Below are 57,671 nucleotides of genomic sequence, written 5' to 3'. Positions count from 1 at the left end.
TGCCGCAGGGGCATCAGCCCCTGTGGCAGGTCCTTGTTATGACATGCAGTAATAAGTAACGTATTTCCTTTTATTCTAAAATAGACCTTCCTCACAGTTTTAATCTCCCATTAAAATTAATCTGTACCGCGTTGTGAATGATAGAACTCTCCCCGTCTGGTCATATTTTTTAATAAATTCATCGGTGATTACGGATTGACAGGATATCGGTTTACCCGTGGGCGCGGTTCAGGCTTTTATTTCCTGATGCCCATAGTTCGGGTTATTTTCTGAAGAACCGTATTGTCCCGGGAATATAGGATTTTATCCTTCCGGATAATTACCGGGATACTTTTCGCCTGACGGGTAAAGGTGGTTTTTTTCAGTAAACGCGGCTCGCGTATAGCCGTAAATACGGTATCCCGTATTTTGAAGATTTCACCCTGAATATTAAAAAAGTGCTCAGTAAGGATTATCCGGGCACGATGATTTGCGGAAAATTGATCATCCTGCAAAGGACTGGTGCTGTAAATTAAGGAGATTAGGATGACCCGATATTTGCAATTAGCAGAACAGATTATTGAGGACGCAGGGGGAAAGAAAAATATCCGGACACTCGTCCACTGTGCGACACGGCTGCGTTTTAAACTGCATCATACCCCGGCAGGGGCAGCGGACCGGATAAAATCTCTGGACGGGGTGATCGCCGTCGTCGAAAGCGGGGGGCAGTTCCAGGTGGTCATCGGCAATCATGTGGGCGAGGTGTTTCGTGCCATTGAAAGCTGCCTGGCCGGAACCGCCGTGACTTCTCAGCAGCCCGTCCACGGCTCTGAGCGCGAAGATGAAAAGAACCCCGCAGCGTCTCTGCTGGCACGCTTTATCGATCTGGTTTCCGGGATTTTTACTCCGGTCCTGAGTGTGATGGCAGCCTCCGGGATCCTGAAAGGATTTCTTGCGTTGTTTGTGGCGCTGGACCTGCTGGATCCGCAAAGCGCGACTTATCAGGTCTGGTTTGCAGCCAGTGATGCTCTGTTCTATTTCTTCCCGATGGTTCTCGGTTATACGGCCGGTAAGAAGTTCGGTGGCTCGCCGTTTCTGACGATGGCCATCGGTGGCGCACTGGTTCACCCGACTATCCTGTCACTTGCGGAACCGGCGAGCTTCTTCGGTATTCCGCTGACGTTGATCAATTACAGTTCCTCGGTGATCCCGATTATTTTCTCTGCGTGGCTGAGTTGCTGGCTGGAGAAAACGCTTTATCCGCGCCTGCCTGAATCCATCCGCAATTTTACCGCCCCGCTGATTTGTCTGATAGTGATTGTCCCGCTGACCTTCCTGGTGATCGGGCCGCTGTTTACGTTCCTCAGCCATCTGCTGGCCAGCGGTTATCAATGGATTTACGATATCGCGCCCTGGATTGCCGGGATTTTCCTTGGCGCAGTGTGGCAGGTCTGTGTCATTTTCGGCCTGCACTGGGGCCTGGTGCCTGTCGCAATCAACAATCTCAGTGTGCTGGGATACGACACCATCATTCCGTTGTTACTGCCGGCGGTAATGGGTCAGGCCGGTGCCGCCCTGGGGGTGTTTCTGGCAACCCGGGATGCCCGGCTTAAAATGCTGGCCGGGACATCGGTGACGGCGGGCATTTTCGGTATTACAGAGCCGGCAATCTACGGCGTGACATTGCCCCTGAAACTGCCTTTCCTGTTCGGGTGTATTGCCGGGGGACTCGGGGGCGGCATCGTGGGTCTGTGCCAGGTGAAAGTCTGGTCATTCGGACTGGTGAGTATTTTTTCTGTGACACAGATGATCCCGGCCAGCGGGATAGATCTTACCGTCTGGGCTGCGATCGGTGCGGCAATCCTGGCACTGTTCCTGTCTTGTCTGCTGACGTTCCTGTTCGGGGTGCCCCGTACCGGGCCAACTCACAGCACAGTGAACAATGGATAACATGGCCGGCCTGTCGCAGTTATGACAGGCCATGCGTGATTGGAGTGATTCATCATCATCAGGGAGAGAGTTATGAAGTTATTTCCGGAACATTTTCTGTGGGGAGGTGCGATTGCGGCCAACCAGGTGGAAGGCGCATGGCGTGAAGGAGGGAAGGGGCTATCGACATCCGATGTTCTGCCGGAAGGTCTGTTCGGGCGCCTTGATGAGCGCGGGTCTGATAATGAATATCTGAAGGACGTGGCGATCGATTTCTATCATCGCTACCCGCAGGATATCGCGTTATTTGCTGAAATGGGATTCACCTGCCTGCGCCTGTCGATCGCGTGGAGCCGTATTTTCCCCCACGGGGATGAGGCGGCACCGAATGAAGCCGGGCTTGCGTACTATGACGCGATTTTTGCTGAACTGGCAAAACACAGGATCCAGCCAGTAGTGACACTTTCTCATTACGAGATGCCCTGGGCATTAGTCAAAGAATACGGTGGCTGGGGAAATCGTCAGGTCATTACTTTCTTCCTGCATTATGCCAGAACGGTGTTTCAGCGTTACCGCCACCAGGTGCGTTTATGGCTGACGTTCAATGAAATTAATATGTCACTGCATGCGCCCCTGACCGGTGTTGGTATCCCGATGGAGAGTTCGCCGGGAGAAATTTATCAGGCCATCCATCATCAGCTGGTGGCCAGTAGCCTGACGGTCAAAACCTGCCATGAAATGATCCCGGGAGCCAGAATAGGCAATATGCTGCTGGGCGGTTTACAGTATCCGTTAAGCAGCAAACCGGCCGATGTGATGGCGGCCATGGAGGCAAACCGGCACTGGTTATTTTTCGGGGATGTGCAGGTCAGGGGAGAGTACCCGGGCTATATGCAACGTTATTTCCGCGATAATGCGATTGAGCTGCATATCACCGATGAAGATCGTGACGCTCTCAGACACGGCGTGGATTTTGTCTCATTCAGTTATTACATGTCCGGATGTGCCAGTGCCGAGCCGGAAAAATATCTGCAACAGCGCGGAAATATCCTGAACATGATCCCGAACCCGCACCTGAGTGCATCGGAATGGGGGTGGCAGATAGACCCGCAGGGATTACGGATACTGCTGAACCTGCTCTGGGATCGTTATCAAAAACCGCTGTTTATTGTAGAGAATGGCCTGGGGGCACGGGATCAACTCACGGCGGAGGGCCAGGTTAACGATGATTACCGCATCAGCTATCTGAATGATCATCTGCAACAAGTCCGGGAAGCTCTGGACGATGGTGTGGATATTATGGGGTACACCAGCTGGGGGCCTATCGATTTAGTCAGTGCTTCCAAAGGTGAACTTTCCAAGCGCTATGGCTTTATTTATGTCGATCGCCATGACGACGGTACCGGGACGCTGCAACGTTACCGTAAGAAAAGTTTTGGCTGGTATCAGTCGGTGATTGCCAGCCGGGGGGCCGTACTGAAATAAGAGAAAATTCCGGGGCGGTCACGGAGCGACGGCCCCGGAAGGTTAACTCTTTTTCTTCTGCAGAGAAGGCTGGTGGAAATACTGCTGGTCTTCCCAGCGCAGCAGGGTCAGCGTTCCGCCCCAGCAGCATCCGGTATCCAGCCCCAGAATCCCCGCCGGCATGCCTTTACCTTCCAGCGATGCCCAATGACCGAAGGCAATGGTATAGCCTTCACGCACCGGGCCTTCCAGCATAAACCAGGGTTTGAGCGGCGGCGTCGCTTTTTCCGGAACATCTTTGCAGATCATGTCCAGCTGTCCGTTCGGAAAGCAATAGCGCATCCGCGTCAGTGCATTCGCACTGAAACGCAGCTTAGCCAGTCCGCTGAGTTCGGGGGTCCAGTTATTTGGCATATCGCCGTACATGGCATCCAGGAATAACGGATAGCTGTCACTGGAGAGTATGACTTCCAGTTCCCTGGCACAGGCTTTTGCGGTTTCGATATCCCACTGTGGTGTGATCCCGGCATGGGCCATCACCAGTTTTTTCTCTTCATCCACCTGCAATAATGGCTGACGACGCAGCCAGTTGATCAGGTCATCGCAGTCATCGGCGGCCAGCAGCGCGGCCAGATTATCTTTAGGTTTGTTGCGACTGATCCCGGCATACACCGCCAGAATATGCAGATCATGGTTGCCCAGCACCAGCCGGACAGAGTCACCCAGTGACTTCACTTTTCTCAGCACAGCCAGTGAGTCCGGGCCACGGGCGACTAAATCACCGGTCAGCCAGAGTTCATCCCTGGCCGGGTCAAAACTGACCTGATCCAGCAATGCACAAAATTCAGTGTAACAACCGTGAATATCGCCTATCAGATACGTACTCATGTAAATCCTGTCAGCATAAACCCCGGGCCTGCAGAGACAGACCAGAGGGCGGCTTAATGAAGCTGAGTAGAGACAGCAAGGCGAAACACAGGGATCGGGGTAGTAAAACGCTCGCCGTTTTCGTCTTCCATGACATAGTGCCCCTGCATGGTACCTATCGGCGTTTCGAGGACGGCACCACTGGTATACTGGTATTCGTCACCGGGCTTTATCCGCGGCTGTTCACCGACCACCCCTTCACCCTGAACCTCTGTCTCTTTCCCGTTACCATTAGTGATTAACCAGTAGCGCTCACGTAACTGCACTTCAGAGTGCCCTAAATTACGGATGGTGATGGTATAAGCAAACACATAACGTTCTTCCTCAGGCAGTGACTGCGAGGCGGCATAAAATGTTTGTACATGTACGTAAACGCGTCTGGATCCACTCATGATTAACTCTCCCGGGGGTGTTCCGGATGCTCTGTCAGCCAGTGTGCCAGCTGGCAGTATTGGGCAATCGAGATATTCTCTGCCCGCAGGGTATCATCAATACCAAGATCAGAAAGTACCCCGGCAGAGAACAGGTGACCGAGGCTGTTGCGTAATGTCTTACGACGTTTCCCGAAGGCTTCTGTCGTGATCCGGCTGAGGATTTTGACATCCACTTCAGGATACGGAGAACGGGTATGTGGCACCAGGCGCACGACGGCAGAATCTACTTTCGGTGGCGGAGTAAAGGATTGTGGCGGTACTTCCAGCACCGGGATGACCTGACAGTAGTACTGAGCCATAACCGTCAGACGGCCGTAAGCCTTACTGCCGGGGCCTGCTACCAGGCGATTGACGACCTCTTTCTGTAGCATAAAGTGCATATCTTTAATGGCACCCGGATAGCTAAACAGATGGAACATCAATGGCGTTGAGATATTGTAAGGCAGGTTACCGAAAACACGTAACGGTTGCCCGCGCTCAGCGGCCAGTTCAGCAAAATTGAATGTCATCGCATCCTGCTGAAAAATAGTCAGTTTCGGACCCAGGAATGGGTGAGTCTGCAGGCGGGCAGCCAGATCACGGTCGAGCTCGACCACCGTCAGCGCATCGACTTTTTCACCGACCGGTTCGGTCAATGCCCCCAGGCCGGGACCAATCTCCACCAACGCATCACTGGTAAGCGGATGGATGGCTGAGACAATGCTGTCAATAATATATTGATCGTTCAGGAAGTTCTGCCCGAAACGTTTACGGGCGTAGTGCCCCTGATGGACGCGATTATTCATTACTGCTCTTAATCATATTGATGGCGAGTTTAATCGCCGTAATAAAGCTGCCCGAATCGGCCTGACCACGACCTGCCAGTTCAAGGGCAGTTCCATGGTCGACTGAAGTCCGGATAAATGGGAGACCCAGGGTAATATTTACCGCCCGGCCAAATCCCTGATATTTTAACACCGGCAGTCCCTGATCATGGTACATCGCCAATACAGCATCGGCATGTTCAAGATATTTTGGCTGAAACAGGGTATCGGCTGGCAGCGGCCCGATGAGCGTAATGCCCTGCTGGCGCAACTCTTCCAGTGCCGGTTCGATAATATCAATTTCTTCACGTCCCATATGCCCGCTTTCGCCGGCATGAGGATTTAATCCGCACACCAGAATTTTCGGTTCAGGAAGATGAAATTTCTGCTGTAAATCCCGATGAAGGATGGTGATCACTTCGTGCAGGTTTTCCCGCGTAATCGCGGCAGAGACGTCTTTTAACGGAAGGTGTGTGGTGGCGAGAGCGACCCGTAATTCGGTCGTCGCCAGCATCATGACGACTTTATGGCAGCCGGCACGATCCGCAAAAAATTCGGTATGCCCGGTAAAAGGTATTCCGGCGTCATTAATCACGCCCTTATGGACGGGGCCTGTGACCAGAGCGGAAAATTCTCCGGCAAGACACCCATCACAGGCGGTCGCGAGAGATTCGACCACATAGGCACTGTGACTGGCGGACAGTTTGCCGGCGGTCACTGCCGCAGGTAAATCCACCGGCAGCAAGGTCAGTGTGCCGGCTTTCTGTGCGGCGGCAGGGCGTTCCGGCTGGTAATCGGTCAGCGTGACGGAGATCCCAAGCTGTGCGGCTCTGTCCAGTAACAGTTGCCTGTCGGCACAGACCACTAACTGAACTGGCCAGTCAAAGCTGGCCAGTTGTAACGTCAGGTCAGGTCCAATCCCGGCGGGTTCGCCGGGAGTGATGACGATACGTGGTATATCAGTCATTGTTATCCAGAACTTTCACATAAGCAGATGCGCGTTCTTCCTGCATCCAGGTCTGCGCTTCTTCAGCGAATTTACGGTTAAACAGGATACGATAGGCACGATCTTTCGCCGCCTCATCCGTTCTGTCAACCTGACGGGTATCCAGCAACTGGATCAGATGCCATCCGAAGGAAGAACGGACAGGCTGGCTCAGCTGGCCTTTTTTCAGGTGCATGACCGCATCACGGAACGCCGGGTCATAAATGTTCGGCGATGCCCAGCCTAAATCCCCGCCCAGATTGGCAGAGCCCGGGTCATCAGAATATTTATTGGCGGCGTCGGCAAAGGTCAGTTTGCCATCACGGATATCCGCGGCGATCTGTTCAATTTTGGCATGAGCCTGCTGATCATTCATTATCGGGGTCACTTTGATCAGGATATGGCGCGCATGAACTTCCGTAACCGAAACGTTCTGAGATTCACCACGCATATCGTTCACTTTCAGAATATGGAAACCGACACCCGAACGAATAGGACCGACGATATCACCTTTATGGGCGGTGCTTAATGCCTGACTGAACAGGCTTGGCAGCTCTTCAATTTTGCCCCAGCCCATATTGCCGCCTTTCAGCGCCTGAGGGTCGGCAGAATAGGTGACGGCCATTTTTCCGAAATCGGCACCGTTTTTCAGCTCACCGACCAGTTTTTTTGCCAGAGCTTCTTCATCATCAACCTGTTGCTGGGACGGATTTTCCGGTAACGGCAGCAGGATCATGCTGAGGTTAATTTCTGTGCCCGGCACGTTTTGCGCTGAAATCTGTTTGGCCAGATTATTCACCTCTTCAGGGAGAATAGTAATACGGCTTCTGACTTCGTTATTACGAACTTCTGCGATCAGCATCTCTTTACGGATCTGATTACGGTAATCGTTGTAATTCACCCCGTCGTAGGTCAGGCGGCTGCGTAACTGATCCATACTCAGGTGGTTCTGCGCGGCGATATTCTGAATCGCCTGATCCAGTTCCTGGTCACTGATCTGCATGCCGGCACGCTGGCCCATCTGAGTGATGATGCTGTCCATAATCTCGCGTTCGAGGATCTGATGACGTAAGGTCTGATCATCTGGCAACTGCTGGCCGGCCTCCTTTGCCTGAGTTTTCACAGTGCGCATCAGGTCATCAACATCGCTTTCAAGAACCACACCGTTGTTGACGATCGCTGCGACTTTATCAATCATCTGTGGTGCAGCCAGAGCAGTCGTTGCCTTAAGCGCGACACACAGAATCAGCATTCTCCAGTTCTTCATACTATTTCCATCGTTGTTACCGCTATGCGGAATTTACCGGCCATACATTACAACATCAAAACGCTGACTGATAAGGGATAATCCCCTGGCTCAGCATTTGACTGGTTCCCAGACTATAGTTTGAACTCAGGCCCCGGAACTCAATGTTGAATGAAATCTGGTTGTCATATTTACTTGTATCGTTTTCCCAGCCATTGATCTTACGCTCATAGCCTAAACGGATGGCATAACAACAAGAACTGTATTGAACACCTAACAGTTGCTCAGCAGGTTTACGGTTACGGGTATCGTAGTAGTAAGCGCCGACCACTGACCATGCATCTGCGATAGGCCAGCTGGCAGTTGCGCCCGCCTGCGATATCCCGTTTTTGTAAATCGGGCTGTTCAGCAAGGATTCATCGTTCAGTGCTGCAGCAACATACTGAGGGCTGCTATAACGGTAACTCAACTGCACCATGCGGTCGGCGTCACGACGATATTCCAGTATCGCATTCCCCTGGGAGACATTATCCAGTTTGGTATCATATTGCAGACCCCCACGGACACCCCAGCGATCGCTGATCTTCCAGTACGTATCTCCGGCCCAGGTCAGGCTACCGGTGCTGTCTTCATCGTCGATTGATGCAATTCCCGTGCGTGCAGGGGTAAACGAATATATCTGACCCACAGAAATGTTAAATCGTTCAACCAGATTACTATCATAAATGCGGGAAGTAACCCCGGAGGCGACCTGATTCGCAGATGCGATGCGATCCAGACCGCTATAAGTCCGGTCACGGAACAGCCCGGTATAGTCAGTTTGTAATAAGGTCGAGTCGTAAGGATAGATATCGCTCTGATTACGGTAAGGCACATACAGGTACTGAACACGAGGTTCCAGGGTCTGGGTATACCCCGGAGACCAGTCCATGTCCCGGTCAAAGACCATCCGGCCATCGACTTTAAACTGCGGCATCGTCCGGTTGACGGAATCTTTCAGATTATAACGGGAGCCGTTTTCTGTCAGGTCACCGCTGTTGTAATCATCCAGGTTATCCTGCTGATAATGTGTCGCCAGCAGTTTTGCTTCGGTATTCAGGCTGGCCCAGCTGTTGGACAGAGGTAAGTCCAGGGTCGGTTCGACATGCAGACGGGTAGCCTGCGGATAACGCGGGTTGGTATTGGTAAAACGCGCCACCTGACCAAAGACATGGCCATCAAACGGGCCGATATCATTCTGATAAAGGTTAACATCAAGCTGCGGCAGGGTGCGGTAAATATTACTGTTGGTGCGTGAGAATGTCTGGAAGTCACGCGTGGATAAGGTAGCATCCCAGTGAGTATCGGCATAACCAATACTGAATTTCTGCGAGGCATAACCATCCGTTGAACTGTAATATTTCGAATCCAGGTCGTTAAAGTAGTAAGTATCACTGACTTTGGTGTAGTCGGCATTGAACCGCCAGTGTTGATCATAAACACCGGAATGGCGCCAGTAGAACAACCAGCGGTCAGAGCTGGCACTGTCGGCGATACCCCTCGCGGATTTTTCGTTGTTATATTGCTGATCCGAAGGCAGGTAATCCAGCTCCATCAGCCCGCCGCCTAATCCGGAAAGATAGCGGAATTCGTTTTGCAACTGCATCCCACGCTTGCTCATGTAATGAGGCGTGATCGTGGCATCCATTTGTGGCGCAATATTCCAGTAATACGGCAACATAAACTCGAAGCCGTTATTATTGCCATATTTCGCATTCGGGATCAGGAACCCTGAACGGCGGCGGTCACCGATCGGTAGTTGCAGGTAAGGGCTATAAAAAACAGGAACCGAACCGATTTTGAAACGGGCATTCCAGATTTCGGCGACTTCTTCCTGACGGTCCTGAATGATTTCAGAGCCGACCACACTCCAGCTATTACTGCCGGGCAGGCAGGAGGTAAAGCTGCCGTTTTCCAGGATGGTGTAGCGGTTATTATCACGCAGTTTCATCTGGGTCGCGGTGCCACGGCCCTGGCGTCCGACCATCTGATAATCGCCATTCCAGACGTTAGTATCTTTATTATTCAGGTTGGACCAGGCTTTTGAGCCCTTCAGAATTACCTGATTGTCGTCATAATGAACGTTGCCCAGTGCATCGACAGTACGGGTCGGTGTACTCTGGCCGGATTGCTCATTCTGATGAAGTTGTATTTCATCGGCCTGTAGCTGTCCGTTGCCCTGATTAACGATGACTTTACCGGAAAAAACGGAATTGTTCGGATACGTTCCCTTCGCCGAGTCAGAGTTGATGGTGACGGGTTGCTCATTAGGCGTTCCGCTGGTGAGCGGGCGATTATATGAGGGAACGCCCAGCATACATTGCGACATCAGGTCATCTGCAAGGGTATGCTGACTGTAGAGCGCTGCACCAATCATCGTGGCAAGCAGGGTAGGTATACGTTTATTCATACGCAGTATCTGGGATTCCGTTAAAACTGGCATCATGCCGACAATTGGCGAAGACTAACTTACCGCATTATGAAGCCGGTGTTAATCCTGATCTATCCGGTTTGCCGATAGGCGGTTGAGTAAATGACGGGTATGATAATGCAAATTTCGACCTGAAGCATGGCGAATTGAGGAGTTTATGCGCTATTGGGGTAAAGTAATTGGATTTATGGTGGGTCTTTTCTCTGGCGCCGGCTTTTGGGGCGTGGTTCTGGGGATGATGATTGGCCATGCCATCGATAAAGTCATGAGCAGTAAGGGGCAGGGATATTTTTCTGACAACCAGTCACGTCAGAACCTGTTTTTCCGCACCACATTTCAGGTGATGGGGCATCTGACCAAATCGAAAGGACGGGTCACCGAAGCGGATATTCAGGTCGCTTCCGCGTTTATGGATCGTCTGCAACTGCACGGAGAGTCCCGCCGATCGGCTCAGCAGGCATTCCGCGAAGGTAAAGACAGCCAGTATCCGTTACGTGAGAAGTTGCGGGAGTTTCGCAGTGCCTGTTTCGGACGTTTTGATCTGATCCGCATGTTTCTGGAAATCCAGGTTCAGGCGGCTTTCGCCGACGGAATTCTGCATCCCAGTGAACGGCAGGTCTTATATGTGATTGCCGAAGAACTCGGTATCTCCCGCGGACAGTTCGATCAGTTTCTGCGGATGATGGCGGGGGGCGAGCAGTTCTCCGGGGGGAGTTATTCCCGCCAGGAACAGTATCAGCACGCGCAGCGTGGTCCGACGCTGGAAGATGCCTGCAGTGTACTGGGTGTTAAGCCTGGTGACGATCCGACGACCATTAAGCGGGCGTACCGCAAACTGATGACTGAACATCATCCGGATAAACTGGTGGCGAAGGGATTACCGCCGGAGATGATGGAAATGGCGAAACAGAAGACACAAAAGATCCAGTCTGCTTACGACATGATCCGTAAAGAGAAAGGATTTAAATAGTCCGGGAACAGAGCCGTTACCGGTGCGGGAAACGGCTCTTTGAGTGACTGCCGGTCAGAAACCGGCAGGCTGGCGAAACGTCATCGGCGTGCCGTACGCCGGATGCGTGATCGTCAGTGATTCTGCATGCAGTAACAGACGATCGGCCATTGCTAAGGCTTCAGGATGTGCATAGAACCGGTCTCCCAGAATGGGGTGGCCCAGCGCCAGCATATGTACCCTGAGCTGATGTGAGCGCCCGGTAATGGGTTTCAGTTCGACCCGGCAACTGGCATCATCACAATACTCCATTACCCGCCATTCCGTCTGCGCCGCTTTCCCGGTGTCGAAGCACACTTTCTGCATCGGCCGGTTCGGCCAGTCACAGATCAGTGGCAGGTCGACCAGTCCCTTTTCTGCAGCCGGATGGCCCCAGATGCGGGCGATGTAGGTCTTCTGAGGTTCGCGCTCACGGAACTGACGTTTCAGTTCCCGTTCAGCGGCTTTGGTCAGAGCGACCACAATCACACCGCTGGTGGCCATATCCAGACGGTGAACCGACTGTGCCGCCGGATAATCACGCTGAACCCTGAGCATGATACTGTCATGGTGTTCCGGCAAACGCCCCGGCACGGACAACAGCCCGCTCGGTTTATTCACCACCATGATATGGCTGTCCTGGTAAAGGATATGCAGCCAGGGTTCGGTGGGAGGATTATAGGGTTCCATACACGTTTCCATCGGGGGCCGAAGCCCCCGTAACCGGTTACTGGTGGGTGACAACAATCAGCCGTAAAGCATCCAGCCGCCAGTTTGCCTGAGCCAGGCTTTCCATCACTTCCTGGCGGTTGGTTTCCAGTGCTTCGACTTCATCGTCACGGATATTCGGGTTCACTGCCTGCAGGGCACGTAACCTGTCCAGTTCAGCCGTCAGTGTCTCATCCGCCTGATGGCGGGCGTCTTCAATCACGGCCTGCGCATCGGCCACCACCAGTTCTTCCCCCCGGGTCAGGATCTGATAAACATCCTGCTGGACCGCATTCACCAGTTTGCTACCGGTATGACGGTTGACGGCACTCAACTGACGGTTGAAGCTTTCAAATTCAACCTTCGCCGCCAGGTTATTTCCGGCTTTATCCAGCATCAGGCGCAATGGCGTCGGTGGCAGGAATCGGGTCAGTTGCAGGTGTTTCGGTGCCTGTGCTTCCACCACATAGACCAGTTCAACCAGCAAGGTCCCGACCGGTAGTGCTTTATTTTTCAGTAAGGAAATGGCGCTGCTGCCGGTATCACCGGACAGGATCAGGTCCAGACCATTACGAATCAATGGATGTTCCCAGGTAATAAACTGGGTATCCTCGCGGGAAAGCGCCTGTTCACGGTCAAAGGTGACAGTACAGCCTTCTTCCGGTAACCCCGGGAAGTCCGGCACCAGCATATGATCCGACGGCGTCAGGACAATCAGGTTATCACTGCGGTCTTCCTGATTAATACCGACGATATCGAACAGATTCAGGGCAAAATTCACCAGTTCGGTATCGTTATCCTGCGCGGCGATGGCCTCTGCCAACCCGACAGCGGCTTCACCCCCGTTGGAGTTTAGCTCCAGCAGACGGTCACGCCCCTGTTCCAGCTGTGCTTTCATAGCATCATGTTGCTGACGGCAGTCGGCAATAAATTCATCCAGCCCTTCGGTTTTTTCCGGTGCGGCCAGATACGTCAGCAACTGCGGATGTACCTGGTCATAGACCGTACGTCCGGTCGGGCAGGTATGCTCAAAGGCATCCAGCCCTTCGTGGAACCAGCGCAGCAATACGGCCTGAGCGGTGTTTTCCAGCCAGGGAACCAGGATCTGAATGTCGTTCTGTTGCCCGATGCGATCCAGACGTCCGATACGTTGTTCCAGCAGATCCGGGTTGAAAGGCAGGTCAAACATGACCAGCCGGCTGGCGAACTGGAAGTTACGTCCTTCAGAACCGATTTCCGAACACAGCAGCACCTGTGCACCTTCTTCCTGTGAAGCAAAGAACGCCGACGCTCTGTCACGTTCAATAATCGACAGGCCTTCGTGGAAAACGGCGGCACGGATACCTTCCCGCTCACGCAGGAATTGTTCCAGTTGCAGTGCCGTCGCGGCTTTGGCGCAGATCACCAGCACTTTCTCTTTACGGTTTTCCAGCAGATAGTCGGTCAGCCATTCGACACGGGGGTCAAAGGCCCACCAGGTACCGGAGTCGCCTTCAAACTCCTGATAAATCTGCTCAGGGTAGAGCATATCGCGGGCGCGTTCTTCGGCGCTTTTACGGCTGCCCATGATCCCGGAGACCTTGATGGCCGTCTGGTATTGCGAAGGCAGCGGCAGACGGAATTGCTGCAACTGACGTGAAGGGAAGCCTTTCACACCCTGACGGGTATTACGGAACAGAACGCGGCTGGTACCGTGGCGATCCATCAGCAGAGAGACCAGTTTTTTACGAGCCTCAAGGCGCAGTTCATCGCCGCTGTTTGCCCGGGCGATCAGTGCGGAAATATCCTGGTCACTGATCAGGTCATTGATCATCGCTTCTTCACTGGTCGCGATAGGGGTATCCGCCAGTAAGGAGGTGACGGCATTGGCGACCGGCTGGTATTGCTCCTGTTCTTCAACAAAAGACTGATAGTCGTGGAAACGGTCCGGATCCAGCAGGCGCAGACGGGCAAAATGGCTTTCCATACCCAGCTGCTCCGGAGTGGCGGTCAGCAGCAACACACCAGGAATGTTTTCAGCCAGTTTCTCGACCACCAGATATTCACGGCCAGGTTTACCTTCAGACCAGGACAGGTGGTGGGCTTCATCGACCACCAGCAGATCCCATTCCGCCTCAGACATCGCTTCCAGGCGCTGCCGGTTCTTACAGGCAAAATCGAGCGAACAGATGACCAGCTGTTCGGTAAAGAACGGGTTGCTGGTGTCAAACTGTGCTTCGTTGTAGCGGTCATCATCGAACAGCGCAAAGCGCAGGTTGAAACGACGCAGCATTTCAACCAGCCACTGGTGCTGTAGCGTTTCAGGGACCACGATCAGTACACGTTCAGCACGGCCCGCCAGTAGCTGCTGCTGAATGATCATCCCGGCTTCAATGGTTTTTCCAAGGCCGACTTCATCGGCCAGTAACACGCGCGGTGCATGGCGACGGCCCACATCGTGGGCAATATGCAGCTGATGCGGGATCAGGTTCGTCCGCATGCCGCGCATACCACTGACGGGCAGACGATATTGCGCACTCTGATATTTACGGGCGCGGAAACGCAAGGCAAAGCGATCCATCCGATCGAGCTGACCGGCAAATAACCTGTCCTGAGGTTTGCTGAATACCAGTTTACTGTCGAGCATGACTTCACGCAGGCTGACATCATTTTCCTGAGTATCCGTACGTGTCCCGGTGTAGGTCATGACACCGTCATTATCCCGGACACTTTCTACGGTTAACTGCCAGCCTTCATGGCTGGTGATGGTATCGCCCGGGTTAAAGATGACCCGGGTAATAGGAGAATCATTACGGGCATACAGTCTGTTTTCGCCAGTAGCCGGAAAAAGTAAAGTGACCATACGTGCATCGATAGCGACGACCGTCCCCAGTCCAAGTTCACTTTCTGTATCACTAATCCAGCGCTGACCAAGTGTAAAAGGCATAAATAATTAGCTCGATTCTCTTAACGTGTAAAAAGATATTCATGCGCTGCAGGCAATAGCATGGCGACCAGACAAAAGGTCTGGTAAATAAAATGCAGAGCAATGAGATTCAGGGAGGGCGCTATGGTACTGGAAGGTGAGCCATTCGTCACCTATCAAAACAGTCCCAGCTGCCCGGTAATCAGTGTGTTGAAGTCGCCGCCGACAAACCCGAGTATGCCGTCCGCCACAGGTTCCAGCTGACGTGTCAGGTAATGATCATAATCCAGCGGGGCACTGCGGGCATTCAGGGGTTCCGGCCCGCGGGTGGTCATCACATAACGGATGGTCCCGCCTTTCTGATACCGTAACGGGTGTCCGGCCTTACGGGCATAGTCATCAGACAGCCTGGCGGCCCGCGCATGGGGCGGCACATTTCGCTGGTACTCATCCAGCGGACGCCGTAACCGCTTGCTGTAAATTAATTTATCATCCAGTTCACCCGCCATCAGTTGAGCCACCGTGTCCCGGACATATTGCTGCCAGGGCTCGCGCCGGAAAATCAGGGAATACAGCGTTTGCTGGAACTCTTTGGCCAGTGGGGTCCAGTCCGTACGGACCGTCTCCAGCCCTTTAAAAACAATCTGGTCCCGGCCGTGATGATTCACCCGGCCGGCATAACGCTTTTTACTGCCCTGTTCGGCACCCCGGATGGTGGGCATCAGAAAACGGCAATAATGGGTTTCGTATTCCAGCTCAAGGGCGCTGTCCAGCTGAAACTGTTGTGCGAGCTGCTGCTTCCACCAGTCATTGACGCTGGCGGCCAGCTGGCGGCCAATTTCCTCCGCCCGGGCTTCGCTGTGGGCCGTTTTCAGCCAGACAAAGGTCGAGTCGGTATCGCCGTAAATCACGCGGTATCCCTGTTGTTCAATAAAATCACGGGTCTTTTGCATAATTTCGTGACCGCGCAGGGTGATGGAGGAGGCCAGCCGCGGATCAAAGAACCGGCAGGAAGGGGTTCCCAGCACACCGTAAAACGCATTCATAATGATTTTCAGCGCCTGGGAGAGTGGCTGATTATTCTGCCGTTTTGCCTGTTCACGGTTTTGCCAGATCTGCCCGACGATATCCGGCAGGCAGAAGGTCTGCCGTGAGAAACGGGCATCCAGAAAACCGGGCACCGAAGTGTCATCCGCAGGGTGCGCCATGCCTTCCACCAGTCCGACCGGATCGATCAGAAAGGTTTTGATGATGGAGGGGTACAGACTCTTATAGTCCAGCACCAGCACGGAGTCATATAATCCCGGGCTTGAGTCCATCACATACCCGCCTGGGCTGGCGGCCGGAGCAACTTCACCGGTATTGGGCGCGACATAACCGGCCCGATGCATCCGCGGGATATAGAGGTGGCTGAAAGAGGCGACGGAGCCGCCGTGACGATCGGCCTGCAGCCCGTTCACACTGCTGCGTTCCAGCAGGAAGGGCATCAGGCGGGTATGGAGGAAGATCCGCGTGACAAGCTCGCAGTCCCGCAGGTTATAACGCGCCAGGGCCGGTTTATCGGCGGCAAAACGTTGATTGATCTCCGCCATCCGGTTGCCCGGCTCATCAATAAATTTGCCCTCGCCAAACAGCGTTTGTGAGACATTCTCCAGACTAAAGGAATCGAAATTCATAAAGGCCGATTTGAGTGCCTCAATACCATCAATGATCAGCCGGCCGGCCGCCTGAGCAATATAGGTGCCGGGTTTAAAACCATGTTCCCGCCACTCAAGGGGGACGCCGCCGCGTCCGGCCAGCAGAGGGATCTGATACCGGTCAGCCTGTTTTTGTAAAACGCGTAAATCGAACTGGATCACATTCCAGCCGATAATGACATCCGGATCGTGGTCGGTGAACCACTGGTTCAGCCTCTCCAGCAGTTCCCTGCGGGTAGGGACATACTCCAGGGTGAAATCCACTGCCTGTCCACCGGGCGTCGGGGGGCCGAGCATTATCACCCGCCGTTCACCACAGCCCTCAATACCGATGCAGTACAACTCGCCATGCTCGTTGGTTTCGATATCGAGTGACATCCAGGTCAGGGACGGACGATAGTCCGGGTGAGGTTTGAGCCGTGCCTCATCGATCAGACCGTCACGGGCCACACCACTGAACCAGACCGGCGCCGTAATAAAGCGTTCCATCAGGTAGCGGTCCGGTGGACGGATATCGGCTTCAGCCACCGGAATGGCATTTTCCCGTAACAATTTTTCAAACCGTTGCAGTTGACGATATTGCGAACAATACAGGCCGGCCTGTGGCTGCCGATGGAAGTCGAGCAATTGCAGTGGACTCAGCCGGAACGCTTTTTCCCGCGACAGCAATCCCCGGGCTTTTTCGCAAGCGGACTGTGGTATAAAGGCAACCGCCTGCTGAGCCGGCACGCGCACTTTTACCGGCCCGGAATCGGTGGCCAGCCAGAAATAAAGTTCGATGCCCCGGGGGGTATCCCGCCAGTGACGGGTTAATAAAAAACCAGCTTGAGGATTGTTCACAAAGACTCCGGTGTTGCAGAGTCTTCAGTATAGCACAGGGGGCAGGGAGCCCGGTGAGACGCAAGGGGCAGGGATGTTTTGTATCTGTTTGTATTTAACCGAACACTTAGCTTGACGTTCCCGGGCTTGCTCAGGACAATCCAGGCTCTGTTTACTTGAGGAATCTTTATGGAAGTCTGGATCCAACATCTGCTTACCCAATCGCTGGAGTGGGCCCTGTTTGCGGTCGCGGTAGTGACTTTTTTTGAGTCACTGGCCCTGGTCGGGTTAGTCCTGCCCGGCACCGTAATGATGGCGAGCCTGGGAGCGTTGATCGGCAGTGGCAAGATCGGGCTGTATCCTGCCTGGGGGGCCGGATTCATCGGATGCCTGCTGGGAGACTGGATTTCCTTTTATATTGGCTGGCGTTTCAAAGGTCCGCTGCATCGCTGGAAGTACCTGCAAAAATACCGGAAATTGCTGGATAAAACCGAGCATGCCCTCAACGAGCACAGTATTGCCACCCTCCTGATCGGTCGTTTTGTCGGTCCGACCCGTCCGCTGATCCCGATGCTGGCAGGAATGCTGGAACTGCCGGTGAAAAAATTTCTGCCACCGAATATTGCCGGTTGTCTGCTATGGCCGCCGGTGTATCTGTTACCGGGCATCCTGGCCGGTGTGGCGATTGATGCACCGCATACCGCACAGAGCAGCGATTTTAAGTGGCTGTTACTGGCGGAAGCGGTAATGATCTGGCTGGCGGCGTGGTCTGGCTGGCGGTGGGTCCGCGCTATCAAAAGTAAAAAAACCGTGAGCGGATTTTTAACGACAAAACGTCTGCACTGGCTGGCCCCGTTACTGATTATTCTGGCGATTGGCGGATTTGTCGCACTTCAGTTCCATCCGATGATGCCGGGGTTCCGTCATCTGTTATGGCGTGTCTTTATTGCCTGATCCCGGGGGGGTAAAGCCCGGGATCACTGCGTCGCCAGGGGCATCGACCTCCCGGGCGACATGCCCGTCACGGATAACAATGGCCCGATCCGCAATCCGGCGGATATCATCCTGATGGTGGGTGACCATTAACAGGGTGATCGTATGTTCACGACAGAGCTGATCCGTCAGGGTGATCATTTCCTGCCGCAGGTGCGGGTCCAGGGCAGAAAACGGCTCGTCCAGCAGTAACAAAGGGCGCTGGCGTAACAAACAACGGGCCAGCGCTACCCGCTGACGCTGGCCGCCGGACAACTGCCCCGGCAGACGGTCTGCTAACCCGTCCAGTCCCACCTGCAGGAGAATATCACTGATCTGCTTTTTCTGTGATGGAGTCAGGCGCAGACCGGGGTGCAGACCTAACCCGAGATTCTGCTGTACATTCAGATGCGCAAACAGATTATTTTCCTGAAACAGCATTGAGACCGGACGTTCAGCCGGCGGCAGGCCGGTACAGGCTTTGCCGTCTATCCATAACTCTCCCCCGGTGACCGGCAAAAACCCCGCAATCAGGCTTAGTAGCGTACTTTTTCCGGCACCGCTTGGCCCGAGGATGGCAAGCCGTTCGCCTTTCGCGGCCTGCAAAGTAAAGCTCAGTGTCCGGGACTGATAGCGGTAGCTCAGGTCATTCAGTGTCAGCATGGGTTCCTGCTATTTTTTCAATCAGTGAGAAAAGAATAAAACATACCAGCAGCAGTACTAAGGCGGTGATGGCTCCCTGTTGCTGCCGGTAGGCTCCTATCTGCTGATACAGATAAAACGGTAACGTCCGGAAATCATCGTTACCGAACAGAGAAATAACCCCGAAATCGCCGACCGAGAGGACACTGGCAAAGGCCAGTGCCTGAGCCAGAGGACGTTTTAATGCCGGGTACTCGACCAACCGGAGTCGCCGCCAGCCGGTAACATCCAGGGACAGGCACAGCCAGCTGTAGTTGCGGGCGATATCCCGCATCGGATTATCCAGGATCTTTATGGCGTAGGGCATCGCCATCAGGGCATTGGTGACAATAATGATCGATGCGGGTGAGTCGGGGATGCCTGTAGTGGCATTAAAAAACATAAAGAAGCCGCTGGCCAGCACAATACCCGGCATCGCCAGGATCAGCATACCACTGGTTTCCAGCACTCTGGCGGGAAACAGTTGCTCACGTAAACGAAGTTCACGGCTGCTCCACAGCAGCATAACGGTCAGGACCGTGGCCAGTAAACCGGCCCGCAAGGCAATACTGACGGAGGTCAGCGTGGCCTGCCAGAGCGCGGGTTGTTGCAGTGAGGGAAGTATAGCGCCGTTAATACCGTTAATGATCACCGCCAGCACCGGGGGAACCAGTAATATCAGGGCCAGCAGGATCCAGGCACTGTCAGACAACCGTGCCAGCCACCGCTGTTCCGGCGCGCGCCAGGGGGACATCAGAGAGGTGTTACCGGTCAGCACCGTATTCAGCCGCAGACTGATCACGACCAGTGTCAGACAAAAACCTAACTGAACCAGTGCCAGTATTGCCGCTTTTGCCGGGTCGAAGTCATAACTCAGGGCCTGATAGATTGCCAGTTCAAGCGTGGTGGCGCGGGGGCCGCCCCCCAGCGCAAGGACAATGGCAAAGCTTGAAAAACAGAGCATAAAAATCAGTGCGGCCACCGGCAACAACTGGCGCTTAAGCCAGGGCCACTCCAGCCAGCGGAACAGATTCAGCCCCTGCATATTAAGCTGAGCGGCCAGCTGACGTTGTTCGGCCGGGATCTGTTCAAAGGTCTGTAACAGAAGCCGGGCCGCCATAGGCAGATTAAAAAAGACATGGGCCAGTAAGATGCCTGGTAGCCCGTAAAGCGAAAAGGTATAGCGCAGGCCCAGCCAGGCACAAGCCTGCGCCAGCCAGCCGTCACGTCCATAGACACTGATAATGCCAAACACCGCAACCAGTACCGGTAATACCAGCGTCATGGCACACAGGCGAAGTAACCAGCGTCGTCCCGGGAAGCGACGACGATAGAGTGCTCTGGCTACCGGTAGGGCCAGCAGAACGGAGAGGGCCGTGGAAAGCGTCGCCTGTTCAAACGAGAAGCGGACGACGTGCCACAGGTAAGGGTCGGAAAGCAGATTCAGCCAGCGTACCTGCGGAGCATTGTAGAACAGGCTTGCCAGTGCGAGCAGCGCGACACAGCAACTTAACAGGGCTGCAAGCAGCCCGGGAATAAGCCAGCGGGGCATTACTGACTCACTGCATTTTGCCACGCATCCACCCAGGCTTCACGGTGTTCAGCGACCTGCGCAGGGGAATATTGCAGGGCCGTTTTTGGCACCACCAGGGACTGATAACCGGCAGGTAATGGCATTTTTATGACCGGATACATCCAGTTGCCTTCCGGCAAGGTTTTCTGGAAGGCCGGACCGGTGACAAATTGCATAAACTCTTTTGCCAATGCGGGTTGCGGGCTGTTCTTCAGACGTGCGGCAACTTCCACTTCCATATAATGGCCTTCACTGAAGTCTGCGGCGGCGTAATTCGTTTTATGTTCTTCGATGATATGGTACGCCGGCGACGTGGTGTAACTGAGGACCAGGTCGCTTTCCCCTTTCAGGAACAGGCTGTAGGCTTCACTCCAGCCACGGGTGACGGTGACGGTTTTCGCCGCCAGTTTCTTCCAGGCGGCAGGGGCGTTATCGCCATAGACCTTTTGCATCCATAGCAGCAGGCCCAGCCCCGGGGTGCTGGTGCGCGGATCTTCATAGATGACGCGCCATTTTTCAGGGCTTTCAACCAGCTGTTTCAGGCTGGTGGGCGGGTTCTTCAGCGTTTTTTTATTATAGACAAAGGCAAAGTAGCCATAGTCATAAGGCACGAATGTTTTGCTGGTCCAGCCACCTGGCACGGTAAGCTGATCGGTGCTGACGTCTGACGGGGCGAACAGTCCGGTTTTTTCTGCGGAATCCATCAGGTTATTGTCGAGTCCGATAACCACATCGGCTTTACTGTGGCGGCCTTCCATGCGCAGGCGGTTGAGCAGAGCCACGCCATCACCCAGCGCGACATATTTAAGCTCGCAGCCACAACTGGCTTCAAAGGCTTTTTTTACCGCCGGTCCGGGGCCCCAGTCTGATGAAAAAGAGTCATAGGTATAAACGGTCAGCACCGGTTTGGCGGCCAGCGCCGGGGTACAGACAACCAGTAAAACGGGCAGGATTTTTTTTAACACTTTGCGCTCCTTGAGGCATTATTTAGCAAGGCGCAAAGGATCTGAGGGGGCTGACTCTCAAATCCCTACGCCGGTATTAACCGGATCAGGTTCGACGGGTATCTCTCAGCATTCACATGCACCCCGTTGAGAACGGCTTATTCTATGTAATTCTGCAGGGCGGGGGAAGCCCGGCGTGAAGCGTGGGGAGGCGCGGTCACGATGACGTCCACGGTTTTCAGCAGACGGTGCCTGTTACCTGCTCGCCGGAAACCGCAGAATTTTGTTATCGTCCCGGTTTATTCACGATATTCTGCGGTACACAGGGCCATTCCGGTGTAGATTATCCACCGGACCTCAGGTCACGCTGTCCCGTGTCTTAACGCAATGTTGTCTCATCTTATCCGGATATTTTTATGGAAACCCCTGAAAGGTTGCCTGCAAAAGGCAATACCGTGTTTATCTTTTTTATGCTGGTCACCTTTTTTGTCAGTATTGCCGGAGCCTTGCAGGCACCGACGCTGAGTCTGTTTCTCAGCCATGAACTGCATGCCAAACCGTTTATGGTCGGTGCATTTTTTACGGTCAATGCGGTGACAGGAATTATTGTCAGCTTCCTGCTGGCCCGACGATCGGATAAACAGGGCGACCGGCGCAACTTACTGATGCTTTGCTGCCTGATGGCGCTTGGCAACGCGATCGTTTTTGCCTTTACCCGCAGTTACTGGGTACTGATCACGCTCGGACTGATACTGTCAGCCTTTTCCACGGTCGTGATGCCGCAGATTTTTGCCCTCGCCCGGGAATATGCGGATCATACTTCCCGTGAGGTGGTGATGTTCAGTTCGCTGATGCGCGCGCAGATGTCGCTGGCATGGGTGATCGGCCCGCCGATTTCTTTTGCACTGGCCCTGAATTATGGCTTTATTGTGCTCTATCTGGTGGCGGCCGCTTTATTTTTACTGGCACTGGGGTTTATCCGTTTTACTCTGCCCTCGGTACCGAAAGTCTTTCCCCCCGCGGATATTGCCCGCAGCGCGGTGACCGGCTGGAAAAACAGCCATGTTCGTCGCCTGTTTATCGCCTCGGTCCTGATGTGGATCTGTAATCTGATGTATATCATCGATATGCCGCTCTATATCAGTCAAACCCTCGGGATGCCGGAGAAAATGGCCGGGGTCTTTATGGGAACGGCGGCCGGGCTGGAGATCCCGATCATGCTGCTGGCCGGATTACTGGCCAAACGGGTAGGTAAACGTCCTCTGGTTCTGCTGGCGGTGATGGCCGGGGTACTGTTTTATCCGGGCATGCTAATGTTTCCCACCCGCGGAGCGATGCTGGCATTACAGTTATTAAATGCCATCTTTATCGGCATCGTTGCCGGCCTGGTCATGCTCTGGTTCCAGGATCTGATGCCGGGTAAAGCGGGTGCCGCGACGACGATGTTTACCAACTCGGTGTCGACCGGGATGATTTTTGCCGGATTATTGCAGGGAATTCTCAGTGACTGGCTGGGGCATCGGGCCATTTACGGGCTGGCATCGGGGCTGATCCTGCTGGCGCTGGTACTGATCTGGCGGGTGAAAGAGCCTGTTCAGGGCTGATTTCCCCCCTCCTGAGGGGAGGGGGAAGTGCTAAAACTGTGGCTCAGTGCGACTTAACGCAGGAAAGCAGGCTGTGCAGACTCGTACGAGGAGATAGCCTCCTCATGCTGCAAGGTCAGACCGATGCTGTCCAGTCCATTGATCATGCAATGGCGGCGGAAGCTGTCCAGGGTAAACGGATAGACGTTGTCACCGGCAGAGATCACCAGTTTCTCCAGGTCTACGACAAATTCGATGCCCGGTTCTGCTTTCACCAGACGGAACAACTCGTCCACTTCAGCCTCGGTCAGGGTGACCGGCAGCAGCTGGTTATTGAAGCTGTTTCCGTAAAAAATATCGGCGAAAGAAGGCGCGATCACCACACGGAATCCAAAATCGGTCAGTGCCCAGGGGGCATGTTCGCGTGACGATCCGCAACCAAAGTTTTCACGGGCCAGCAGAATGCTGGCACCTTTAAACTCAGGTTTATTCAGTACAAACTCCGGGTTAGGCACCTGACCGGCATCATCCAGAAAACGCCAGTCATTAAACAGATGCTGCCCGAAACCGGTACGGGTCACTTTCTGCAAAAATTGCTTAGGAATAATGGCATCGGTATCGACGTTAGCCGCATCCAGCGGGGCAACAATACCGGTATGTTGGGTAAATTTACTGGCCATAAAGTCTTCCTTAATTCAGTTCACGAATATCGGCGAAGCGGCCGGTGACGGCAGCTGCAGCAGCCATGGCCGGGCTGACCAGGTGGGTACGTCCGCCACGGCCCTGACGCCCTTCGAAGTTACGGTTGCTGGTAGAGGCACAACGCTCACCGGCATTCAGACGGTCATTATTCATCGCCAGACACATGGAACAGCCAGGCAGACGCCATTCAAACCCGGCATCGATAAATATTTTGTCCAGGCCTTCTTCTTCTGCCTGGGCTTTCACCGGACCGGAGCCCGGAACCACCATGGCAACGATCCCCGGAGCGACCTTACGTCCCTTCGCGATCGCGGCGGCTGCCCGCAAATCTTCGATACGTGAGTTAGTACAGGAACCGATAAAGACTTTATCAATGGCAACGTCGGTCAGTCTGACGCCCGCATCCAGCCCCATATAAGCCAGTGCTTTTTCAGCGGAAGCGCGCTCGACCGGGTCACTAAAGGATTCCGGTGCCGGGATCGGCTGGTTAATGGCAATGACCTGGCCCGGGTTGGTTCCCCAGGTGACCTGAGGGGCAATGTCTGCGGCATCCAGGGTGACGACCGCGTCAAAAACGGCATCGCTGTCCGATTTCAGACCCTGCCAGTAAGCCACCGCCTGTTCCCATTTTTCACCCTTCGGCGAGAACTGACGGCCTTTCAGGTAAGTAAAGGTAGTTTCATCCGGGGCGACCAGGCCTGCTTTGGCGCCCATTTCGATCGCCATGTTACACAGGGTCATCCTGCCTTCCATGCTCAGGGCTTCGATCGCCGGACCACAGAACTCGACGACATGCCCGGTACCGCCGGCACTGCCGGTTTTACCAATCACGGCCAGCACGATGTCTTTTGCGGTGATCCCCGGCGCAGCATCGCCGGTCACTTCAATTTTCATGGTTTTAGCACGACCCTGTTTCAGGGTCTGGGTGGCCATAACATGTTCCACCTCTGAGGTACCGATACCAAAGGCCAGCGACCCGAACGCGCCGTGGGTGGCGGTATGGGAGTCACCACAGACAATGGTCATCCCCGGCAACGTCATACCCTGCTCAGGGCCGATGACATGCACAATGCCCTGGAAGGGATGATTCAGGTCATATAACTGTACGCCGAACTCTTCGCAGTTTTTAATTAACTCCTGCATCTGAATACGCGCCATCTCACCGGAAGCATTAATATTACGGGTCTCCGTGGAGACGTTGTGATCCATGGTGGCGAAGGTTTTTGAAGGCTGACGCAGCGGGCGTCCCTGTGCACGCAGGCCATCAAATGCCTGCGGAGAGGTCACTTCATGGACCAGGTGACGGTCGATATACAGTAACGGTGTTTCATTCGGGGCTTCATAAACGACATGTGCATCAAATAACTTCTGGTATAAGGTCTTGCTCATTTTTATTTTTCTCCGGTGATAAAGCGGGCAATGATGTCACCCATTTCATCGGTACTGACAGAAGGCCCCTGACCGGCCAGATCGCGTGTCCGGTAGCCTGCTTCCAGCGCCTGGTTAACGGCCTGCTCAATACTGTCTGCGGCTTCGCCAGCGTTCAGGCTGTAACGTAACAGCAGCGCCAGTGATAAAATCTGTGCCACCGGGTTAGCGATATTTTGTCCCGCGATATCCGGTGCGGAACCGCCTGCCGGTTCGTACAGGCCAAAGCCTTGCTCATTCAGGCTGGCGGAGGGCAGCATCCCCATCGAGCCGGTGATCATGGCACATTCATCCGACAGGATGTCACCAAACAGGTTTGAACATAACAGCACATCAAACTGCGACGGATCTTTAATCAGCTGCATAGTCGCGTTATCGATGTAGATATGTTCCAGTTCAATCTCCGGGTACTCTTTGGCGATTTCTGTCACGGTTTCACGCCACAGGATGGACGATTGCAGGACGTTGGATTTATCGACCGAGGTGACTTTTTTACGGCGTTTCGCCGCAGATTCGAAAGCCAGCCGGGCAATACGTTCAATCTCATAGCGGTAATAGACTTCGGTATCGAACGCCCGTAATTCGTCACCGCTGCCTTCACGGCCTTTGGGTTGACCGAAATAGATGCCCCCGGTTAATTCACGGACGCATAAAATGTCGAACCCACGGGCGGCGATATCACTGCGCAGAGGACAAAAAGCTTCCAGTCCGTGATAAAGCGCAGCAGGGCGCAGGTTACTGAACAATTTAAAATGCTTACGCAGGGGTAACAATGCGCCACGCTCAGGTTGCGCATCCGGCGCCAGGTGTTGCCACTTAGGACCGCCCACAGAACCGAACAGGACCGCATCGGCCTGCTCACAGCCGGCTAACGTTTCCGGCGGCAGTGGCTGGCCATGATTATCAATGGCAATACCGCCTACATCATACTGACGGGTGGTGATGTCGAGAGAAAAGCGTTCACGGATAGCCTTTAATACTTTCAGGGCCTGCGCCATGACTTCCGGACCGATGCCGTCACCCGGCAATACTGCAATGTGAAATGATGTAGACATAATTACACGGTTTCCTTAGCTTCATTCTTAAATTTACGCTGCAATTCGATTTCAACCTGCTTCGCCTGCCAGATATTATTCAGGGCGTTGACCATCGCGGTCGCCGACGACTCCACAATATCGGTAGCCAGACCGACGCCATGGAATTTACGGTTGTTATAGCGGATGACGATATCCACCTGACCCAGCGCATTCTCGCCGTGGCCCTTGGCAGATAACTGGTATTTGACCAGCTCAGCCTGATACCCGGTAATGCGGTTAATGGCCTGATAAACCGCATCAACAGGGCCGTTGCCGGTCGCGGCTTCTTCTTTAATGTCATCACCACAGGCCAGTTTCACGGATGCGGTGGCAGAGATGCTGGAACCTGACTGAACGTTGAAGTCCTGCAGGCGGAAATGGTCGTGCTCTTCATTCTGTTTATTAATGAAGGCCAGTGCTTCCAGGTCGTAATCGAAAATCTGCCCTTTCTTATCGGCCAGTTTCAGGAAGGCATCGTACAGCGCCTCTGCATCATAATCGGTCTCTTTATAGCCCATCTCTTCCATGCGGTGTTTCACCGCGGCACGGCCTGAACGGGAAGTCAGGTTCAGCTGGATCTGATGCAGACCGATAGATTCCGGGGTCATGATTTCGTAGTTTTCGCGGTTTTTCAGTACGCCGTCCTGATGGATCCCCGAAGAGTGAGCAAATGCGTTGGAACCCACCACCGCTTTGTTCGCCGGGATAGGCATGTTACAAATCTGACTGACAATCTGACTGGTACGGTAGATTTCCTGGTGATTGATCCCGGTCGTCACATTCAGGATCTGCTGACGGGTTTTAATCGCCATAATCACTTCTTCCAGTGCACAGTTACCGGCGCGTTCACCCAGACCGTTCAGGGTTCCTTCCACCTGGCGTGCGCCGGCCTGCACTGCGGCCACAGCATTCCCGGTCGCCATTCCCAGGTCGTCATGGGTATGTACAGACAGGATGGCTTTATCGATATTCGGAACGCGTTGGGTTAACTGAGAGATGATATTGGCATATTCATGGGGCAGGGTATAACCGACGGTATCAGGGATGTTGATGGTCCGTGCTCCGGCATTGATCGCGGCTTCGACCACGCGACACAGATCGTCTATCGGTGTCCGCCCGCCATCTTCACACGAGAACTCCACATCGTCGGTATAACGGCGGGCGTGCTTGATCATATGCACCGCACGTTCAATCACCTCCGGCAACGTACTGCGTAACTTTGTGGCGATGTGCATCGGCGAGGTGGCAATAAACGTATGAATACGAAAGGCTTCTGCGACACGTAAGGCTTCACCGGCGGCATCAATATCTTTCTCTACACAGCGGGCCAGCGCGCACACACGGCTGTTTTTAATGGTTCTGGCAATGGTCTGTACGGATTCAAAATCGCCAGGTGAAGAGACCGGAAAACCGACTTCCATGACATCGACTTTCATACGTTCCAGTGCCATTGCAATCTGCAGTTTTTCTTTAACACTCAGGCTGGCCTGTAACGCTTGTTCACCATCACGCAATGTTGTATCAAAAATAATGACTTGCTGGCTCATATTCGTAGATTCCTTAAGTGTTTTTGGCACCGGCCAGCGGGTATAAAAAAACCCGCGCTGCGGCGCGGGTTTTTTTGTTCTCAGGCCCGAATCATTTTTTAATTCCGCCCGCAACACTACCGCGCATATTTAATGCGAGAAGTAGTAGTCCTGCGAGGCGGATAAAACGAATCATTAGTTCAGACCCAATAAAATAAAGTATGCCTATATTGGTACTGTAAACGCCGGCCAATGTCAACCTTAATGACGCAGTAATCAATACCGGTGAGAAAGATGAATCTTCTGCATTTTTACCGGCAGAGAGCGCACTATCATGCGCAGACACTCTGCCCGGCGGATCAACGGCCGGATGCGTGGCTGGGTGAAGGGAGAGGTGTTTCGTAATTTATTGATATACAATGTTTTTATGATGCACTCTGTCCAGTGTAAAGCATGGTTTTTTAACGGGCGGCCAGTGGAAAATGTCGGGCGACGGGGGTTTTTTAGTAAATAACCTTGCGTGGCTACGATTATTCCGGACAGGGCGCTGACATTCAGGTAAATATAAAAAAGCTAAATTTAATAACTCTCTGCCATTAAATGAAAACGCAGAATATTTAACTAATAACTCTGCGCCCCCCGCTATTATTCTGAGCCATCAGTTGAGTATCGCAGAAGCTTTTATTTACACCTTTGCATACTTCTTTCCTGTGGATGTTTGCCTGTGGTCATTTCTGCGGTTATGTTAACCAGAACAAAAACCGATAATAAAATGCCAGCTATCCCGGTTAAACATAATAAACAGCACATTTCACCGATCCGGGTGTCAGTTTTTGCTGGTGATTATGTTACGTATATTACGGAAGGTTTTGGTGGTCAGTTATAGGTATCCGTGAGTTCAGTGTTCACCTGGAGGAAAGAATGGAGATGTTGTCAGGGGCCGAGATGGTCATCCGATCGTTGATCGATCAGGGCGTAAAACAGGTATTTGGTTATCCCGGTGGGGCAGTGCTGGATATTTATGATGCACTTCAGACCGTCGGCGGTGTTGACCATATCCTTGTACGCCATGAGCAGGCAGCGGTACATATGGCGGATGCACTGGCCCGTGCCACCGGTGAAACGGGGGTTGTGCTGGTCACCTCCGGGCCTGGCGCGACCAATGCCATTACCGGTATTGCAACGGCTTATATGGATTCTATCCCGATGGTGGTGCTTTCCGGACAGGTAGCCTCTTCACTGATCGGCAGTGATGCCTTCCAGGAATGCGACATGGTCGGAATTTCACGGCCTATCGTCAAACACAGCTTTCTGGTTAATAAAGCCGAAGACATCCCGGCGGTAATCAAAAAAGCCTTCTGGCTGGCATCTTCCGGCCGCCCGGGGCCGGTGGTGATCGATCTGCCCAAAGATATCCTGAACCCTGCGGCCAAGTATTCGTATCAGTGGCCGGAACAAGTCTCGCTGCGTTCTTACAATCCAACGACGCAGGGGCATCGCGGGCAGATTAAACGGGCCTTGCAGCAGCTATTAGCCGCCAGAAAACCGGTGATCTATGCCGGGGGCGGGGTTATCACTGCGGGGGCGGAAAAAGCGCTGATCCAGTTAGCCGAAGTGCTTAATATTCCGGTGACCACCACGCTGATGGGACTGGGGGCCTTTCCCGGTACGCATCGCCAGAGCGTTGGTATGCTGGGGATGCACGGTACTTACGAAGCGAACATGACAATGCATAACGCGGATGTCATTTTTGCCATCGGTGTCCGTTTTGATGATCGTACGACAAATAATCTGGAAAAATATTGTCCGGATGCCACGGTCATTCATATCGATATTGACCCGACCTCTATTTCCAAAACGGTCATGGCGGATATTCCCGTCGTCGGCGATGCCGCTCTGGTGCTTCAGCAAATGCTGGAATTACTGCCGGCTGAAGAGACAGATAACTCAGACAAGGCTGACTGGTGGGCGCAGATTGAAACGTGGCGCGCCCGTAACTGCCTGGCATTTGACAAACATTCCCCGACCATCAAACCTCAGGCCGCCATCGATGCGTTGTGGCGTCTGACTGGTGGCGATGCTTACGTGGCGTCGGATGTCGGCCAGCATCAGATGTTTGCAGCCCTGCATTACCGCTTTAATAAACCACGGCGCTGGATCAACTCCGGAGGACTGGGCACCATGGGCTTCGGTCTGCCGGCAGCGCTGGGCGTGAAACTGGCCGTGCCGGAGGCGACCGTTGTCTGTGTAACGGGCGATGGCAGCATTCAGATGAATATCCAGGAACTGTCGACGGCCTCACAATATAATCTGCCGGTGCTGATACTGAATCTGAACAACGGCTATCTGGGGATGGTGAAGCAGTGGCAGGATATGATCTATTCCGGACGCCACTCGCAGTCTTATATGGAGTCATTACCTGACTTTGTGCGTCTGGCTGAAGCCTATGGCCACGTCGGTATGGTCATTGATAAACCGGAAGAACTGGATGAAAAAATGGCAGAAGCTCTGGCGATAGTGGCCAGCGGCCGTCTGGTGTTCCTGGATGTCAGAGTCGATGGCAGTGAGCATGTCTACCCGATGCTGGTACGCGGGGGCGCAATGAATGATATGTGGTTAAGCAAAACGGAGAGGACAGAATAATGCGCCGTATTTTATCGGTATTACTTGAGAACGAGTCAGGCGCATTATCCCGCGTAGTTGGCCTGTTTTCCCAGCGGGGCTATAACATTGAGAGCCTGACCGTTGCTCCGACCGAAGACCCGACGCTGTCGCGGATGACTATCCAGACCGTGGGCGATGAAAAAGTACTGGAACAGATTGAGAAACAACTGCACAAGCTGGTCGATGTTTTGCGTGTCAGCGAACTCGGTCAGGGGCCTCATGTTGAACGTGAAATCATGCTGGTGAAGGTGAAAGCGGAAGGTGCGCAACGTGAAGAAGTAAAACGCTGTGCCGATATCTTCCGTGGCCAAATTATTGATGTCACGGCAACCCTGTATACGTTGCAACTGACTGGAACCAGCGAAAAACTGGATGCCTGTCTGAGCGCATTGCGTGCAGTGACGGAGATTGCCGAGGTCGTGCGCTCCGGTGTCGTGGGGGTTTCCCGCGGCGAACGCACTATTGGCTAAAGCCAGACCACACTCTCTGTCATGATGACACTCAGGCCCGGGTTCCCCGGGCCTTTTTTATGGTCAGGGTTTACAATAAAAAAGTTGCCGGGCCCGGATATCTGCGCTTAGATACGAAAGATAAAGGAATACCCCTCTGATAATGCTTATCTCTGTGGGGCAACGTGTGGGGTGGGGTGAGAGTGAAACTGGATGAAATTGCTCGTCTTGCGGGAGTCTCGCGTACGACCGCGAGTTATGTCATCAATGGCAAAGCCAGACAATACCGGGTCAGTGAAAAAACGGTAGAGAAGGTGATGGCCGTTGTCCGGGAATACAACTATCAGCCGAATGCCGTTGCCGCAGGATTGCGCGCGGGACGCACCCGCTCAATCGGACTGGTGATCCCTGATCTGGAAAACACCAGTTATACACGTATTGCTAACTATCTGGAACGCCAGGCCAGGCAACGCGGTTATCAGCTGCTGATCGCCTGCTCGGAAGATCAGCCGGACAACGAAATCCGCTGTATCGAACATTTGCTGCAACGCCAGATAGATGCCCTGATAGTTTCTACCTCATTGCCGCCGGAACACCCTTTTTATCAGCACTGGGTCGGAAAATCCTTACCTATTATCGCCCTTGACCGTGCCCTCGACCGTGAAAATTTCACCAGCGTCGTCGGCGCTGACCAGGACGATGCGTTCGCCCTGGCCCGGGAACTCCGTAAACAACCGATCAGTGATGTGCTTTTTTTAGGGGCATTGCCGGAATTATCGGTCAGCTTTCTGCGTGAGCAGGGGTTTCGTCAGGCCTGGGAAGGGGATGAACGCCGGGTCGAGTTTATCTACAGTAATAGCTTTGAGCGGAGTGTTGCCGCAGAGACCTTCGTCCGCTTTTTAAGTGAACATGAGATGCCGGCGGCAGTGTTTACGACGTCTTTCGGTTTATTACAGGGAATGATGGATGCCTGTCTTCGCGTCCACGGTCATTTACCTGCCCACGTATCTATCGCGACCTTCGGGGATAATGAACTCCTGGATTTTCTGGAATGTCCGGTGCTATCGGCCGGTCAGCGTCATCGCGATGTGGCGGAACGGGTGCTGGAATTAGTGCTGGCAAGCCTGGATGAGCCGTCCCGGCCGAAGCCCGGGCTGACGCGCATTCGCCGTAACCTCTACCAGCGTGGGCGTATCGGTCGTCGTCCGCAGTGAGGCTGACGGCCGGCAGACCACCTCCCGGACACAGGGGGCGCTTCGCCCCACGATTAATTTTACAAATATCGTGCCGGTCCTGCTGTGCTTCAGCTAAGAAATTCCTTAAAATGGCGTTTATGACTACGCCGCACGAAGTTAACAATTCCGTCGTTTTTCGCCGCTGTTTTTGGATCCTTCCTCGCCGTTTTCTTAAATTCCTTCAATTATTCATCGGGTTAATGCTATTTGTGCTGTTTTTTGTCCATTTTACCTCTGGATTTCAGCGAATTTACCGCAGGAAATAATGTTATTAAGCGACCGTTGTCGCTTGACAAGGATTTCGTCCGCTCCGTACACTCAATCAGTGGTAAAATGTGGGATAAAGTGGTGAAACAGGTTAACTGAGGGCAACGACAGTTATGTTTCGTGGGGCAACGCTGGTTAATCTCGACGGTAAAGGCCGTATAGCAGTCCCTACACGCTATCGGGAAATACTGATCGGAGAATCACAGGGGCAAATGGTCTGCACCATTGACCTCCATCAGCCCTGCCTGCTGCTTTATACCCTGCCGGAGTGGGAAGTGATTGAGCGAAAGCTCTCACGCCTTTCTACCATGAACCCGGCAGAGCGTCGTGTTCAGCGGTTGTTACTGGGGCATGCCAGCGAATGTCAGATGGATAATGCCGGACGATTATTGCTTGCCAGCACCCTGAGGCAACACGCCGGATTACAGAAAGAAATTATGCTGGTCGGTCAGTTCAACAAGTTTGAACTGTGGGATGAACAGACCTGGTATCAACAAATCAGGGAAGATATCGAATCAGAATCGGCTCAGGGGGAACTCTCTGAGCGATTGCAGGATTTATCGTTATAGCCTATGTCGGAAAATTTTAAACATACGACCGTCCTCTTAGATGAAGCGGTTAACGGACTCAACCTTCAGCCGGAGGGGATCTATATTGATGGAACCTTTGGCCGGGGAGGTCACTCGCGCCTGATCCTTTCACAATTAGGTGAAAAGGGCCGGTTAATCGCCATCGACAGAGATCCGCAGGCTATTGCAGCGGCCGCTGAAATTACCGACCCCCGGTTTTCGATTATCCATGGGCCGTTTTCAGGGCTGGCAGAATACGTTGAATCGCTCGGGTTGAGCGGAAAAATCAACGGCATTCTGCTGGATTTAGGTGTCTCTTCGCCTCAGCTGGATGATGCCGAACGCGGATTTTCCTTTATGCGTGACGGGCCTCTGGATATGCGTATGGACCCGACGCGCGGACAGTCTGCCGCGGAATGGTTACTGCAGGCCGAAGAGCAGGACATTGCTTTTGTACTCAAAGCGTATGGTGAAGAGCGTTTTGCGAAACGTATTGCCCGGGCCATCGTGGAACGTAACCGCGAGCAGCCGATGACCCGTACGAAAGAGCTGGCTGACGTGATTTATCACGCCACGCCGGTAAAGGATAAGTTTAAGCATCCGGCGACCCGCAGTTTTCAGGCTATCCGTATCTGGGTGAACAGTGAACTTGAGGAAATTACTCAGGCACTGAAAGGGTCTCTGAGTGTACTGGCACCGGAAGGGCGGTTATCGATTATCAGTTTCCACTCGCTGGAAGACCGGCTGGTAAAACGCTTTATGCGGGATCAGAGCCGGGGGGTTCAGGTCCCTTCCGGCCTGCCACTCACCGAAGCTCAGTTAAAATCACTGGGAGGACGTGAATTGAAAACGCTTGGCAAACTGATCCCCGGGGAGCAGGAAGTGAAAGAAAACCCGCGAGCCCGTAGCTCAGTATTACGCATTGCGCAGAGGACGGCTGAATGATCGGCAACGAGCGCCATAGCCTGCCCGGAATTATTGGTGGCGATCTGCTGCGTCACGGAAAGCTGCCGCTGATACTGCTTATTGCCGTACTGGTCACTGCGATGATGGTCGTTATTACCACGCATAAGACCCGGTTACTGACCGCACAACGGGAACAGATGGTGCTGGAGCGGGATTCGCTGGATATCGAATGGCGAAACCTGATCCTGGAAGAAAATGCATTAGGCGATCATAGCCGTGTTGAACGACTGGCTATCGAAAAGCTTCATATGCAACATGTTGATCCTTCACAGGAAAATATAGTGGTTCAACCATAGGGAATCCATGACTGAATGAGCAGCGCGAAGAAAACGCTGAAATCCGGAAAACAGGAAAATAAGGCCAGCTTTATCAGCTGGCGTTTTGCGTTGCTCTGTCTGGGAATTCTGGCTGCACTGGTAGGTCTCATCTCCCGGGTCGGTTACCTGCAGGTCGTCAATCCCGGTAAATTGGTCAGGGAAGGGGATTTGCGCTCGTTGCGTGTGCAGTCCATTCCGTCTTCCCGGGGAATGATCAGCGACCGTGCCGGCCGGCCTTTAGCCGTCAGCGTGCCGGTCAATGCTGTCTGGATCGATCCGAAAGAAGTGATTGAGAAAGGCGGGGTCACCCTCGATAACCGCTGGAAAGCCCTGGCGGATACGTTATCGATGACCACGGATCAGTTATCTGCCCGTGTCACGACCAATCCGAATAGCCGTTTTATCTATCTTGCCCGCCAGATCACGCCCTCGGTGGGTGACTACATTAAAAAGCTGAAACTGCCCGGGGTAAACCTGCGGGAAGAGTCACGCCGATATTATCCGGCAGGGCAGGTGACTGCGCACTTAATCGGTTTTACCAACATCGATGGCGTGGGCATTGAGGGTATCGAAAAGAGCTTTAATCAGTGGCTCACCGGTCAGCCGGGTGAACGTACGGTCCGCAAAGATCGTCAGGGCCGGGTGATTGAGGATATCTCCTCTACCGATAGCCAGGCGGCACATAATCTGACGCTGAGTATCGATGAGCGATTACAAGCCCAGGTGTATCGCGAACTGAACAACGCGGTGGCTTTTAATAAAGCGGAATCCGGGTCTGCGGTGCTGGTGGATGTGAATACCGGCGAAATTCTGGCGATGGCTAACAGCCCCGCGTATAACCCCAATAATCTGGGGCATACCTCGAAAGATGTCATGAGAAACCGGGCTATCACCGATATCTTTGAGCCAGGCTCGACCGTAAAACCGATGGTCGTGATGACGGCATTACAGCGGGGGGTTGTGCGGGAAGGCAGTGTGCTCAATACCGTGCCGTACCGGATTAATGGTCATGAAATCAAAGACGTTGCACGATATAACGAACTGACGCTCACCGGCGTCTTACAGAAGTCGAGTAATGTGGGTGTTTCCCGGCTGGCGTTAGCGATGCCGTCTTCGGCTCTGGTCGATACCTACTCACGCTTTGGCCTCGGGAAACCGACCAACCTCGGGTTAGTCGGTGAAAGCAGCGGTATTTTCCCCAAAAAACAACGGTGGTCTGACATTGAGCGGGCCACCTTCTCCTTCGGTTACGGCCTGATGGTCACCCCGTTACAGCTAGCGCGGGTCTATGCCACGATCGGTAGCTATGGCATAGCCAGACCCCTCTCCATTACCAAAGTCGATCCTCCGGTCGGCGGTGAACGGGTATTCCCTGAAGCGACGGTTAAAACGGTTCTCCATATGATGGAGAGTGTGGCTCTGCCGGGCGGTGGCGGGGTAAAAGCGGCCATTAAAGGTTACCGTATTGCCATTAAGACCGGGACCGCGAAAAAGGTCGGCCCTGACGGACGGTATATCAATAAATATATCGCTTATACCGCAGGTGTCGCACCGGCAAGCCACCCGCGTTTTGCGCTGGTGGTTGTGATCAATGACCCGCAGGCCGGTAAATATTACGGGGGTGCGGTATCTGCACCGGTATTCGGCGCCATTATGGGCGGCGTGCTACGCACGATGAATATCGAGCCGGATGCCTTACCCGTCAGTGACAAAAATGATTCAGTAACTAATAACAATGGGGATTCAAGTGACAGATCGTAACTTGCGTTACCTGCTGGCCCCCTGGGTGCCGGGTGCGCCGGAGCGTCAACTGAGGGAAATGACACTGGATAGCCGCGCTGCGGCTGCCGGCGATCTGTTCGTGGCTGTTACGGGGCATCAGGCCGATGGTCGCCAATATATCCCGCAGGCGATTGCCGGGGGCGCCGCGGCGGTGATTGCCGAGGCCGAAGGTGAAGCTGCCGACGGGGATATCAGAGAATTTCAGGGCGTGCCGGTGATCTACCTGCGACAACTGTCGCAACGCCTTTCTGCACTGGCCGGTCGATTCTATGGTCAGCCGGCGGAGCAACAGAAAGTCATTGGTATTACCGGGACCAACGGTAAAACCACCACCAGTCAGTTGCTGGCTCAATGGGCTAATCTGCTGGGTGAAACCGGTGCCGTGATGGGAACCGTCGGTAACGGTCTTTTTGGTCAGCTGGTTCCGGCAGAAAATACCACCGGGTCAGCGGTAGAGATTCAGCATGTGCTGTCAGATCTGCAGGCCCGCGGGGCTACGCTGACGGCAATGGAAGTTTCTTCTCATGGGCTGGTTCAGCATCGGGTGGCTGCCATTCCCTTTGCCGCCGCCGTCTTCACCAACCTGAGCCGCGATCACCTGGATTACCACGGGGATATGCAAAGCTACGAAGCCGCAAAATGGTCATTGTTCTCCGAACATCAGGTCGGGCAAGCCATTATCAATGCGGATGACACGACCGGACGTTTATGGCTGAAAAAGCTGACGGACGGTGTGGCGGTCAGTATGGAAGGGAATATCGCCCCGGACCATAAGGGTCGCGCGGTCGAGGCCGTCAGTGTCGTCTATCTGGAAAAAGGTGCCAGAGTGACTTTCCGTTCTGACTGGGGTGAGGGTGAGTTTACCAGCCAGCTGATGGGGGCATTCAATGTCAGCAACATGCTGATGGCGATGGCCACCTTATTGTCGCTGGGATATCCGCTGGCGCGCTTATGTGAAACGGCACAACAGCTGCAACCGGTTTGCGGACGTATGGAAGTTTTCCATACCGAAGGCCGTCCTGCGGTGGTGGTCGATTATGCCCACACCCCGGACGCACTGGAAAAAGCCTTAACCGCCGCCCGCTTACACTGCCGCGGCAAGCTGTGGTGCCTGTTTGGCTGTGGCGGTGACCGGGATAAAGGTAAACGCCCGCTGATGGGGGCGATTGCTGAAGAGCTGGCCGATCAGGTCGTCATCACTGACGATAACCCGCGCACCGAAGATCCCGCCGCTATCGTCAAAGATATTCTCAGTGGTTTGCTGGACCCGGGGAAAGCGCTGACTATCGCGGGCCGGGCCCGTGCCGTTGAACAGGCACTGGCACAGGCCGGGCCGGACGATATTGTGCTGGTCGCCGGTAAAGGCCATGAAGATTATCAGATTATCGGGCAACGACGTTTTGATTACTCGGACAGGACGACTGTCGCGGGGCTGCTGGGAGTAATGGCATGATTTCCGTAAGTTTACAGCAACTGGCTGCGGTGACCGGCGGGCAACTCTCGCGGGAACCGGCCTTTGAGTTTACTGTCGTCACCACGGATACCCGTAAAGTGACGCCGGGTTGCCTGTTTGTTGCCCTAATCGGTGAGCGTTTTGATGCGCATGACTTTATTGCAGATGCTATTACCGCTGGCGCGGGGGCCTTACTGGTGAGTAAACCTCTGCCGATAGATGTTCCGCAGGTGGTGGTCAAAGATACCCGCATTGCTTTCGGTGAGCTGGCTGGCTGGGTCCGGCAGCAGGTCCCTGCCCGGGTGGTGGCTCTGACCGGCTCTTCGGGGAAAACGTCGGTGAAAGAGATGACCGCCGCCATCCTGAAGCAGTGTGGTAATACGCTCTACACCGCGGGCAACCTGAATAACGATATTGGTGTGCCGATGACGTTATTGCGGCTGACCCGGGAGCATGAATACGCAGTCATTGAGTTAGGGGCAAACCACCAGGGGGAAATCGCCTACACCACGGCGATGGTCCGGCCTGAAGCGGCACTGGTCAACAACCTGGCCGCGGCGCACCTGGAAGGTTTTGGATCTCTGGCCGGAGTGGCGAAAGCGAAAGGTGAAATTTTCGAAGGTCTCCCGGCAGGAGGCATCGCTATTCTTAATCACGACAGTAATGATCAGGTGAACTGGCAGCCTCGCCTGGCAGATAAAATCGTCTGGCATTTCTCGCCAAACGCGGAAGCCGGGGTCGGTTTTTATGCCAGCCAGGTTGTGATCCACGGCGGGGGAACCTCATTTACGTTGCACTCTCCGCAGGGAGAGGTGGAAGTGACTCTGCCATTGCCAGGCCGCCACAATATAGCGAATGCCCTGGCGGCCGCCGCATTGTCTCAGGCGGTCGGTGCACCACTCAGCGCCATCCGCCACGGACTCAGTACTCTGCAACCCGTCCCCGGGCGTCTTTATCCCATCCGGCTGTCTGAAACACACCGTTTGCTGGATGACAGCTATAACGCGAATGTCGGGTCGATGACTGCCGCTGCACAGGTGCTGGGCGAAATGCCGGGCTACCGGATCATGGTGGTCGGGGATATGGGGGAACTGGGCGATGAAGCGGAACAATGTCATCGTGCCGTGGGCCAGGCCACCCGGCAAGCGGGGATCGATAAAGTATTAAGTACCGGTCATCTGAGCCGGTTTATCTCAGAAGAGAGCCCGGACGGGGAACATTTCATTACCAAACCGGCGCTGGTTGACCGGTTAAAGACATTATTATCTGAACATCAGGAAGTCACTATTTTGATTAAGGGTTCGCGAAGTGCAGCTATGGAAGAAGTGGTTCAGCAATTACAGGAGATGGGCGCATGTTAGTCTGGCTGGCTGAACATCTGGTTTCATTTTATTCCGGGTTTAATATTTTTTCTTACCTGACATTTCGCGCGATTGTCAGTCTGCTGACTTCGTTATTTATCAGCCTGTGGATGGGCCCTCGCCTGATCACCTGGCTGCAAAAGTTACAGATTGGTCAGGTCGTCCGTAACGACGGCCCTGAATCACATTTCAGTAAACGGGGGACCCCGACGATGGGGGGCCTGATGATCCTTGCCTCTATCACGATTTCGGTACTGATGTGGGCTTATCCGTCAAACCCGTATGTCTGGTGTGTGCTGTTCGTACTGATTGGCTACGGGATTGTCGGGTTTGTTGATGATTACCGTAAGGTCGTGCGCAAAGACACCAAAGGCCTGATTGCCCGCTGGAAATATTTCTGGCAGTCCGTGATCGCGCTGACCGTTGCCTTTGCATTATATGCGACAGGTAAAGGAACGCCGGCCACAGAACTGGTGGTGCCGTTCTTCAAAGATGTGATGCCTCAGCTGGGCCTCAGCTATCTGTTACTGACCTACTTTGTCATTGTGGGAACCAGTAATGCAGTGAATCTGACCGATGGCCTGGACGGCCTGGCGATTATGCCGACCGTGTTTGTGGCCGCCGGATTCGGGCTGGTAGCCTGGGCCACCGGTAACGTGAATTTTGCCGAATATCTGCATATCCCTTATCTGCGCTATGCCGGCGAACTGGTGATTGTCTGTACAGCGATTGTGGGTGCCGGACTCGGCTTTCTCTGGTTTAACACCTATCCGGCTCAGGTCTTTATGGGAGATGTCGGGTCGCTGGCCCTGGGCGGCGCGTTAGGGACCATAGCCGTGTTACTGCGTGAAGAGTTTCTGCTGGTGATTATGGGCGGTGTTTTTGTCGTGGAAACATTGTCGGTCATTCTGCAGGTGGGATCGTTCAAGCTCCGCGGACAGCGTATTTTCCGTATGGCACCGATCCATCATCACTATGAACTGAAAGGCTGGCCGGAACCGCGTGTCATCGTACGCTTCTGGATAATCTCATTAATGCTGGTTCTGATCGGGCTGGCAACCCTTAAGGTACGTTAATTATGTCTGACTATCGGGGTAAAAAAGTCGTCATTATCGGGCTGGGGCTGACCGGCCTCTCCTGTGTTGATTTCTTTCTGGCGCGGGGAGTTACCCCGCGTGTCACAGATACCCGGATATCACCGGCGGGACTCGAAAAACTCCCTGAAACAGTAGAACGTTTTGTCGGGGGCATTAATGAAGACTGGTTGCTGGACGCGGATTTAATCGTCGCAAGCCCGGGTATCGCACTTTCCCATCCGGCACTTTCCCGTGCAGAAGAGGCGGGAGTCGAGATCGTCGGGGACGTTGAACTGTTTTGTCGTGAGGCCCGGGCCCCGATCGTCGCTATCACCGGGTCTAACGGTAAAAGCACCGTGACGATGATGGTGGGTGAAATGGCGAAAGCAGCGGGTTGCCAGGTGGCCATCGGCGGTAATATCGGTCTGCCGGTACTCTCGCTGCTCAGTGAGACTGTCGAATTATATGTGCTGGAGCTATCGAGCTTTCAGCTGGAAACCACCCATAGCCTGAAAGCGGCCGCCGCGACCATTCTGAATGTCAGCGAGGATCATATGGATCGCTACCCGCTGGGCATGCAGCAATATCGTGCTGCCAAATTACGCATTTACGAACAGGCGACCACCTGTGTCGTCAACGCGGATGACGGATTAACGATGCCGGTGCGCGGCGTGGACAGCCGGTGTATCAGTTTCGGGGTGAATGTCGGTGATTATCACCTGAACACGCAGCAGGGGAGTACCTGGCTGCGGGTCAAAGGGGAAAAAGTGCTGGATACCGGGGAAATGAGACTGACCGGGCAGCACAACTACACGAATGCCCTCGCTGCCCTGGCTCTGGCGGATGCCGTCGGATTACCCCGGGCGACCAGCCTGAAGGCGCTGACGACGTTTACAGGGCTGAGTCACCGGTATTGCCTGGCGCACCGTCAACATGGCGTTGACTGGATTAATGATTCGAAAGCTACCAACGTGGGTAGCACCGAGGCGGCATTGAAAGGGCTGACCGTGAAAGGTCAGTTATGGTTGCTGCTGGGCGGGGACGGTAAATCGGCAGACTTTACACCGCTGTTACCGTATCTGCAGAGAGATAACCTGAAAATTTACTGCTTCGGTCGTGACGGTGATGAACTGGCGGCTCTGCGCCCCGAGATCTCTGTGCGGACCGAGACCCTGCAGCAAGCGATGGCAGAGATAGCCCCGCAGACGGCTCCGGGGGATCTGGTTCTGTTATCGCCGGCCTGCGCCAGCCTCGATCAGTTTAAAAATTTTGAGCAACGGGGTGATGAATTTACCCGTCTTGCAAAGGAGTTAGGTTAATGCGTATCCCGGGCCTGAGATACCCTCTCGCACTGATACTTGCCATCTCCGGTCGTCTGAGAGACTGGGTGATGGGGGCAAAAGAGAGCGACGATACAGCCATTATTCTGTATGACCGCACCCTGTTATGGCTGACCTTTGGTTTAGCCATCATCGGTTTTGTGATGGTGACTTCCGCGTCTGTGCCGGTCGGTCAGAGAATGAATGACGACCCGTTCTATTTTGCTAAACGTGATGCCTTCTATCTGGGGCTGGGGTTTGCTATCTCGCTGGTCACGCTGCGTTTACCGATGTCTTTCTGGCAACGTTACAGTAACGTGATGCTGCTGATCTCTATGGTTATGTTGCTGGTTGTACTGGTGGTGGGGAGTTCGGTCAACGGTGCATCCCGCTGGATAGCCCTGGGACCGTTGCGTATTCAGCCGGCAGAATTTTCTAAACTGTCTCTGTTCTGTTATCTCGCCAGCTATCTGGTGCGAAAGGTGGATGAGGTCCGCAGTAATTTCTGGGGATTCTGTAAACCGATGGGGGTCATGGTGGTACTGGCAGTCCTGCTGCTGGCGCAGCCCGACCTTGGGACGGTCATCGTACTGTTTGTAACGACACTGGCCATGCTGTTTCTGGCCGGGGCAAAACTGTGGCAGTTTCTCGCGATTATCGGTTCCGGGCTTTTCGCCGTGGTGCTGCTGATCCTGGCGGAGCCCTATCGTATGCGCCGCGTGACCTCCTTCTGGAATCCCTGGGCGGATCCTTTCGGCAGCGGCTATCAGCTGACCCAGTCTCTGATGGCTTTTGGCCGGGGTGAGTTCTGGGGACAAGGGCTGGGGAACTCGGTTCAGAAGCTGGAATATCTGCCTGAAGCCCATACCGACTTTATCTTCTCAATTATCGGCGAAGAACTCGGCTTTTTCGGTGTGGCATTGGCTCTTTTGATGGTATTCTTCGTCGCTTTTCGGGCGATGTCGATTGGCCGCAGAGCATTGGAGCTGGATCAACGTTTTTCCGGCTTTCTGGCGTGTGCTATCGGGGTCTGGTTCAGTTTCCAGGCGCTGGTTAACGTCGGTGCTGCTGCGGGGATGCTGCCGACCAAAGGTCTGACCCTGCCGTTAATCAGTTACGGTGGGTCCAGCCTGATCATCATGTCGACAGCCATCGTGCTGTTATTACGAATAGATTATGAAACACGCCTGACCAAAGCGCAGGCGTTTACCCGGGGTAGCCGATGAGCGGCAAACGATTAATGGTCATGGCCGGGGGCACCGGCGGACATGTTTTTCCGGGCCTGGCTGTGGCCCATCACCTTATGGCACAGGGCTGGCAGGTTCGCTGGCTGGGAACCGCTGATCGTATGGAAGCGGATCTGGTCCCGAAGCATGGTATTGAAATTGATTTTATCCGCATCAGCGGATTACGCGGTAAAGGCGTAAAAGCCCAGTTGCTGGCCCCCTGGCGTATCTTTACGGCATGGCGGCAGGCCAGGGCGATTATGAAACGCTGGAAACCGGATGTGGTGCTGGGCATGGGCGGCTATGTTTCCGGTCCCGGCGGGCTGGCGGCGTGGAGTTGTGGTATTCCTGTGGTGCTGCATGAGCAGAACGGGATTGCCGGCCTGACAAATAAAGGGTTATCACGGATTGCCAGCAAAGTGTTACAGGCTTTCCCCGGGGCTTTTGCGAAAGCCGATGTGGTCGGGAATCCGGTGCGCACTGACGTGCTGGCCTTACCGTCACCGGAACAACGTTTTGCCGGCCGTGAAGGGCCGATACGTGTCCTTGTCGTCGGGGGCAGCCAGGGGGCCAGAGTACTGAACCAGACAATGCCTTACGTGGCTGAAAAATGTGGTGACCGTATTACTCTCTGGCACCAGACCGGTAAAGGTGCGCTGGAAGCCGTTGAAGCTGAATATGCCAGTGTCGGACAGACCGGTCATCGCATCAATGAGTTTATTGATGATATGGCACAGGCGTATGCCTGGGCCGATGTGGTGGTTTGTCGTTCCGGGGCATTAACGGTCAGTGAGATCGCTGCCGCCGGGCTGGCTGCGATTTTCGTGCCATTTCAGCATAAAGATCGGCAGCAGTACTGGAATGCGCTGCCGCTGGAGAATGCCGGGGCGGCCAGGATTTTTGAACAACCCGCCTTTACGGCTTCTGTTATCGCAGAAACCTTAAATAGCTGGGATCGTCAGCAGTTGCTGGCGATGGCATTGAATGCCCGCGCAGTTGCCGTTCCGGACGCGACTGAACGCGTAGCAAATGAAGTGGCGAAAGTCGTTAAATGAATATAGCTCCGTGTGAGCGGCTTTTCCGGGGGGATGTCCCGGGGAAAGTATGAACAGGTAGTGTAACGAGATGAATACTCAACAATTAGCAAAACTGCGGTCTGTTGTGCCTGAAATGCGTCGGGTCAGGCATATCCATTTCGTCGGCATTGGTGGTGCCGGGATGGGCGGTATTGCTGAAGTGTTGGCGAATGAAGGGTATCAGATCAGTGGGTCTGACCTGGCACCGAACCCGGTCACTCAGCATCTGAGTGCGCTGGGGGCGACCATTTATTTCAACCACCGGCCCGAGAATGTGACCGACGCCAGTGTGGTCGTGGTTTCCAGTGCCATATCGGCGGACAACCCGGAACTGATCGCCGCCCGTGAGGCCAGGATCCCGGTGATCCGTCGTGCAGAGATGCTGGCAGAACTGATGCGTTTCCGTCACGGAATTGCGATTGCCGGTACCCACGGTAAAACGACGACTACCGCGATGGTATCCAGTATTTATGCCGAAGGTAGACTGGATCCGACCTTTGTCAATGGCGGGCTGGTGAAAGCCGCCGGCACACATGCCCGGCTGGGCAGTAGTCGTTACCTGATTGCTGAAGCGGATGAGAGTGATGCATCGTTCCTGCACCTGCAACCGATGGTCGCCGTGGTAACAAATATTGAAGCGGATCACATGGATACGTATCAGGGAAATTTTGACATCCTGAAACAGACCTTCGTGAACTTTTTACATAATCTGCCGTTTTATGGGCGTGCCGTGTTGTGTGTAGACGACCCTGTGATCCGCGAGCTTATTCCGGAGATCGGGCGTCAGATCACGACTTACGGTTTCAGTGACGATGCCGATGTCAGGATTGAAGACTACCGGCAGCAAGGGGCTCAGGGGCACTTTACTCTGGTCCGTCATGATAAACCGGTGATGACAGTCACTCTGAATGCGCCGGGACGCCATAATGCGCTGAATGCCGCCGCAGCCGTCGCGGTGGCGAGTGAAGAGGGCATCGAAGATAAAGATATCCTCACCGCGCTTGAAAATTTCCAGGGGACAGGGCGCCGCTTTGATCTTCTGGGGGAATACCCGACGGCACCGGTGAATGGTCTGCCCGGGACGGCGATGCTGGTAGATGATTACGGTCATCATCCGACGGAAGTGGATGCCACCATTAAAGCTGCGCGGGCCGGCTGGCCGGATAAAAAGCTGGTGATGATTTTTCAGCCTCACCGTTATACGCGTACCCGTGATTTGTTCGATGATTTTGCGAACGTGCTGTCTCAGGTGGATGTCCTGCTGATGCTGGAAGTCTATTCTGCGGGAGAAGCACCGATCGCCGGGGCCGATAGTCGTGCACTTTGCCGCTCTGTCAGAAGCCGTGGCAAAGTTGAACCGATACTGGTCTCCGATAATGAGATGCTGGCCGATGCGCTGGCTCCGGCCCTGAGCGGAAATGATCTCGTTCTGGCGCAGGGGGCAGGAACCGTCGGACGCATAGCGCGGACGCTGGCTGATCGGAAGTTGCAGCAGATGACCCGGACAGAAGAACAGCCTGGCTGAGCAGGGGCCCGGGAATGCCCGGGGTTACCGTGCCGGAAAAGGGCGTGACAAGCTGTCACCGTCATCGGCCGAAGAGCGGTTTAAACGAATTATTTTCAAGGGGATAGTAATATTCCCCGTGACGGACGGCCCCGGTGACACGACAGACGTTTCCGGGGGAGCAGGTAAGAAACTGCGGCGTCCGGCATGTATTAAGGTTAAAAGTGAATTTTGCGACTACAATGCTTAGTATCTTGCTGATGAGACACAGGATTTCTGTCACTCAGATGCTCAAAAACGACGGCAGCGTGCGCAGAACAAAGACGTCCTGCAGAGGTTAAAGGGTCGCAGAACAGAAGGCATCGATGTGCACTATGCGAATCATCGTTGTTTTCAGCCATCACCCGTCGATCTCTCATCAGAGACGATTCGCCGGAATCCGGGGACTTTAACAGCAAAGCAGGCGGCGATGAATTTTTCGAATTTAATGAGCAATAGGCTGGAGTTAACAAACTGATATGTCTCAGGCGGCTTTAAATACACGGAACCGGGAGCCTCAGGGGCGCCAGGGATCCGGACGGAGTAATGGTACGCGCCTGTTCGGATTGATCTTTTTGTTACTGGTCATAGGGACGATGGTGCTGGGTGGCGTAATGGTCCTGAAATGGATGGACGATGCCTCCCGCTTACCGTTATCGAAGCTGGTGGTCACCGGACAAACGCGTTATACCACCCACGATGATATCCGGCAGGCGATTTTATCACTCGGCCCTCCCGGCACGTTTATGTCACAGAACGTAGACGTGATACAGCAGCAGATTGAACGGCTTCCCTGGATTAAGCAGGTAAGTGTCCGGAAGCAATGGCCGGATGAATTAAAGATTCATCTGGTTGAATATGTGCCGGTGGCACGATGGAATGATCAGAATGTCGTTGATGCCGACGGCGTCTCATTCCGGTTGCCTTTAAGTCTTTCGGCACAGCAACCTATGCCAATGCTTTACGGACCGGAAGGCAGTGAAAACGAAGTGATGGCCGGCTTTTATCAGATGAGTGATGCCTTAAAACCATCGAAAATTACGCTGAAGGCGGCATCGATGTCAGCAAGGCGGTCATGGCAGCTGGTCACCAGCGATGACATGAAAATTGAGTTGGGACGTGATGACACAATGAAACGTCTGCAGCGTTTTATTGACCTCTACCCGGTTCTGCTTCGCCAGGCGCAGGCAGAGAACAAACGGATAGGCTACGTAGATTTACGTTATGACTCCGGTGCGGCGGTGGGATGGATTGCCGCCCCTGTCGACCCTAAGAACAGTAACCAGCAACAAAAGCAGGCACAGGCTAAACAATGATCAAGTCAACGGACAGAAAACTTGTAGTAGGACTAGAAATCGGCACCGCTAAGGTTGCTGCCCTTGTAGGGGAGATTCTGCCCGATGGTATGGTCAACATTATCGGCGTCGGCAGTTGTCCTTCCCGTGGTATGGACAAAGGCGGTGTGAATGACCTGGAATCGGTGGTCAAATGTGTACAGCGGGCGATTGACCAGGCAGAATTAATGGCCGATTGTCAGATTTCTTCGGTATATCTGGCGCTTTCCGGTAAACATATCAGTTGTCAGAACGAAATCGGGATGGTTCCGATTTCCGAAGAAGAAGTAACACAGGATGATGTGGAAAACGTCGTGCATACAGCGAAATCTGTGCGCGTTCGTGATGAGCACCGTATTCTGCATGTGATCCCTCAGGAATATGCCATCGACTACCAGGAAGGCATCAAGAACCCTGTGGGGTTATCCGGTGTCCGGATGCATGCCAAGGTTCACCTGATCACCTGCCATAATGATATGGCGAAGAATATCGTGAAGGCCGTTGAACGATGCGGTCTGAAAGTGGACCAGCTGATTTTCGCAGGTCTGGCCTCCAGTTATGCTGTGTTAACCGAAGATGAACGCGAATTAGGCGTCTGTGTGGTTGATATCGGTGGTGGTACAATGGATATGGCGGTTTATACCGGTGGCGCATTACGACACACTAAAGTGATCCCTTATGCCGGCAATGTGGTGACCAGCGATATCGCCTATGCCTTCGGGACACCCCCGACCGATGCGGAAGCCATTAAAGTCCGTCACGGGTGCGCATTAGGGTCGATTGTCGGTAAAGACGAAAATGTCGAAGTACCGAGTGTGGGCGGACGTCCGCCACGCAGTCTGCAACGTCAGACCCTGGCAGAAGTTATCGAACCGCGTTATACCGAATTACTGAACCTGGTGAATGATGAAATTCTGGAATTACAGGAACAACTTCGTCAGCAGGGAGTAAAACATCATCTGGCCGCCGGCATCGTATTAACCGGTGGGGCAGGGCAGATTGAAGGGTTAGCCGCGTGCGCCCAGAAAGTGTTCCATACACAGGTCCGTATCGGACAGCCATTAAATATTACCGGCCTGACCGATTATGCTCAGGAACCTTATTATTCGACGGCTGTAGGGCTGCTGCACTATGGTAAAGAGTCACACCTGGGCGGCGAAGGCGATAGCGAAAAAAGAGCATCAGTCGGTGGTTGGTTTAAACGAATTAACAGCTGGCTGAAAAAAGAGTTTTAATTTTTACTAAAAGGAGATCATGCTATTAGCATTTATGGTCTCCAGGCGACAGGCACATAACGGAGAGAAATCATGTTTGAACCTATGGAATTAACCAATGATGCGGTGATAAAAGTCATCGGCGTTGGTGGTGGCGGCGGTAACGCCGTAGAGCACATGGTACGCGAGCGTATCGAAGGTGTTGAATTCTTTGCAGTGAATACCGACGCTCAGGCACTGCGTAAAACCGCAGTGGGTCAGACCATCCAGATTGGTAATAACATTACTAAAGGTCTGGGTGCCGGTGCGAACCCGGAAGTCGGACGTAACTCAGCAGAAGAAGACCGTGAAGCCCTGCGCGCTGCGCTGGACGGTGCAGATATGGTCTTCATCGCCGCGGGTATGGGTGGCGGTACCGGTACCGGTGCTGCGCCGGTTGTTGCTGAAGTCGCGAAGGATCTGGGTATCCTGACCGTTGCTGTGGTGACTAAACCTTTTAACTTTGAAGGCAAAAAGCGTATGGCTTTTGCCGAGCAAGGTATTGCTGAGCTTTCCAAGCATGTCGATTCACTGATCACTATCCCGAATGACAAGCTGCTGAAAGTGTTGGGTCGTGGTATTTCTTTACTGGATGCTTTCGGTGCTGCCAATGACGTGCTGAAAGGTGCGGTACAGGGTATCGCTGAACTGATCACCCGTCCTGGCCTGATGAACGTCGACTTTGCGGATGTGCGCACAGTGATGTCTGAGATGGGCTATGCGATGATGGGATCCGGGGTGGCCTGTGGTGAAGACCGTGCGGAAGAAGCTGCAGAAATGGCTATCTCCAGCCCGTTACTGGAAGATATCGATCTGTCCGGTGCCCGTGGCGTTCTGGTCAACATTACCGCTGGCTTCGATCTGCGTCTGGACGAGTTTGAAACGGTGGGTAACACCATCCGTGCATTTGCTTCCGACAATGCCACCGTCGTTATCGGTACCTCGCTGGATCCGGAAATGAACGACGAACTGCGCGTAACTGTTGTCGCTACCGGTATCGGCATGGATAAGCGCCCTGAGATCACTCTGGTCACTAACAAAACCACCAGCCAGCCTGTCATGGATCACCGCTATCAGCAGCATGGCCTGACTCCGTTACCTCAGGAGCAGAAACCTGCCGCGAAAGTGGTGAACGACCCTGCCGGCCAGGCGAACAAAGAACCTGATTATCTGGATATTCCTGCGTTCCTGCGTAAGCAGGCGGACTAAGAATATACCGATATTTGGACTGGTTCGCTCTTTGTGCTAAACTGGCGGTCAGTCAGTCATGTATAGTGACGAACGAAGAGTAATATTGCGAGATTAATACGATGATCAAACAAAGGACATTAAAACGTATTGTTCAGGCGACAGGTATCGGTTTGCATACCGGTAAAAAAGTCAGCCTGACACTGCGCCCTGCGCCAGCGAATACTGGGGTCATCTATCGTCGCACAGACTTGAATCCACCGGTTGATTTCCCGGCTGATGCAAAATACGTGCGCGATACCATGCTCAGTACTTGCCTGGTAAACGACGAAGGCGTGCGTATTTCTACTGTTGAGCACCTTAACTCAGCACTGGCCGGTTTAGGTATCGACAACATTATTGTTGAAGTCGATGCGCCTGAAATCCCGATTATGGATGGTAGTGCTGCACCTTTCGTTTATCTGCTGCTGGATGCAGGGATCGACGAACTGAACAGTGCTAAGAAATTCGTTCGTATTAAACAAGCCGTACGTGTTGAAGACGGTGATAAGTGGGCAGAGTTAACGCCTTACAATGGCTTTTCTCTGGACTTTACTATCGACTTCAGGCATCCGGCGATCGATTCCAGCTCACAGCGTTATCAGCTGAACTTCTCAGCGGATGCGTTTGTTCGCCAGATCAGTCGCGCACGTACCTTCGGTTTTATGCGTGAAATTGAGTATTTACAGTCTCGTGGCCTGTGCCTGGGTGGTAGTCTTGACTGTGCCATCGGTTTAGATGATTTCCGTGTATTAAACGAAGAAGGTCTGCGTTTTGATGACGAGTTCGTTCGTCATAAAATGCTGGATGCTATCGGTGATTTGTTCATGTGTGGTCATAACGTTATCGGTGCGTTCAGTGCCTTTAAATCAGGGCATGCATTGAATAACAAATTACTGCAAGCCGTACTGGCTAAACAGGAAGCCTGGGAATGGGCGACCTTCGAAGATGATGCTGAACTGCCACAGGCATTCAAAGCACCGAATCTGGTACTGGCGTAAAATCGCTTAATGCAGCAGGTGTTACTGATACTCTCTCCGGTCAGTAACCCTGCTGTTTTTTTATGCTTTTCGTCCGCTGTCTAAAAATCCCCCAAAAACACCGAATTTATTCATCGCTTCCTGATTCTCTGATGTTGAAATCCGACATTAGTGATACTATCTCATTACTATTATATTGGCGTATCTGGTCAGTGAACGCAGGGATTGCTGAGAGTCTCCCGGAACGCATAAATCAGTTTTCAATGGATAGAGTGTGATCGGAATTTTTTCGCGTTGGCGACAACTTGGCAGACGGTACTTCTGGCCGCATCTCCTTTTGGGGATGGTCGCGGCTAGTCTTGGCCTGCCTGTCGCGAATGCGCAACCGCCGGAATCCGGCACGGTCTCCGGAAAATCTGCCAATACACTCTTCGTCGGTAATGCGGTTCGTTTTGAAAACCTTATCCGCTTGCGTGATACGGCCCGCAGGCCGGGGATCAGCGCCGATTACTGGCATCAGCATGCTATCAGAGTGGTTATCCGCCATCTCTCATTCTCTTTACCGCAAATGCAACCGCAGGTGCGGCATCAGCTTCTTCCTCTGACTGCGCAGAAAATTGCTGTTTTACAGTCACTGCATGCGCTGCTGACGACACATCACCCGGTCAGCCAGCCGGCCTCTGCAGAGGATGTATTCGTTTCCGTTCAACCCGCTGGTTTTAATAGCGGGTTATGGCTTTCCGGGGTTCAGGGTATCCGAGCCGGGCCCGCTTCCTCTGAGATCTGAGAGTCCCGGACGTACACTTTCCCCGAATTTTGAAGCCAATGAGCTGAACTGAGATTATAAAAACTATGGTCATGAAATTATTAACTAAAATTTTTGGCAGCAGTAATGATCGTACCTTACGTCGTATGCGTAAGTCGGTTGATGTTATTAATAAAATGGAACCTGAGTTCACGGCGCTGACCGATGAGCAACTGAAAGCCAAAACCATCGAATTCCGTGCCCGCCTGGAAAAAGGTGAAGCATTAGAAAGCCTGATCCCCGAAGCATTTGCCACGGTCCGTGAAGCCAGTCGTCGTATTTTCAATATGCGTCACTTCGACGTTCAGTTAATGGGCGGTATGGTTCTGAATGAGCGTTGCATTGCAGAGATGCGTACCGGTGAAGGTAAAACGCTGACCGCCACCTTACCGGCCTATCTGAATGCACTGACCGGTAAAGGCGTACACGTGGTGACCGTCAACGATTATCTGGCACAGCGTGATGCCGAAAATAACCGTCCGCTGTTCGAGTTCCTGGGGCTGACCGTCGGGATCAACCTGCCAGGGATGCCAGCCCCTGCCAAGCGTGAAGCTTACAATGCGGATATCACCTACGGTACCAATAACGAATACGGGTTTGACTATCTGCGCGATAACATGGCCTTCAGCCCGGAAGAGCGTGTACAGCGTAAACTGAACTATGCGCTGGTGGATGAAGTCGACTCCATCCTGATCGATGAAGCCCGTACACCTCTGATCATCTCGGGGCCGGCGGAAGACAGCTCAGAGCTCTACATCAAAGTGAACAAGATCATCCCTCATCTGGTTCGTCAGGACAAAGAAGATTCTGATACCTTCCAGGGGGAAGGTGACTTTTCGGTGGACGAAAAATCCCGTCAGGTTCACCTCACCGAACGTGGTCTGGTAAAAATCGAACAACTGCTGGTCAGCCAGGGCATTATGGAAGAAGGAGAGTCCCTCTATTCTCCGACCAATATTATGCTGATGCATCATGTAACCGCGGCCTTACGGGCGCACGCTCTGTTCACCCGTGATGTGGATTACATCGTTAAAGATGGCGAAGTCGTTATTGTCGATGAGCATACCGGCCGTACCATGCAGGGACGTCGCTGGTCAGATGGCCTCCATCAGGCAGTGGAAGCGAAAGAAGGGGTTGAAATCCAGAATGAGAACCAGACACTGGCATCCATTACCTTCCAGAACTATTTCCGCTTATATGACAAACTGGCGGGGATGACCGGTACCGCGGATACGGAAGCCTTTGAATTCAGCTCAATTTACAAGCTGGATACCATTGTTCTGCCAACCAACCGTCCGATGGTTCGTAAAGATATGCCTGATCTGGTGTATATGACCGAACAGGAAAAAATTGGGGCGATTATCGAAGACATCCGTGAACGTACGGCGAATGGTCAGCCTATTCTGGTCGGGACCATTTCTATCGAAAAATCGGAAGTCGTCTCTCACGAGCTGACAAAAGCCGGTATCAAACATAATGTTCTGAATGCTAAATTCCACGCCAGCGAAGCCGATATTATCGCGCAAGCGGGCCAGCCGGGTGCCGTTACCATTGCCACTAACATGGCCGGTCGTGGTACCGATATTATGCTGGGCGGAAGCTGGCATGCGGAAGTTGAAGCAAAAGAAAATCCGACCCCGGAAGAGATCGAGGCGATCAAAGCCGAATGGCAGAAACGTCATGACGCGGTTCTGGAAGCCGGAGGGCTGCACATTATCGGTACTGAACGACATGAATCCCGTCGTATCGATAACCAGTTACGTGGTCGTGCCGGTCGTCAGGGGGATAAAGGTTCTTCACGCTTCTACCTGTCAATGGAAGATGCCCTGATGCGTATTTTCGCCTCTGACCGTGTCTCTGGCATGATGCGTAAACTGGGTATGAAGCCAGGCGAAGCTATCGAGCACCCATGGGTGACCAAAGCGATTGCTAATGCACAGCGTAAGGTGGAAAGCCGTAACTTCGATATCCGTAAACAGTTACTGGAATATGATGATGTTGCCAGTGATCAGCGTCGCGCTATCTATACACAGCGTAACGAACTGCTGGATGTCTCCGATGTGAGCGAGACCATTAACGGTATTCGCGGTGATGTACTGTCGGCCACTATCGATAACTATATTCCGCCACAATCACTGGAAGAGATGTGGGATGTTCAGGGACTGGAAGAGCGCTTACGCACCGACTTCGACCTGAACCTGCCGATTTCAGAATGGCTGGATAAAGAACCTGAACTGCATGAAGAAACACTGCGCGAACGTATCATGGAACGTGCCGATGAGAACTACAGAGAGAAAGAGACTGTCGTCGGTACTGAAATGATGCGTAACTTCGAAAAAGGCGTGATGTTGCAGACTCTGGATACGCTGTGGAAAGAGCACCTGGCATCCATGGACTACCTGCGTCAGGGGATCCACTTACGGGGTTATGCGCAGAAAGATCCTAAGCAGGAATATAAGCGTGAGTCTTTCGCCATGTTCTCTGCGATGCTGGAATCACTAAAATATGAAGTGGTCAGCACGCTGAGCAAAGTTCAGGTGCGCATGCCTGAAGAAGTCGAAGCCATGGAGCAGCAGCGCCGTGAGGAAGCCGAACGTCTGGCGGCCCAGCAACAACTGAGCCATGTGGATTCAGAAACTGAAGCGGCTGCCGAACTGGCTGCGCAGGGTGGCGAGCGCAAAGTCGGACGTAATGATCTTTGTCCGTGTGGTTCCGGTAAAAAATACAAACAGTGCCATGGGCGTATTGCATAATGCCCCGTCCCTGGCCTACGGCCAGGGCGCTTTCTGACTGTTTTTGTCTGAGGTTCATGGCGACATGGACCTTTTTATCGTCTGTCATAAAGTAAACCGCTGACAGGTCTGCTGTTTGCTATATATAAGGATAACTATGAAACATCTGCAGGTAGCGGTCGGGATTATCCGGGATCCGCAACGGGGTATTTTTCTGACACGTCGTTCATCCTCTTCGCATATGGCCAATAAATGGGAATTCCCTGGCGGCAAAATTGAAAAAGATGAAACCGCTGATCAGGCACTGAAACGTGAACTGATGGAAGAGACCGGCATTGAGGTGCTCAGCGCACAGGCTATCGGCCAGGCAGATCATACCTACGAGGATGTTCACGTCACATTGCACTTTTTCCTGGTGGAACAATGGCAGGGCGAGCCCTGGGGGAAAGAGGGACAGCCGCATCGTTGGGTCAGGCAGGAGGCATTGATTGCCGAAGAATTCCCGCCGGCCAATCATCAACTGGTCAGCCGACTGGTGGCCGGTGAGCTGTAATGAAAATAAAGGGCGCAACCCTCAGGGATGTGCCCTCTGTCTGACGGAAAGCGTTACTCTCCGCTCCATTCATCTTCATCAGAAAGTTTATCATCCAGCGGGATACGCTTTTCTTCGGCCGCCCATTCCCCTAAATCAATCAGCTGACAGCGCTTAGAACAAAACGGGCGCCAGGGACTGAGACTGTCCCAGATCACATCCGCCTGGCATTGAGGGCATTTCACTGTGACAACGTCTTCCTGCATAGTACCTTCTTAACAACATGCGAGTTCAAACTGCAGACGTGCGGGAATTTCACCCTGTTCACTGTCTGCTGGCATAAAGCGGATAGCGTAACGATTCTTGTGCCCTGAAATCTGCGGGTAAAGATCGTCATCAGCGTTAAGCTTCAGACGAAGCAAATCAGCATCTTCCGCATTATCCTGAAAAAAACCATTGAGACTGGTTTGTGTGTGGAAACTACCAGACTGACGGATGAGATCCAACACCAGAGATAAACTTTCTTTTAAGGGTTGCAGAGTCGAACACCATTCGTCGACCTGTGCCTGACGCTCAGTCTCCGGACTATTGAGCCAGATATGCAGTGAGGGCAGGTCAAAGCTGCAACATCCGCCGGGTATGCCCAGCCGCTGACGAACCTGGCTGATAAACCGGTCTTCCCGTAGTTGTTGCCCCATCCGCGGGACCGCCATCATTCTGATCCCCTGCTGTTTGAGTTCCTGTTGCAGTTCACTGACTCTGACGGTATCTACGCCACTGACGGATAACCAGCCGCAAAGCTTTTGTTGCTGACGATCCAGTTCTTTGACCAGGTCTGCCCGGAAGTCTCCGCGATCAAAAATATCCAGTAAGTCACCGATCCCGCGGAAGAAACTTAATGCACTGGCAGGATCATTCACCGGCTGACTGCTACTGAGATTATTCAGGAGGTATTCGATCCGCAGCCAGGTGCGCATTTTTTCGTTAAGCGGGTACTCAAACAGGATTACGGTGCTCATGATACAGATCCTTTTTTCACTGACGCCAGCCTCGGATAGAGACGGAGTAACCTATTGATATCCTGCTCTTGTTCGGCAGGTCCTCCGGTGTTATCGATGATATCATCGGCAACCGCTAACCGTGATTGCCTGCTCGCTTGTGCAATCAGTATAGCTTCCGCCTGCTGACGAGTGATCCGGTCTCTTGCCATGGTACGACTGATCTGGGTTTCTTCATCCACATCGATCACCAGTACACGATCAGCTTTCAGGTGCAGATTATTTTCGACCAGTAAGGGGACGACCCAAAGGCACCAGTCGGTGGTCACGGCAGCGATCATTTCCTGTGTCCGTTGCTGGATCAACGGATGAAGGAGGTTGTTCAGCCAGGTCTTCTGTTGTGGATCGGCAAAAATCTGCTGACGTAACCAGCGGCGATCCAGTGAACCTTCAGGCAGTAATGCCTGATCCCCGAAATGTGCCACAATCTGCTGAAGGGCTGCTGAGCCTGGCGCAACGACTTCCCGGGCAATCTTATCGGCATCAATCACCGGGACTCCCCGTTCAGAAAACCGGTTAGCCACCGTTGTTTTACCGCTGCCGATCCCGCCGGTAAGTGCGACAACATAGGTCATAACATAAGTATCCTGACTAATAAAAAAACTATCCGCTGAAAAATGCCGCAGAGTGACGAATTATCTCAGGCAGATTAGACGAATTGTAGCCCAATAAAAAATAAAAACGCAGTTCTGTTATGACGTTATTATTTTCCGGCTGCGGTCTGCGGCCGTCTGAACATGGGTGACAAAGATCTTTGCCCGGGCAACGTAACAGGTCACGGGCAACCGGAGAAAAAGAAAACGATGACCGCAGTGTATTTTACGGCGTAACGACACGTTAAGCGTGATATTCCCCGGGGTATGTATCGTGCTTTTATATCTGAATGTAAAGGGTGTTTACAGTGATTAGGCAGGAGTTATGCACTATGCGAGCCGGGGGAAATAAGCATTTATCGCTGCGCCTGGATTGGACAAGCTCGCAATGAACCCGCCATATTCTGAAGACGGAGCCAAAGAGCATACGCTGACCGCTTTAAATCATCTGAATGAAAAAGGCACTATGGCCGCAGTCCTGCTAGTGGGTGATCAACCGGAAGCGTGGATAGGTGGTGAGTTCGTTGGTGTCCGGTCAGGCAAGAGTCCTCTGGTGAAGTTCAGGAGTCAGATATCAGCGTCAGTGCATTTGTGTTTAAGCGTTCAGAAAAAGCTTAATCACTCTGCGGGACAATTTGGAGAATAAGCAGTAACCTAATGAAAATTCAATTAAAAGAGAATTGTCTATGGCATTAAAAACAATAGCCTTAACCATTGGCCTGGTAATGATTTCATTAAATGCATCAGCGACTTTACCACTTAATGACTCTCTGCTCGGGCAACCATTTGATGTCGTTGCAAACGGCAAAAAGGTCAGCATAAACACATGTCAGGATCTGATAAATGTCAGACAGCATTTGGGGAAAATAGCCGAAGTTCAGGTAAATCTTCCCAACATGGGGTGGAACTGGTTGATGGATAGCATGACTGCCTGCCAGTTCGAAAACCAGCTCAGACTGATAAATGCTCATCCTGTGAAGGATTCAGCACTGACATTAAAGGAGATTGTACGTCATTTTCCGGCTAATTTATTACCCAGCCCGAATCCTGCGGATTATCATCAAAACATCCATAAAAGCATTGAGCAGGCTTTTCCTGACATTAAGGTAACAGATGACACAGCCTCAACTGTTAAAGGTGCGAGAAATATGCGTTTAATGGACCAAAAAACTTTTAAGACTAAAGACGGGCTTAAGATTAAGATTGTCAGTATTGGTGCAGGAGTGCCAGGGGGGACCTGGAGCACTAAACAAATATTTATCTTACAGAATACGGGCAATAAATTATGGAAAGTGACGCCAGTTGATTACAACACAGTATTAAATCCCGTCACTTTTTGATGATTACTTTCCATCGGTTGCCGTGAAGAAATTGAATGCTGCCCCGGTATCTGATCATCGAAAATATTCGCTCTGAACAAGCTCATCAGATATTTCCACTGAGAAATAATATCAGCAGGTGATTACAGGGATAACCGTCGGGGGAGTGAATGACCTGTCTACGGGGATATAAATCAGGCGAGGTGTGCCGGTTAAAATATCGCCTCACCCGGATTAAACATTGGCAGATACATACCGCTGACAATACTGCCGGTAGTCAGCCCCGTGATCAGTAATACCTCAGGCTCAATGCTGTTACTCAGAAGGTCGGTTTGTTGCCTGATGACCTGGCTTCGGGTATGAAAACAGGCATCGCGGGCTGATTAAAATATCGCCTCACCCGGATTAAACATCGGCAGATACATACCGATGACAATGCTACCGGTAATCAGCCCCGTGATCAGTAATATCTCAGGCTCAATGCTGTTACTCAGAAGGTCGGTTTGTTGCCTGATGACCTGTCTATGGGTATATAAAACAGGCGAGGTGTGCCGGTTAAAATATCGCCTCACCCGGATTAAACATCGGCAGATACATACCGATGACAATGCTACCGGTCATCAGCCCCGTGATCAGTAATATCTCAGGCTCAATGCTGTTACTCAGAAGGTCGGTTTGTTGCCTGATGACCTGTCT

The 57,671-nt window shown here is 53.2% G+C and carries 45 protein-coding genes, 1 pseudogene and 1 riboswitch; of the genes and pseudogenes, 27 read left to right on the top strand and 19 right to left on the bottom strand.

Annotated features, from left to right (window positions below; all coding sequences use genetic code 11):
- Nucleotides 1–525: 525 nt before the first annotated feature.
- Together JK223_RS04805 and ascB are read left to right on the top strand one after the other, a co-directional pair.
- A pseudogene (locus JK223_RS04805) lies at nt 526–1,890 on the top strand (PTS transporter subunit EIIC); the annotation flags it as partial.
- Nucleotides 1,891–2,001: 111 nt separating this feature from the next.
- Entirely contained in the window at nt 2,002–3,393 is a 1,392-nt protein-coding gene (gene ascB / locus JK223_RS04800) for a 6-phospho-beta-glucosidase (protein WP_212713084.1), read from the top strand.
- Nucleotides 3,394–3,435: 42 nt separating this feature from the next.
- Here ascB and apaH read toward each other — a convergent pair whose 3' ends face one another.
- Genes apaH through lptD form a run of 6 tightly spaced genes read right to left on the bottom strand, consistent with a single transcriptional unit; the run spans nt 3,436 to nt 10,216 of the window.
- A complete protein-coding gene (gene apaH, locus JK223_RS04795) occupies nt 3,436–4,260 on the bottom strand; it encodes a bis(5'-nucleosyl)-tetraphosphatase (symmetrical) ApaH (protein ID WP_212713083.1) in 825 nt (274 codons plus the stop codon).
- Nucleotides 4,261–4,313: 53 nt separating this feature from the next.
- Nucleotides 4,314–4,691 (bottom strand): Co2+/Mg2+ efflux protein ApaG, encoded by a 378-nt coding sequence (gene apaG, locus JK223_RS04790; protein WP_212713082.1) that lies wholly within the window; start codon nt 4,689–4,691, stop codon nt 4,314–4,316.
- Between the two features lie 2 nt (nt 4,692–4,693).
- Nucleotides 4,694–5,518: a 16S rRNA (adenine(1518)-N(6)/adenine(1519)-N(6))-dimethyltransferase RsmA gene (rsmA, locus tag JK223_RS04785; RefSeq protein WP_212713081.1), complete on the bottom strand. Its 825-nt coding sequence runs from the start codon at nt 5,516–5,518 to the stop codon at nt 4,694–4,696.
- The gene (gene pdxA, locus JK223_RS04780) at nt 5,511–6,503 is read right to left on the bottom strand and encodes a 4-hydroxythreonine-4-phosphate dehydrogenase PdxA (protein WP_212713080.1); all 993 of its coding nucleotides are present in this window, start codon (nt 6,501–6,503) and stop codon (nt 5,511–5,513) included. The genes rsmA and pdxA overlap by 8 nt, the downstream gene beginning before the upstream one ends.
- Entirely contained in the window at nt 6,496–7,788 is a 1,293-nt protein-coding gene (gene surA, locus JK223_RS04775; RefSeq protein WP_212713079.1) for a peptidylprolyl isomerase SurA, read from the bottom strand. Before surA ends, pdxA begins: the two co-directional genes overlap by 8 nt.
- A gap of 55 nt (nt 7,789–7,843) precedes the next feature.
- Nucleotides 7,844–10,216 (bottom strand): LPS assembly protein LptD, encoded by a 2,373-nt coding sequence (gene lptD, locus JK223_RS04770; protein WP_212713078.1) that lies wholly within the window; start codon nt 10,214–10,216, stop codon nt 7,844–7,846.
- A gap of 178 nt (nt 10,217–10,394) precedes the next feature.
- On the opposite strand from lptD, the gene djlA reads away from it, so the two are divergent.
- Complete coding sequence (gene djlA / locus JK223_RS04765; protein ID WP_212713077.1) at nt 10,395–11,207, top strand: co-chaperone DjlA; 813 nt, start codon at nt 10,395–10,397, stop codon at nt 11,205–11,207.
- A 54-nt stretch (nt 11,208–11,261) separates the two neighbouring features.
- Here the strand turns inward: djlA and rluA are convergent, their stop codons facing one another.
- The 3 genes from rluA to JK223_RS04750 form a co-directional block, all read right to left on the bottom strand.
- Nucleotides 11,262–11,915 carry a bifunctional tRNA pseudouridine(32) synthase/23S rRNA pseudouridine(746) synthase RluA gene (rluA, locus tag JK223_RS04760; protein WP_212713076.1) on the bottom strand — a complete coding sequence of 218 codons (654 nt, stop codon included), beginning with the start codon at nt 11,913–11,915 and terminating at the stop codon, nt 11,262–11,264.
- A gap of 37 nt (nt 11,916–11,952) precedes the next feature.
- Nucleotides 11,953–14,859 (bottom strand): RNA polymerase-associated protein RapA, encoded by a 2,907-nt coding sequence (rapA, locus tag JK223_RS04755; protein ID WP_212713075.1) that lies wholly within the window; start codon nt 14,857–14,859, stop codon nt 11,953–11,955.
- A 155-nt stretch (nt 14,860–15,014) separates the two neighbouring features.
- Nucleotides 15,015–17,375: a DNA polymerase II gene (locus JK223_RS04750; RefSeq protein ID WP_212713074.1), complete on the bottom strand. Its 2,361-nt coding sequence runs from the start codon at nt 17,373–17,375 to the stop codon at nt 15,015–15,017.
- A 168-nt stretch (nt 17,376–17,543) separates the two neighbouring features.
- Here JK223_RS04750 and JK223_RS04745 point away from each other — a divergent pair, with 168 nt between their 5' ends.
- A complete protein-coding gene (locus JK223_RS04745; RefSeq protein ID WP_212713073.1) occupies nt 17,544–18,308 on the top strand; it encodes a DedA family protein in 765 nt (254 codons plus the stop codon).
- Here JK223_RS04745 and thiQ read toward each other — a convergent pair.
- Genes thiQ through thiB form a run of 3 tightly spaced genes read right to left on the bottom strand, consistent with a single transcriptional unit; the run spans nt 18,285 to nt 21,545 of the window.
- Nucleotides 18,285–18,989: a thiamine ABC transporter ATP-binding protein ThiQ gene (gene thiQ, locus JK223_RS04740; protein ID WP_212713072.1), complete on the bottom strand. Its 705-nt coding sequence runs from the start codon at nt 18,987–18,989 to the stop codon at nt 18,285–18,287. The two genes, JK223_RS04745 and thiQ, sit on opposite strands and share 24 nt — an antisense overlap.
- Complete coding sequence (gene thiP, locus JK223_RS04735) at nt 18,973–20,583, bottom strand: thiamine/thiamine pyrophosphate ABC transporter permease ThiP (RefSeq protein WP_212713071.1); 1,611 nt, start codon at nt 20,581–20,583, stop codon at nt 18,973–18,975. Before thiP ends, thiQ begins: the two co-directional genes overlap by 17 nt.
- On the bottom strand, nt 20,559–21,545 hold the full coding sequence (gene thiB, locus JK223_RS04730) for a thiamine ABC transporter substrate binding subunit (protein WP_212713070.1): 987 nt from the start codon (nt 21,543–21,545) through the stop codon (nt 20,559–20,561). Before thiB ends, thiP begins: the two co-directional genes overlap by 25 nt.
- A gap of 44 nt (nt 21,546–21,589) precedes the next feature.
- Nucleotides 21,590–21,681, bottom strand: a riboswitch (TPP riboswitch).
- Between the two features lie 259 nt (nt 21,682–21,940).
- On the opposite strand from thiB, the gene JK223_RS04725 reads away from it, so the two are divergent.
- A complete protein-coding gene (locus tag JK223_RS04725) occupies nt 21,941–23,128 on the top strand; it encodes an MFS transporter (protein WP_212713069.1) in 1,188 nt (395 codons plus the stop codon).
- Nucleotides 23,129–23,181: 53 nt separating this feature from the next.
- Here the strand turns inward: JK223_RS04725 and leuD are convergent, their stop codons facing one another.
- Genes leuD through leuA form a run of 4 tightly spaced genes read right to left on the bottom strand, consistent with a single transcriptional unit; the run spans nt 23,182 to nt 27,860 of the window.
- Nucleotides 23,182–23,787 (bottom strand): 3-isopropylmalate dehydratase small subunit, encoded by a 606-nt coding sequence (leuD, locus tag JK223_RS04720; protein WP_212713068.1) that lies wholly within the window; start codon nt 23,785–23,787, stop codon nt 23,182–23,184.
- Nucleotides 23,788–23,797: 10 nt separating this feature from the next.
- Nucleotides 23,798–25,198, bottom strand: coding sequence for a 3-isopropylmalate dehydratase large subunit (gene leuC, locus JK223_RS04715; protein ID WP_212713067.1), 1,401 nt, complete (start codon nt 25,196–25,198; stop codon nt 23,798–23,800).
- Between the two features lie 2 nt (nt 25,199–25,200).
- Nucleotides 25,201–26,292: a 3-isopropylmalate dehydrogenase gene (gene leuB, locus JK223_RS04710; protein WP_212713066.1), complete on the bottom strand. Its 1,092-nt coding sequence runs from the start codon at nt 26,290–26,292 to the stop codon at nt 25,201–25,203.
- Nucleotides 26,293–26,294: 2 nt separating this feature from the next.
- The gene (gene leuA / locus JK223_RS04705) at nt 26,295–27,860 is read right to left on the bottom strand and encodes a 2-isopropylmalate synthase (RefSeq protein WP_212713065.1); all 1,566 of its coding nucleotides are present in this window, start codon (nt 27,858–27,860) and stop codon (nt 26,295–26,297) included.
- A gap of 900 nt (nt 27,861–28,760) precedes the next feature.
- Between leuA and ilvI the strand changes: the two genes are divergently transcribed.
- The 21 genes from ilvI to mutT all read left to right on the top strand — a co-directional run bounded on the left by ilvI (nt 28,761) and on the right by mutT (nt 54,026).
- The gene (gene ilvI, locus JK223_RS04700) at nt 28,761–30,482 is read left to right on the top strand and encodes an acetolactate synthase 3 large subunit (protein WP_212713064.1); all 1,722 of its coding nucleotides are present in this window, start codon (nt 28,761–28,763) and stop codon (nt 30,480–30,482) included.
- The gene (gene ilvN / locus JK223_RS04695) at nt 30,482–30,973 is read left to right on the top strand and encodes an acetolactate synthase small subunit (protein ID WP_025901223.1); all 492 of its coding nucleotides are present in this window, start codon (nt 30,482–30,484) and stop codon (nt 30,971–30,973) included. The genes ilvI and ilvN overlap by 1 nt, the downstream gene beginning before the upstream one ends.
- A 182-nt stretch (nt 30,974–31,155) precedes the next feature.
- Nucleotides 31,156–32,166 carry a catabolite repressor/activator gene (gene cra / locus JK223_RS04690; RefSeq protein WP_212713063.1) on the top strand — a complete coding sequence of 337 codons (1,011 nt, stop codon included), beginning with the start codon at nt 31,156–31,158 and terminating at the stop codon, nt 32,164–32,166.
- A 401-nt stretch (nt 32,167–32,567) separates the two neighbouring features.
- Nucleotides 32,568–33,023 (top strand): division/cell wall cluster transcriptional repressor MraZ, encoded by a 456-nt coding sequence (mraZ, locus tag JK223_RS04685; protein ID WP_212713062.1) that lies wholly within the window; start codon nt 32,568–32,570, stop codon nt 33,021–33,023.
- A gap of 3 nt (nt 33,024–33,026) precedes the next feature.
- Entirely contained in the window at nt 33,027–33,968 is a 942-nt protein-coding gene (gene rsmH, locus JK223_RS04680) for a 16S rRNA (cytosine(1402)-N(4))-methyltransferase RsmH (protein ID WP_212713061.1), read from the top strand.
- The gene (gene ftsL, locus JK223_RS04675; protein WP_212713060.1) at nt 33,965–34,285 is read left to right on the top strand and encodes a cell division protein FtsL; all 321 of its coding nucleotides are present in this window, start codon (nt 33,965–33,967) and stop codon (nt 34,283–34,285) included. Before rsmH ends, ftsL begins: the two co-directional genes overlap by 4 nt.
- 15 nt (nt 34,286–34,300) lie before the next feature.
- Nucleotides 34,301–36,067, top strand: a complete 1,767-nt coding sequence (locus tag JK223_RS04670; protein ID WP_212713059.1) for a peptidoglycan glycosyltransferase FtsI — start codon at nt 34,301–34,303, stop codon at nt 36,065–36,067.
- Nucleotides 36,054–37,541, top strand: a complete 1,488-nt coding sequence (murE, locus tag JK223_RS04665) for a UDP-N-acetylmuramoyl-L-alanyl-D-glutamate--2,6-diaminopimelate ligase (RefSeq protein ID WP_212713058.1) — start codon at nt 36,054–36,056, stop codon at nt 37,539–37,541. The genes JK223_RS04670 and murE overlap by 14 nt, the downstream gene beginning before the upstream one ends.
- A complete protein-coding gene (gene murF / locus JK223_RS04660) occupies nt 37,538–38,902 on the top strand; it encodes a UDP-N-acetylmuramoyl-tripeptide--D-alanyl-D-alanine ligase (protein WP_212713057.1) in 1,365 nt (454 codons plus the stop codon). The genes murE and murF overlap by 4 nt, the downstream gene beginning before the upstream one ends.
- Nucleotides 38,896–39,978: a phospho-N-acetylmuramoyl-pentapeptide-transferase gene (gene mraY / locus JK223_RS04655; RefSeq protein WP_212713056.1), complete on the top strand. Its 1,083-nt coding sequence runs from the start codon at nt 38,896–38,898 to the stop codon at nt 39,976–39,978. Before murF ends, mraY begins: the two co-directional genes overlap by 7 nt.
- Before the next feature lie 2 nt (nt 39,979–39,980).
- Entirely contained in the window at nt 39,981–41,297 is a 1,317-nt protein-coding gene (murD, locus tag JK223_RS04650) for a UDP-N-acetylmuramoyl-L-alanine--D-glutamate ligase (RefSeq protein WP_212713055.1), read from the top strand.
- The gene (gene ftsW / locus JK223_RS04645; protein ID WP_212713054.1) at nt 41,297–42,523 is read left to right on the top strand and encodes a cell division protein FtsW; all 1,227 of its coding nucleotides are present in this window, start codon (nt 41,297–41,299) and stop codon (nt 42,521–42,523) included. The genes murD and ftsW overlap by 1 nt, the downstream gene beginning before the upstream one ends.
- Entirely contained in the window at nt 42,520–43,578 is a 1,059-nt protein-coding gene (murG, locus tag JK223_RS04640; RefSeq protein ID WP_212713053.1) for an undecaprenyldiphospho-muramoylpentapeptide beta-N-acetylglucosaminyltransferase, read from the top strand. The genes ftsW and murG overlap by 4 nt, the downstream gene beginning before the upstream one ends.
- A gap of 70 nt (nt 43,579–43,648) precedes the next feature.
- Nucleotides 43,649–45,124 (top strand): UDP-N-acetylmuramate--L-alanine ligase, encoded by a 1,476-nt coding sequence (gene murC / locus JK223_RS04635; RefSeq protein WP_212713052.1) that lies wholly within the window; start codon nt 43,649–43,651, stop codon nt 45,122–45,124.
- A 497-nt stretch (nt 45,125–45,621) separates the two neighbouring features.
- The gene (gene ftsQ / locus JK223_RS04630) at nt 45,622–46,458 is read left to right on the top strand and encodes a cell division protein FtsQ (protein WP_212713051.1); all 837 of its coding nucleotides are present in this window, start codon (nt 45,622–45,624) and stop codon (nt 46,456–46,458) included.
- Complete coding sequence (ftsA, locus tag JK223_RS04625) at nt 46,455–47,711, top strand: cell division protein FtsA (RefSeq protein ID WP_212713050.1); 1,257 nt, start codon at nt 46,455–46,457, stop codon at nt 47,709–47,711. Before ftsQ ends, ftsA begins: the two co-directional genes overlap by 4 nt.
- A gap of 72 nt (nt 47,712–47,783) precedes the next feature.
- On the top strand, nt 47,784–48,938 hold the full coding sequence (gene ftsZ, locus JK223_RS04620) for a cell division protein FtsZ (protein ID WP_212713049.1): 1,155 nt from the start codon (nt 47,784–47,786) through the stop codon (nt 48,936–48,938).
- Between the two features lie 101 nt (nt 48,939–49,039).
- Nucleotides 49,040–49,957, top strand: a complete 918-nt coding sequence (gene lpxC / locus JK223_RS04615; RefSeq protein ID WP_212713048.1) for a UDP-3-O-acyl-N-acetylglucosamine deacetylase — start codon at nt 49,040–49,042, stop codon at nt 49,955–49,957.
- Between the two features lie 253 nt (nt 49,958–50,210).
- Nucleotides 50,211–50,723, top strand: coding sequence for a secA translation cis-regulator SecM (gene secM / locus JK223_RS04610; protein ID WP_212713047.1), 513 nt, complete (start codon nt 50,211–50,213; stop codon nt 50,721–50,723).
- A 65-nt stretch (nt 50,724–50,788) separates the two neighbouring features.
- Nucleotides 50,789–53,494 (top strand): preprotein translocase subunit SecA, encoded by a 2,706-nt coding sequence (gene secA, locus JK223_RS04605; RefSeq protein ID WP_212713046.1) that lies wholly within the window; start codon nt 50,789–50,791, stop codon nt 53,492–53,494.
- 136 nt (nt 53,495–53,630) lie between these two features.
- Nucleotides 53,631–54,026, top strand: coding sequence for an 8-oxo-dGTP diphosphatase MutT (gene mutT, locus JK223_RS04600; protein ID WP_212713045.1), 396 nt, complete (start codon nt 53,631–53,633; stop codon nt 54,024–54,026).
- A 53-nt stretch (nt 54,027–54,079) separates the two neighbouring features.
- Here mutT and yacG read toward each other — a convergent pair whose 3' ends face one another.
- The 3 genes from yacG to coaE are packed head-to-tail and all read right to left on the bottom strand — an operon-like array spanning nt 54,080 to nt 55,638.
- Nucleotides 54,080–54,271, bottom strand: a complete 192-nt coding sequence (gene yacG, locus JK223_RS04595; protein WP_212713044.1) for a DNA gyrase inhibitor YacG — start codon at nt 54,269–54,271, stop codon at nt 54,080–54,082.
- A 9-nt stretch (nt 54,272–54,280) separates the two neighbouring features.
- On the bottom strand, nt 54,281–55,024 hold the full coding sequence (gene zapD / locus JK223_RS04590; protein ID WP_212713043.1) for a cell division protein ZapD: 744 nt from the start codon (nt 55,022–55,024) through the stop codon (nt 54,281–54,283).
- Complete coding sequence (coaE, locus tag JK223_RS04585) at nt 55,021–55,638, bottom strand: dephospho-CoA kinase (RefSeq protein ID WP_212713042.1); 618 nt, start codon at nt 55,636–55,638, stop codon at nt 55,021–55,023. The genes zapD and coaE overlap by 4 nt, the downstream gene beginning before the upstream one ends.
- A gap of 704 nt (nt 55,639–56,342) precedes the next feature.
- Between coaE and JK223_RS04580 the strand changes: the two genes are divergently transcribed.
- Nucleotides 56,343–56,996 (top strand): hypothetical protein, encoded by a 654-nt coding sequence (locus JK223_RS04580; protein ID WP_212713041.1) that lies wholly within the window; start codon nt 56,343–56,345, stop codon nt 56,994–56,996.
- Nucleotides 56,997–57,671: the final 675 nt, after the last annotated feature.

Source organism: Tatumella sp. JGM118 (assembly GCF_018257515.1).
Lineage (GTDB): Bacteria > Pseudomonadota > Gammaproteobacteria > Enterobacterales > Enterobacteriaceae > Tatumella > Tatumella terrea.
The sequence above is the reverse complement of the archived record's forward strand: the minus strand, read 5'-3'. Positions and strand labels throughout refer to the sequence as shown.

Coding starts and splice junctions, on each gene's coding strand:
- ascB (WP_212713084.1), top strand. CDS start 2,002: ATGAAGTTATTTCCGGAACATTTTCTGTGGGGAGGTGCGATTGCGGCC.
- apaH (WP_212713083.1), bottom strand. CDS start 4,260: ATGAGTACGTATCTGATAGGCGATATTCACGGTTGTTACACTGAATTT.
- apaG (WP_212713082.1), bottom strand. CDS start 4,691: ATGAGTGGATCCAGACGCGTTTACGTACATGTACAAACATTTTATGCC.
- rsmA (WP_212713081.1), bottom strand. CDS start 5,518: ATGAATAATCGCGTCCATCAGGGGCACTACGCCCGTAAACGTTTCGGG.
- pdxA (WP_212713080.1), bottom strand. CDS start 6,503: ATGACTGATATACCACGTATCGTCATCACTCCCGGCGAACCCGCCGGG.
- surA (WP_212713079.1), bottom strand. CDS start 7,788: ATGAAGAACTGGAGAATGCTGATTCTGTGTGTCGCGCTTAAGGCAACG.
- lptD (WP_212713078.1), bottom strand. CDS start 10,216: ATGAATAAACGTATACCTACCCTGCTTGCCACGATGATTGGTGCAGCG.
- djlA (WP_212713077.1), top strand. CDS start 10,395: ATGCGCTATTGGGGTAAAGTAATTGGATTTATGGTGGGTCTTTTCTCT.
- rluA (WP_212713076.1), bottom strand. CDS start 11,915: ATGGAACCCTATAATCCTCCCACCGAACCCTGGCTGCATATCCTTTAC.
- rapA (WP_212713075.1), bottom strand. CDS start 14,859: ATGCCTTTTACACTTGGTCAGCGCTGGATTAGTGATACAGAAAGTGAA.
- JK223_RS04745 (WP_212713073.1), top strand. CDS start 17,544: ATGGAAGTCTGGATCCAACATCTGCTTACCCAATCGCTGGAGTGGGCC.
- thiQ (WP_212713072.1), bottom strand. CDS start 18,989: ATGCTGACACTGAATGACCTGAGCTACCGCTATCAGTCCCGGACACTG.
- JK223_RS04725 (WP_212713069.1), top strand. CDS start 21,941: ATGGAAACCCCTGAAAGGTTGCCTGCAAAAGGCAATACCGTGTTTATC.
- leuD (WP_212713068.1), bottom strand. CDS start 23,787: ATGGCCAGTAAATTTACCCAACATACCGGTATTGTTGCCCCGCTGGAT.
- leuC (WP_212713067.1), bottom strand. CDS start 25,198: ATGAGCAAGACCTTATACCAGAAGTTATTTGATGCACATGTCGTTTAT.
- leuB (WP_212713066.1), bottom strand. CDS start 26,292: ATGTCTACATCATTTCACATTGCAGTATTGCCGGGTGACGGCATCGGT.
- leuA (WP_212713065.1), bottom strand. CDS start 27,860: ATGAGCCAGCAAGTCATTATTTTTGATACAACATTGCGTGATGGTGAA.
- ilvI (WP_212713064.1), top strand. CDS start 28,761: ATGGAGATGTTGTCAGGGGCCGAGATGGTCATCCGATCGTTGATCGAT.
- ilvN (WP_025901223.1), top strand. CDS start 30,482: ATGCGCCGTATTTTATCGGTATTACTTGAGAACGAGTCAGGCGCATTA.
- mraZ (WP_212713062.1), top strand. CDS start 32,568: ATGTTTCGTGGGGCAACGCTGGTTAATCTCGACGGTAAAGGCCGTATA.
- rsmH (WP_212713061.1), top strand. CDS start 33,027: ATGTCGGAAAATTTTAAACATACGACCGTCCTCTTAGATGAAGCGGTT.
- ftsL (WP_212713060.1), top strand. CDS start 33,965: ATGATCGGCAACGAGCGCCATAGCCTGCCCGGAATTATTGGTGGCGAT.
- JK223_RS04670 (WP_212713059.1), top strand. CDS start 34,301: ATGAGCAGCGCGAAGAAAACGCTGAAATCCGGAAAACAGGAAAATAAG.
- murF (WP_212713057.1), top strand. CDS start 37,538: ATGATTTCCGTAAGTTTACAGCAACTGGCTGCGGTGACCGGCGGGCAA.
- mraY (WP_212713056.1), top strand. CDS start 38,896: ATGTTAGTCTGGCTGGCTGAACATCTGGTTTCATTTTATTCCGGGTTT.
- murD (WP_212713055.1), top strand. CDS start 39,981: ATGTCTGACTATCGGGGTAAAAAAGTCGTCATTATCGGGCTGGGGCTG.
- ftsW (WP_212713054.1), top strand. CDS start 41,297: ATGCGTATCCCGGGCCTGAGATACCCTCTCGCACTGATACTTGCCATC.
- murG (WP_212713053.1), top strand. CDS start 42,520: ATGAGCGGCAAACGATTAATGGTCATGGCCGGGGGCACCGGCGGACAT.
- murC (WP_212713052.1), top strand. CDS start 43,649: ATGAATACTCAACAATTAGCAAAACTGCGGTCTGTTGTGCCTGAAATG.
- ftsQ (WP_212713051.1), top strand. CDS start 45,622: ATGTCTCAGGCGGCTTTAAATACACGGAACCGGGAGCCTCAGGGGCGC.
- ftsA (WP_212713050.1), top strand. CDS start 46,455: ATGATCAAGTCAACGGACAGAAAACTTGTAGTAGGACTAGAAATCGGC.
- ftsZ (WP_212713049.1), top strand. CDS start 47,784: ATGTTTGAACCTATGGAATTAACCAATGATGCGGTGATAAAAGTCATC.
- lpxC (WP_212713048.1), top strand. CDS start 49,040: ATGATCAAACAAAGGACATTAAAACGTATTGTTCAGGCGACAGGTATC.
- secA (WP_212713046.1), top strand. CDS start 50,789: ATGGTCATGAAATTATTAACTAAAATTTTTGGCAGCAGTAATGATCGT.
- mutT (WP_212713045.1), top strand. CDS start 53,631: ATGAAACATCTGCAGGTAGCGGTCGGGATTATCCGGGATCCGCAACGG.
- yacG (WP_212713044.1), bottom strand. CDS start 54,271: ATGCAGGAAGACGTTGTCACAGTGAAATGCCCTCAATGCCAGGCGGAT.
- zapD (WP_212713043.1), bottom strand. CDS start 55,024: ATGAGCACCGTAATCCTGTTTGAGTACCCGCTTAACGAAAAAATGCGC.
- coaE (WP_212713042.1), bottom strand. CDS start 55,638: ATGACCTATGTTGTCGCACTTACCGGCGGGATCGGCAGCGGTAAAACA.
- JK223_RS04580 (WP_212713041.1), top strand. CDS start 56,343: ATGGCATTAAAAACAATAGCCTTAACCATTGGCCTGGTAATGATTTCA.